Annotated in this window: 58 protein-coding genes and 1 pseudogene (2 of these 59 only partly in view); 32 read left to right on the top strand and 27 right to left on the bottom strand. The window is 50.4% G+C overall.

Annotated elements, in window-relative coordinates:
- From BMY09_RS02625 to BMY09_RS02610, 4 genes are all read left to right on the top strand, one after another.
- Positions 1–33, top strand: partial view of a hypothetical protein gene (locus BMY09_RS02625; protein ID WP_091353519.1) — the 3' portion only. 156 nt of this gene lie to the left of the window's left edge; the window shows 33 of its 189 coding nt (coding positions 157–189); the start codon falls outside the window, past its left edge; its stop codon occupies positions 31–33.
- A gap of 132 nt (positions 34–165) precedes the next feature.
- Entirely contained in the window at positions 166–1,881 is a 1,716-nt protein-coding gene (gene olsF, locus BMY09_RS02620) for a bifunctional ornithine lipid synthase OlsF (protein ID WP_091353516.1), read from the top strand.
- A gap of 105 nt (positions 1,882–1,986) precedes the next feature.
- Positions 1,987–2,685, top strand: a complete 699-nt coding sequence (locus tag BMY09_RS02615) for a hypothetical protein (protein WP_091353513.1) — start codon at positions 1,987–1,989, stop codon at positions 2,683–2,685.
- A gap of 14 nt (positions 2,686–2,699) precedes the next feature.
- Positions 2,700–3,416, top strand: coding sequence for a DnaJ domain-containing protein (locus BMY09_RS02610; protein ID WP_091353511.1), 717 nt, complete (start codon positions 2,700–2,702; stop codon positions 3,414–3,416).
- A gap of 14 nt (positions 3,417–3,430) precedes the next feature.
- On the opposite strand, the gene BMY09_RS02605 is transcribed toward BMY09_RS02610, so the two are convergent.
- Positions 3,431–4,675: a hypothetical protein gene (locus BMY09_RS02605; protein ID WP_139203122.1), complete on the bottom strand. Its 1,245-nt coding sequence runs from the start codon at positions 4,673–4,675 to the stop codon at positions 3,431–3,433.
- A 304-nt stretch (positions 4,676–4,979) separates the two neighbouring features.
- Here BMY09_RS02605 and BMY09_RS02600 point away from each other — a divergent pair, with 304 nt between their 5' ends.
- From BMY09_RS02600 to BMY09_RS02580, 5 genes are all read left to right on the top strand, one after another.
- On the top strand, positions 4,980–5,774 hold the full coding sequence (locus BMY09_RS02600) for a fumarylacetoacetate hydrolase family protein (RefSeq protein ID WP_338024138.1): 795 nt from the start codon (positions 4,980–4,982) through the stop codon (positions 5,772–5,774).
- Positions 5,775–5,980: 206 nt separating this feature from the next.
- Positions 5,981–6,346: an EF-hand domain-containing protein gene (locus tag BMY09_RS02595; protein WP_139203121.1), complete on the top strand. Its 366-nt coding sequence runs from the start codon at positions 5,981–5,983 to the stop codon at positions 6,344–6,346.
- A 40-nt stretch (positions 6,347–6,386) separates the two neighbouring features.
- Positions 6,387–7,808 carry a sensor histidine kinase gene (locus BMY09_RS02590; RefSeq protein WP_139203120.1) on the top strand — a complete coding sequence of 474 codons (1,422 nt, stop codon included), beginning with the start codon at positions 6,387–6,389 and terminating at the stop codon, positions 7,806–7,808.
- Positions 7,801–8,280: a hypothetical protein gene (locus tag BMY09_RS02585; RefSeq protein ID WP_091353494.1), complete on the top strand. Its 480-nt coding sequence runs from the start codon at positions 7,801–7,803 to the stop codon at positions 8,278–8,280. The genes BMY09_RS02590 and BMY09_RS02585 overlap by 8 nt, the downstream gene beginning before the upstream one ends.
- Before the next feature lie 22 nt (positions 8,281–8,302).
- Positions 8,303–9,676 carry a sigma 54-interacting transcriptional regulator gene (locus BMY09_RS02580; protein ID WP_091353491.1) on the top strand — a complete coding sequence of 458 codons (1,374 nt, stop codon included), beginning with the start codon at positions 8,303–8,305 and terminating at the stop codon, positions 9,674–9,676.
- Between the two features lie 145 nt (positions 9,677–9,821).
- Here the strand turns inward: BMY09_RS02580 and ybaK are convergent, their stop codons facing one another.
- The 4 genes from ybaK to BMY09_RS02560 form a co-directional block, all read right to left on the bottom strand.
- Entirely contained in the window at positions 9,822–10,295 is a 474-nt protein-coding gene (ybaK, locus tag BMY09_RS02575) for a Cys-tRNA(Pro) deacylase (RefSeq protein WP_091353490.1), read from the bottom strand.
- 8 nt (positions 10,296–10,303) lie between these two features.
- The gene (locus BMY09_RS02570) at positions 10,304–10,882 is read right to left on the bottom strand and encodes a hypothetical protein (protein WP_091353487.1); all 579 of its coding nucleotides are present in this window, start codon (positions 10,880–10,882) and stop codon (positions 10,304–10,306) included.
- Between the two features lie 13 nt (positions 10,883–10,895).
- Positions 10,896–11,435: a BPSL1445 family SYLF domain-containing lipoprotein gene (locus BMY09_RS02565; protein WP_175483418.1), complete on the bottom strand. Its 540-nt coding sequence runs from the start codon at positions 11,433–11,435 to the stop codon at positions 10,896–10,898.
- 104 nt (positions 11,436–11,539) lie between these two features.
- Positions 11,540–11,761, bottom strand: coding sequence for a DUF3820 family protein (locus tag BMY09_RS02560; RefSeq protein ID WP_091353483.1), 222 nt, complete (start codon positions 11,759–11,761; stop codon positions 11,540–11,542).
- A 156-nt stretch (positions 11,762–11,917) separates the two neighbouring features.
- Between BMY09_RS02560 and BMY09_RS02555 the strand changes: the two genes are divergently transcribed.
- The gene (locus tag BMY09_RS02555) at positions 11,918–12,802 is read left to right on the top strand and encodes an MOSC domain-containing protein (protein WP_091353480.1); all 885 of its coding nucleotides are present in this window, start codon (positions 11,918–11,920) and stop codon (positions 12,800–12,802) included.
- Between the two features lie 15 nt (positions 12,803–12,817).
- On the opposite strand, the gene BMY09_RS02550 is transcribed toward BMY09_RS02555, so the two are convergent.
- Positions 12,818–14,776, bottom strand: a complete 1,959-nt coding sequence (locus BMY09_RS02550) for a tRNA(Met) cytidine acetyltransferase TmcA (protein ID WP_175483417.1) — start codon at positions 14,774–14,776, stop codon at positions 12,818–12,820.
- Between the two features lie 142 nt (positions 14,777–14,918).
- Between BMY09_RS02550 and BMY09_RS02545 the strand changes: the two genes are divergently transcribed.
- Complete coding sequence (locus BMY09_RS02545) at positions 14,919–16,340, top strand: FGGY family carbohydrate kinase (protein WP_091353475.1); 1,422 nt, start codon at positions 14,919–14,921, stop codon at positions 16,338–16,340.
- Here BMY09_RS02545 and BMY09_RS02540 read toward each other — a convergent pair.
- The 3 genes from BMY09_RS02540 to BMY09_RS02530 all read right to left on the bottom strand — a co-directional run bounded on the left by BMY09_RS02540 (position 16,326) and on the right by BMY09_RS02530 (position 18,872).
- On the bottom strand, positions 16,326–17,177 hold the full coding sequence (locus BMY09_RS02540; RefSeq protein ID WP_175483416.1) for a glycerophosphodiester phosphodiesterase family protein: 852 nt from the start codon (positions 17,175–17,177) through the stop codon (positions 16,326–16,328). The genes BMY09_RS02545 and BMY09_RS02540 overlap by 15 nt on opposite strands.
- Positions 17,178–17,234: 57 nt before the next feature.
- Positions 17,235–18,197 (bottom strand): GGDEF domain-containing protein, encoded by a 963-nt coding sequence (locus BMY09_RS02535; protein ID WP_091353469.1) that lies wholly within the window; start codon positions 18,195–18,197, stop codon positions 17,235–17,237.
- A gap of 69 nt (positions 18,198–18,266) precedes the next feature.
- Complete coding sequence (locus tag BMY09_RS02530; RefSeq protein WP_091353466.1) at positions 18,267–18,872, bottom strand: DUF924 family protein; 606 nt, start codon at positions 18,870–18,872, stop codon at positions 18,267–18,269.
- A gap of 210 nt (positions 18,873–19,082) precedes the next feature.
- Here BMY09_RS02530 and BMY09_RS02525 point away from each other — a divergent pair, with 210 nt between their 5' ends.
- The gene (locus BMY09_RS02525) at positions 19,083–19,868 is read left to right on the top strand and encodes a hypothetical protein (protein WP_091353463.1); all 786 of its coding nucleotides are present in this window, start codon (positions 19,083–19,085) and stop codon (positions 19,866–19,868) included.
- Between the two features lie 15 nt (positions 19,869–19,883).
- Positions 19,884–20,501 (top strand): glutathione S-transferase family protein, encoded by a 618-nt coding sequence (locus tag BMY09_RS02520; RefSeq protein ID WP_091353460.1) that lies wholly within the window; start codon positions 19,884–19,886, stop codon positions 20,499–20,501.
- 27 nt (positions 20,502–20,528) lie between these two features.
- Here BMY09_RS02520 and BMY09_RS02515 read toward each other — a convergent pair whose 3' ends face one another.
- Positions 20,529–21,371, bottom strand: coding sequence for a hypothetical protein (locus BMY09_RS02515; RefSeq protein WP_091353457.1), 843 nt, complete (start codon positions 21,369–21,371; stop codon positions 20,529–20,531).
- A gap of 286 nt (positions 21,372–21,657) precedes the next feature.
- Here BMY09_RS02515 and hpf point away from each other — a divergent pair, with 286 nt between their 5' ends.
- The gene (gene hpf / locus BMY09_RS02510) at positions 21,658–22,008 is read left to right on the top strand and encodes a ribosome hibernation-promoting factor, HPF/YfiA family (RefSeq protein WP_091353455.1); all 351 of its coding nucleotides are present in this window, start codon (positions 21,658–21,660) and stop codon (positions 22,006–22,008) included.
- A 70-nt stretch (positions 22,009–22,078) separates the two neighbouring features.
- Here the strand turns inward: hpf and BMY09_RS02505 are convergent, their stop codons facing one another.
- On the bottom strand, positions 22,079–22,864 hold the full coding sequence (locus tag BMY09_RS02505) for an SH3 domain-containing protein (RefSeq protein WP_139203119.1): 786 nt from the start codon (positions 22,862–22,864) through the stop codon (positions 22,079–22,081).
- 233 nt (positions 22,865–23,097) lie between these two features.
- Here BMY09_RS02505 and BMY09_RS02500 point away from each other — a divergent pair, with 233 nt between their 5' ends.
- The 7 genes from BMY09_RS02500 (at position 23,098) to BMY09_RS02470 (ending at position 29,098) form a co-directional block, all read left to right on the top strand.
- Positions 23,098–24,303: an EAL and HDOD domain-containing protein gene (locus BMY09_RS02500; RefSeq protein ID WP_091353448.1), complete on the top strand. Its 1,206-nt coding sequence runs from the start codon at positions 23,098–23,100 to the stop codon at positions 24,301–24,303.
- 186 nt (positions 24,304–24,489) lie between these two features.
- Positions 24,490–24,681, top strand: coding sequence for a hypothetical protein (locus tag BMY09_RS02495; RefSeq protein WP_091353445.1), 192 nt, complete (start codon positions 24,490–24,492; stop codon positions 24,679–24,681).
- A gap of 298 nt (positions 24,682–24,979) precedes the next feature.
- A complete protein-coding gene (locus tag BMY09_RS02490; protein WP_091353442.1) occupies positions 24,980–25,768 on the top strand; it encodes a putative hydro-lyase in 789 nt (262 codons plus the stop codon).
- Positions 25,769–25,782: 14 nt separating this feature from the next.
- On the top strand, positions 25,783–26,514 hold the full coding sequence (locus tag BMY09_RS02485) for a 5-oxoprolinase subunit PxpA (protein WP_091353439.1): 732 nt from the start codon (positions 25,783–25,785) through the stop codon (positions 26,512–26,514).
- On the top strand, positions 26,514–27,224 hold the full coding sequence (gene pxpB, locus BMY09_RS02480) for a 5-oxoprolinase subunit PxpB (protein ID WP_245756481.1): 711 nt from the start codon (positions 26,514–26,516) through the stop codon (positions 27,222–27,224). The genes BMY09_RS02485 and pxpB overlap by 1 nt, the downstream gene beginning before the upstream one ends.
- Entirely contained in the window at positions 27,221–28,159 is a 939-nt protein-coding gene (locus BMY09_RS02475) for a 5-oxoprolinase subunit C family protein (RefSeq protein WP_091353436.1), read from the top strand. The genes pxpB and BMY09_RS02475 overlap by 4 nt, the downstream gene beginning before the upstream one ends.
- Positions 28,160–28,243: 84 nt before the next feature.
- Positions 28,244–29,098, top strand: coding sequence for a DUF4392 domain-containing protein (locus tag BMY09_RS02470; protein ID WP_091353435.1), 855 nt, complete (start codon positions 28,244–28,246; stop codon positions 29,096–29,098).
- 130 nt (positions 29,099–29,228) lie between these two features.
- Here BMY09_RS02470 and BMY09_RS02465 read toward each other — a convergent pair whose 3' ends face one another.
- A complete protein-coding gene (locus tag BMY09_RS02465; RefSeq protein WP_091353432.1) occupies positions 29,229–30,278 on the bottom strand; it encodes a PLP-dependent cysteine synthase family protein in 1,050 nt (349 codons plus the stop codon).
- 139 nt (positions 30,279–30,417) lie between these two features.
- Between BMY09_RS02465 and BMY09_RS02460 the strand changes: the two genes are divergently transcribed.
- The 3 genes from BMY09_RS02460 (at position 30,418) to BMY09_RS02450 (ending at position 33,115) form a co-directional block, all read left to right on the top strand.
- Complete coding sequence (locus BMY09_RS02460; RefSeq protein WP_091353431.1) at positions 30,418–30,879, top strand: Lrp/AsnC family transcriptional regulator; 462 nt, start codon at positions 30,418–30,420, stop codon at positions 30,877–30,879.
- 97 nt (positions 30,880–30,976) lie between these two features.
- Complete coding sequence (locus tag BMY09_RS02455; protein WP_091353429.1) at positions 30,977–31,861, top strand: LysR family transcriptional regulator; 885 nt, start codon at positions 30,977–30,979, stop codon at positions 31,859–31,861.
- A 390-nt stretch (positions 31,862–32,251) separates the two neighbouring features.
- The gene (locus BMY09_RS02450) at positions 32,252–33,115 is read left to right on the top strand and encodes an aminotransferase class IV (RefSeq protein WP_091353427.1); all 864 of its coding nucleotides are present in this window, start codon (positions 32,252–32,254) and stop codon (positions 33,113–33,115) included.
- A gap of 63 nt (positions 33,116–33,178) precedes the next feature.
- Here BMY09_RS02450 and BMY09_RS02445 read toward each other — a convergent pair whose 3' ends face one another.
- From BMY09_RS02445 to BMY09_RS02430, 4 genes are all read right to left on the bottom strand, one after another.
- Positions 33,179–33,691, bottom strand: a complete 513-nt coding sequence (locus tag BMY09_RS02445) for an AAA family ATPase (RefSeq protein ID WP_091353424.1) — start codon at positions 33,689–33,691, stop codon at positions 33,179–33,181.
- A complete protein-coding gene (gene pnuC, locus BMY09_RS02440) occupies positions 33,691–34,350 on the bottom strand; it encodes a nicotinamide riboside transporter PnuC (protein ID WP_091353422.1) in 660 nt (219 codons plus the stop codon). Before pnuC ends, BMY09_RS02445 begins: the two co-directional genes overlap by 1 nt.
- Before the next feature lie 151 nt (positions 34,351–34,501).
- Positions 34,502–35,554: an alkene reductase gene (locus BMY09_RS02435; protein ID WP_091353419.1), complete on the bottom strand. Its 1,053-nt coding sequence runs from the start codon at positions 35,552–35,554 to the stop codon at positions 34,502–34,504.
- Between the two features lie 25 nt (positions 35,555–35,579).
- A complete protein-coding gene (locus tag BMY09_RS02430) occupies positions 35,580–35,885 on the bottom strand; it encodes an ArsR/SmtB family transcription factor (protein WP_091353417.1) in 306 nt (101 codons plus the stop codon).
- Positions 35,886–36,313: 428 nt separating this feature from the next.
- On the opposite strand from BMY09_RS02430, the gene BMY09_RS02425 reads away from it, so the two are divergent.
- A complete protein-coding gene (locus BMY09_RS02425) occupies positions 36,314–40,939 on the top strand; it encodes a hypothetical protein (protein ID WP_091353414.1) in 4,626 nt (1,541 codons plus the stop codon).
- A 4-nt stretch (positions 40,940–40,943) separates the two neighbouring features.
- Positions 40,944–43,130, top strand: coding sequence for a hypothetical protein (locus BMY09_RS02420; protein WP_091353412.1), 2,187 nt, complete (start codon positions 40,944–40,946; stop codon positions 43,128–43,130).
- Here BMY09_RS02420 and BMY09_RS22305 read toward each other — a convergent pair.
- Positions 43,127–43,339 (bottom strand): annotated as a pseudogene (locus BMY09_RS22305) (hypothetical protein); the annotation flags it as partial. The gene BMY09_RS02420 and the pseudogene BMY09_RS22305 overlap by 4 nt on opposite strands.
- A gap of 272 nt (positions 43,340–43,611) precedes the next feature.
- On the opposite strand from BMY09_RS22305, the gene BMY09_RS02415 reads away from it, so the two are divergent.
- The 6 genes from BMY09_RS02415 to BMY09_RS02390 all read left to right on the top strand — a co-directional run bounded on the left by BMY09_RS02415 (position 43,612) and on the right by BMY09_RS02390 (position 49,122).
- The gene (locus BMY09_RS02415) at positions 43,612–44,232 is read left to right on the top strand and encodes a class I SAM-dependent methyltransferase (protein WP_091353409.1); all 621 of its coding nucleotides are present in this window, start codon (positions 43,612–43,614) and stop codon (positions 44,230–44,232) included.
- A gap of 127 nt (positions 44,233–44,359) precedes the next feature.
- Complete coding sequence (locus BMY09_RS02410) at positions 44,360–45,064, top strand: P-loop NTPase family protein (RefSeq protein ID WP_091353407.1); 705 nt, start codon at positions 44,360–44,362, stop codon at positions 45,062–45,064.
- 129 nt (positions 45,065–45,193) lie between these two features.
- The gene (locus BMY09_RS02405) at positions 45,194–46,423 is read left to right on the top strand and encodes a DEAD/DEAH box helicase (protein WP_091353404.1); all 1,230 of its coding nucleotides are present in this window, start codon (positions 45,194–45,196) and stop codon (positions 46,421–46,423) included.
- 10 nt (positions 46,424–46,433) lie between these two features.
- On the top strand, positions 46,434–47,351 hold the full coding sequence (locus tag BMY09_RS02400) for a glutaminase (RefSeq protein ID WP_091353401.1): 918 nt from the start codon (positions 46,434–46,436) through the stop codon (positions 47,349–47,351).
- A 208-nt stretch (positions 47,352–47,559) separates the two neighbouring features.
- Positions 47,560–48,489, top strand: coding sequence for a hypothetical protein (locus tag BMY09_RS02395; protein ID WP_091353398.1), 930 nt, complete (start codon positions 47,560–47,562; stop codon positions 48,487–48,489).
- A 120-nt stretch (positions 48,490–48,609) separates the two neighbouring features.
- On the top strand, positions 48,610–49,122 hold the full coding sequence (locus tag BMY09_RS02390) for an RNA methyltransferase (RefSeq protein ID WP_091353396.1): 513 nt from the start codon (positions 48,610–48,612) through the stop codon (positions 49,120–49,122).
- 17 nt (positions 49,123–49,139) lie between these two features.
- Here the strand turns inward: BMY09_RS02390 and BMY09_RS02385 are convergent, their stop codons facing one another.
- The 10 genes from BMY09_RS02385 to phnH all read right to left on the bottom strand — a co-directional run.
- Positions 49,140–50,183 carry a GGDEF domain-containing protein gene (locus BMY09_RS02385; protein WP_091353394.1) on the bottom strand — a complete coding sequence of 348 codons (1,044 nt, stop codon included), beginning with the start codon at positions 50,181–50,183 and terminating at the stop codon, positions 49,140–49,142.
- Between the two features lie 108 nt (positions 50,184–50,291).
- Positions 50,292–51,146 carry an EamA family transporter gene (locus tag BMY09_RS02380; RefSeq protein WP_091353391.1) on the bottom strand — a complete coding sequence of 285 codons (855 nt, stop codon included), beginning with the start codon at positions 51,144–51,146 and terminating at the stop codon, positions 50,292–50,294.
- A 27-nt stretch (positions 51,147–51,173) separates the two neighbouring features.
- Positions 51,174–51,986, bottom strand: a complete 813-nt coding sequence (gene phnP / locus BMY09_RS02375) for a phosphonate metabolism protein PhnP (protein ID WP_217647373.1) — start codon at positions 51,984–51,986, stop codon at positions 51,174–51,176.
- Positions 51,973–52,548 carry a ribose 1,5-bisphosphokinase gene (gene phnN, locus BMY09_RS02370; RefSeq protein WP_091353389.1) on the bottom strand — a complete coding sequence of 192 codons (576 nt, stop codon included), beginning with the start codon at positions 52,546–52,548 and terminating at the stop codon, positions 51,973–51,975. Before phnN ends, phnP begins: the two co-directional genes overlap by 14 nt.
- A gap of 4 nt (positions 52,549–52,552) precedes the next feature.
- A complete protein-coding gene (phnM, locus tag BMY09_RS02365) occupies positions 52,553–53,689 on the bottom strand; it encodes an alpha-D-ribose 1-methylphosphonate 5-triphosphate diphosphatase (RefSeq protein WP_091353386.1) in 1,137 nt (378 codons plus the stop codon).
- Positions 53,686–54,414, bottom strand: coding sequence for a phosphonate C-P lyase system protein PhnL (gene phnL / locus BMY09_RS02360; RefSeq protein WP_091353384.1), 729 nt, complete (start codon positions 54,412–54,414; stop codon positions 53,686–53,688). The genes phnM and phnL overlap by 4 nt, the downstream gene beginning before the upstream one ends.
- Before the next feature lie 17 nt (positions 54,415–54,431).
- Positions 54,432–55,208, bottom strand: a complete 777-nt coding sequence (gene phnK / locus BMY09_RS02355; protein ID WP_091353381.1) for a phosphonate C-P lyase system protein PhnK — start codon at positions 55,206–55,208, stop codon at positions 54,432–54,434.
- Entirely contained in the window at positions 55,205–56,065 is an 861-nt protein-coding gene (locus BMY09_RS02350) for an alpha-D-ribose 1-methylphosphonate 5-phosphate C-P-lyase PhnJ (RefSeq protein ID WP_091353378.1), read from the bottom strand. Before BMY09_RS02350 ends, phnK begins: the two co-directional genes overlap by 4 nt.
- Positions 56,065–57,180, bottom strand: a complete 1,116-nt coding sequence (locus tag BMY09_RS02345) for a carbon-phosphorus lyase complex subunit (protein WP_091353375.1) — start codon at positions 57,178–57,180, stop codon at positions 56,065–56,067. The genes BMY09_RS02350 and BMY09_RS02345 overlap by 1 nt, the downstream gene beginning before the upstream one ends.
- Positions 57,180–57,671 carry the 3' portion of a phosphonate C-P lyase system protein PhnH gene (gene phnH / locus BMY09_RS02340; RefSeq protein WP_091353372.1) on the bottom strand. The gene runs 114 nt beyond the window's last position, so the window shows 492 of its 606 coding nt (coding positions 115–606); the start codon falls outside the window, past its right edge; it ends in the stop codon at positions 57,180–57,182. The genes BMY09_RS02345 and phnH overlap by 1 nt, the downstream gene beginning before the upstream one ends.

Here is a 57,671-nt window from a genome sequence, read left to right as displayed (position 1 = left end):
GACCTCTGGAAGGAGTCTCTTGAGTTCGACTAGTGCGCCCCATAATCTGAACTGAATACCATCGACCTGATCGGCTGTAACCAGATAGTCACCTTTCTGCCAACCAACTGTCACGAAGATCACATAACTTGCACATGTGAACAGTTATAGGAAAGGTCAGACAACGTGATCAACGTCGAACAGGTCATCACCGAAAAATATCCCTCATTTGCCTCAAAACCCGCGCTTATCCGAAAAACAGCGCTGTTTATGCTGCGCCGCTTGTTCCATGAGCATGAGGTGAATACATTTCTTGAGGAAAACCATAACTGCCAGGGGTTCGAGTTTATAGACCGGGTACTGGACTACTTTAGTTTCACCTACAGCCTGTCCAATAAAGATCTGATGAATATTCCCTCCAGTGGCCGGGTGCTGATTATTGCTAACCACCCCCTGGGCGCTCTGGACGGTCTGGCACTGCTAAAAATGATTGGCGAGATCCGCAAGGATGTACGTATTGTTGCCAACGATATGCTGTCATCCTTTTCACAGTTAAACCCTCTGCTGCTACCAGTCGACAACCTTAACCGGGCAACCCGCAAACAGGATATTGCCAATATCAACAACGCCCTGCATAACGAGGAAGCGGTGATTGTGTTTCCGGCGGGAGAGGTGTCCCGGGCAGGAGCCACGGGCATAAAAGACAGCAACTGGAATCAGGGCTTTCTGCACTTTGCCAAAAAGACTAACAGCCCTATCCTGCCAATTTTCATCGGCGGCAAGAACTCCTCACTGTTCTATACCATCTCCGGTATCAACCGGGCACTGGCGGCACTTCTGCTGCCAAGAGAGATGTTTAACAAACACGCCATGAATCTCAAGTTTAAAGTGGGCGAACCGATCCCCTACAGCCAACTGGATAAACTCCCGGTGTCCGGGGTGGAAAAGAGCAAGATGGTACGCAAACACCTGTACCGTCTGGCCAGAGGCAAGAGCCCACTGTTCAAAACTGAAAAGACCATTGCCCATCCACAGGACCGTAAAGCGCTGAAAAAAGAGCTCAAGCAATCCGAACTGCTGGGGGAGACCGCAGACGGCAAGCGCATCTATCTGTTCGATTATCAGGCCGATTCAGCCGTCATGCGTGAAGTCGGCCGGCTTCGGGAAGTCTCATTCCGCTGTGTCGGCGAAGGTACCGGAGAAAAGCTCGATCTGGATCGCTACGACTCCCACTATCGCCACCTGATCCTCTGGGATGAAGAGGAGCTGGAGATCGTCGGCGCTTACCGCCTGGCGGAGGCCTGGAAGATGAATAACAGTGAAGATGATCAGCTGTACAGCTCGACGCTGTTTAATTACAGTCCCGCTATGCAGCAATTTTTCGAACAGGGTATCGAGCTGGGACGTAGCTTTGTACAGCCTAAGTACTGGGGCAAACGCAGCCTTGATTACCTTTGGTATGGCATCGGTGCCTATCTTAAACGTCACCCCGAAGTCCGCTATATGTTTGGTCCGGTAAGCCTGAGTAACAGCTATCCACAACACGCCAGGGATCTGCTGGTGTTTTTCTACAGTCTGTATTTTCCAGATCGGGATAACCTGGGAAAGTCGTTCACCCCCTACTCACTGAAACCCGAGACCATCGCCGATCTGCAAAAACTTTTCAGCGGCAGCAACTATAAAGAGGATTTCAAAACACTGAAGCAGCAGATGGATTGCCTCAACTGCGCGGTCCCTACCCTCTACAAGCAGTATGCCGATGTCTGTGAAGAGGGCGGCGTTCGCTTCCTCGATTTTGGCGTTGATGCCGACTTTAATTTCTGTGTAGATGGGCTGGTTCTGGTGGATATGGATTACCTTAAAGCGAAAAAAAGAGCCCGTTATATTGGTGATATCAACTAACCCATTCGATATTCAATACAACAAGGGGCTGCAAGGCCCCTTTTTTTCTGCCAGACTTTCAGGGAGAACAGCGTTATTCGATCAAAACATCAGGTTTGACACTATATGAGAGAAAAACACCCTCTGACTACGGTTTCCAGTGATCAGGATATTGAAGAGTTTCTGCAACAGGCACAACAACTCGCCGTGCCTGCCGCCGGTGATGCCCGGCTTATCTTCTCTCTGGATGCCACCGCCAGTCGCGAAAGGACCTGGGATCATGCCTGTCATCTGCAAAGTGAGATGTTTCTGCAAACCCGGGAGCTGGGACAGCTTTCGATCCAGCTATGCCACTATGGCGGAATGAACCAGTTCAGCGCCAGTCCCTGGCTGCAGGATACCAACAGTCTGCTCAACCGTATGAACGGTGTTAAGTGCCTCGGAGGCCATACCCAGATAGCCCGACTGCTGGAACACTGTCTGAAACAGACCCGGCAGCAACCGGTTCAGGCGATCATTTTTATCGGAGACTGCGTTGAAGAACCGGTAGACTTTCTCTGTCAGTTGGCGGGCCAGCTCGGTATCCACTCGACCCCTCTGTTTATTTTTCAGGAGGGACATGACATCACCGCCGCCCATGCTTTTAAACAGATGAGCAGGTTATCAGGCGGCGCATATTGCCGTTTTGATAATAGCAGTGCAGCCACCCTGAAAGCACTGCTCAGTGCAGTAGCGATATATGCCACCGGAGGACGTCGGGCCCTGCTCGAATATGCCAAAAAAGGCCACCCCGATATACTGCAACTCACCCACCAGCTTAAATAGCAAGGATCAGCCTCTTGAACCCAATCGTTCTTATACTGCTCGGATTAATCCTGTTGGGCTGGATTCTCTGGTTGCGCCGCAAATCCCCTGCGGATCAGCGCAAAGCCAACCTGATGCTGCTGGCAGGGGTTATCATGGCAGCACTCCTCTATCTGCTGGTCACGGGAAAGCTTAACTGGATTGCGGCGCTGGTGGCTATCTCCCTGCCATTCGTCCGCCGTTTTATTCCCCTGTTTCCTCTGCTGGGAAAACTCTTCCGGCACTACCAATCTAAACAGCAGGGTGGCGCCAACCGTTCTGAAGTCAACAGCCGTATTCTGAAGATGCGGCTGGATCACGATAGCGGCTCCCTTGAGGGGGAAGTCATTGAAGGCCCTCTGCAGGGCAGACAACTGGCAACCCTGAGTGAGTCGGAGTTTATCGAACTACTCAACTACTGCCGTAAAACCGATAAGCAGTCTGCCCGCTTGCTTGAGACCTATCTGGACAAGCGTTTTGGCGATAGCTGGCGCAAAGATGACACCGCAGACCAGAACAGCAACAACTCGGAACTATCAGAGAGTGACAGGGCGTACCAGATTCTTGGGCTTGAGCCGGGTGCTTCAAAAGAAGAGGTGATTGAGGCGCACCGCCGACTGATGCAAAAGCTTCACCCTGACCGCGGCGGCAGCGATTATCTGGCAGCAGAGATCAACCAGGCCAAAGACCTGCTACTGAAGCTATTATCCTGAATCGCCAGAGCCACTTATTCAGCGCCTGCGGCAGCGTCATTAACAATAATCTCATGCAACAGCTCATCATCAATATCAGCGGCCTGCACCTGAGGACTGGTCAGCAGCGACGGTTTCACTGTTGACTGAGTCTCTGGCGACTGCATCAGGGATGACGAAGCCTGATGCTGCTCACCGGACGCTGTTTCAGGCACCATATAGTCAGTGGAAGCACCCGGCTCAATGCCTTTCGCTGTGGCTGGCAGATTACTCAGCAGCTGACCACCACTGAGCCCGGAAGGCCGCCACAATTTAAATGTCGCCCCATAGCTGACCAGATGTTCTGAACCGGTTTGCAATACCAACTGGCCATCGGCTTCCCGACTGAACAACATCAGGTATTCCTGCTGGGCTGCGTCGCGCATACTGAATATCAGCTTACCCGATTGCAGATACTGCCAACGGCCTCGCTCCGCCACGGTTTTGCCCCCGGCATCCCGGGTTACCAGCTGTACCCGCTGATCCGCAGAAAGCTTAAACATCACCTGCGCCCTGCCCGGTGGCTGATACCAGTAAAAGCCGTAGATCTCACTACTGACAGGATGCCCTTTTCTGGCACAGCCCCTGTAGAGGCGGCCAAAAAAACGCATTTCTGCAGTAAAAGGCAACACCGTTCCGGTTGCCGCATCGTTGCAGCGACGCTGAAGAATTTTTATTTCTAGCGGTCGCTTTGTCGGCTGGGTTTCACGGTATACCGCAACAACAGCTGAATCTGGCTGCACCGCTGTGGACTCGCTGTCTTCTGCCGTGCCTCTCGAACGGGTTAATGTATCACGGTCTGCGGGGGAATCCTTTCCGGTTTCATTTGCGGTACGAAAACGATAGCTACCGGCCGGGGTGACACTCTTCACAATCACCTGATCCGCCATAATATCAGCTACCCAGACAGGGTCACTGCTGGCTGCTCTGTACTGCAAACCTTCGAGACGAAAATTACAGGTTTGCGCAGTGCCACCGACAGTCTCCACGGTTTTCACCCGCAGCATATTATCCTGTTGCGGATCAGTGCCTCCAATCAACTCGACATAAAGCGCCTCACTGCGTAACAGAGTAAACTTTCGGTAGAAAGCGGTCAGCTCCTGCTGAGCAGTGTTATCCTGAACCGGCCACCATAGCCTTTCATTGCAGGGCTGAAACCATAAAGCACCTGCCCGTTCAACCACCACTCCGGCCAGATTCTGAAGAGCGATCTGCGACGGAAAAGGCTGAGTCTTTTCCACCGCGCACCCGACCAGCGAGATTAGCGTCATAAGAACAGTTATTTTGAAGAGTTTTCGGATCATCGGTCAGGCAATTCATTGGTGAATAAGCGGCCCTTAGCATACTCTGCAACGGTCGCATCTGAAAGGGTTACTACAACTGAACTCTGTCGATAAGCTCTGCTACAATGTCCCTCCGTTTGCAGATAATCAGGAACCGCTCTTCATGAAACTCGCACGATTTCTTTATTCAGGAAAACAACAGCTTGGTATAGTAACAGAGCAACATATAACGCCTATACCCAGCACGTTATGTTCAGGCTCTATGACTGAACTACTCTGCCAACTGAATGAGTTACGGCCCCTTCTGGAAACGATTGAAGAAAGCGCCCATCAAGCACTGGATCTGGACCAGGTTACTCTGCTGGCCCCTGTACCACAGCCGGAAAAGTTTATCGGGGTAGGCCTCAACTATGCTGATCACATCGCGGAAACGGGCCTGCAAACGCCGGAGTTTCCAACCCTGTTCAATAAGCAGTCCAGCTGCGTCACCGATCCTGGTGCGCCCATCTATCGGCCCAATCTGTCCAACAAACTGGATTATGAGGGCGAGCTGGCGTTGGTGATTGGACAGTATTGTCGCAACGTGAGTGTTGCGGATGCTCCCCGGGCGATTGCCGGGTATACCATCGTCAACGATGTCTCCGTACGGGACTGGCAGATCAAATCCCCCACCTGGACTCTGGGGAAATCGTTTGACAGCCACGGCCCTATGGGCCCCTGGATTGTAACATCCGATAGCCTGGAGCCACACAACCTGGAACTCAGAACCTGGCTGAATGATGAACTCCGGCAACACTCCAACACCCGCCATCTGATCTTCAACTGCTATCAACTGGTTGCCACCCTGTCCGCCGTCTGCACCCTGAAACCCGGGGATGTGATCGCCACCGGAACCTGTAGCGGAGTCGGTGTGAAAATGAAGCCAAGGGGATATATGAAACCTGGGGATCAGGTCACCATAGAGATCGAAGGTATTGGCCGTTTAAGCAATCCGGTTCTACAGGAACCAGAGGGCAATAGTTTTATCGGCTCAGCCCCCCCTGTCTTAAATTCATAACCATCTAAGTCATTGTTTTATAAACATTTGATGAACTTTAGCTGTTTACGAGTCTCTTTTAAGAGACAATCTGCTAAAGTTAGTTCATACTATAACTGGCTGAAGGGTTCTATTTATAAAATAAGTTTTTGTTTTATATGCTATTTTAACATCAAGGCCCGGTAATTGCTTATTAGCTGTCAACTAGCAATTTCCGGGAGATAGAGATGCGCGTAGCAACTATACTATTGTCAATGACCTTCACTGCAACACTGGTCCAGGCTGAGCCTGAAAGATCATTGGAACGACTATCCAATATCGAAGTGATTGAACATATACGTTCTGAGCTTCCTAAAGATAAGACACCGGTCAAGCGAACCCGTTCACTGTCGATGTTTGAGTCGCTGGACAGGAATCGTGACAATGAGGTTTCACTGACAGAGATGCGCCGTCATCCATCATTGGTTAACAGTTTTCATAAACTGGATATCAACAATGACGGGGTTCTGAACCGGGAAGAGATTCAGCCTCTGCAGGAAGAGATCAAAGGGTTGAGGAATATTCTGACGCTGACAGCACTGAGAATTATCTGATGAGCAACAACTGTTAAGGAAACGTCACGCTATAAACAACTTGAATACTGGAAAGGTTTCTTCGCTGCAAACCCGATCATTGATGCAGCTGGTGGTTCTGGCGTTTGTTCTGGTGGTTGCACCGCTGGGAATTCTTATCTATCAGGCTACCGACTCGATGGTGACACTGTCTCGCCAGGGACGCGAGCACGCCAAAGAAGCTCTCGATTTTTTCAGCCGCAGCCAGCATCTTCGAGAGTTATCGGGAGATCTTGTCCGTTCAGCCCGACAGTATGAAGTTCTGAAAAAAAGCGAGATCGAGGAGCGTTTTCGCTCGCAGCTTTCTGAATATAAAGAGCTGCTGCAACTGCACAGTTTTCTGATCGATTCCGGTAATATTGAAACGATCTTTGCCCTGATTACTCAGCTTGAAAAGCTACCTCTGGATAAAACCACCGGAGAAAAAGTCACCGAGCTGGTGCCTCTGACCCAGACACTCTACGACGACACCCGCAAGAAGCTTGATCAGCGGCTGGAGTTTCTCAATGCCAAAGCTGAAGAGCAGCAGAATCTGCTCTGGCTACAGGCCGGTTTGCTGATAACGCTGTCCACTATTCTTATCCTGTTTTTCAGTATCAGGATAACTCAGCCAGTCAAACAGCTGATGCTGAGAATCAAAGCCTTAGGTCATGGCCAGTTAGACATGTCAGAACCCTTCAATGGGCCTAAAGAGTTTCTGGCACTGAATCAGCAACTGGAATGGCTGGAAACCCACCTGCAGCTGCTTGAGCAGGAAAAACAGGCTTTTTTACGGCATATGTCCCATGAATTAAAAACCCCCCTGACTACACTGAGAGAGGGTACGGATCTCCTGGCTGAAGAGCTTGCGGGGCCCCTGACCGAAAATCAAAAAGAAATCATCACCCTGATGCAGGAAAACAGCCTTTCTCTGCAGTCGCTGATTGAACAGCTACTGGATTACAACCGATTGCAGCACGGAGGTGAACATGAGCTTCAGACTCAACCCATCCTGCCTGTCATCAAAGAGTCTCTGTCATCCCATCAGTTGCTGCTCAAACAGAAACAGATCCAGGTCACACTGCCAAAGCAGGACATTCCCTGGGGGATCGAAAAAGGATTATTACAACGCGCTTTGAGCAACCTGATCTCCAATGCGTCGGTCTACGGTAGTGAGAATGGTCTGTTGAAGATTACCCTGACGCAAGAGGATGAAACCCTTAAAATAGAGATCGGCAATACGGGTCCAGAGATACCGGTAACAGACCTAGAACAACTTTTTGACCCCTTCTATCAGGGGGTAAACAAGCGACAGGGGTCGGTCAAAGGGTCCGGAATAGGCTTAAGCATCGCCCGGGAAGCAATCAGAGCGATGGGCGGTAATCTTGAACTTCACAGCAATCAGGATGGTTATGTTAGTTTTATGATAAGTATACCGAATCAAGGACACGCTTCAGATGAGTAAAACGCTGTTAGTTGTTTTTACAGTTATGATGCTTGGTGGCTGCCAGATAAAGCAATTTCTGCCGACGCCAGACAACGGCTTTACCTGTATCGCAGGAGATATAGGTGAATGGATGATACTGGAGCAGCAATACCAACAATCCCGGCCTGAGGGAAAAGCCGCTATGCTTAAACAAGCAGCAGATAAAGATCAGGTAATTATCCAGGCCATGCTTCTCAGTCAGCCCGATAACACTACGGCCCAGATAAAACGATCCATTGAGCTGTTTGAACAGCTTGATCTGGATAAAACACCCCAATGTGATGCAGAGCAATACCTGCTGGTGCGCTACCAGTACACCCAGGCAGTTATGACGCTACAACGTGCTCTGAATACCGCTGACCTTGAGCGCAAAGCGCTGTCCGCCGAACGGGACAAGCTCAGGCAGCAGATAGAAGCATTGACTCGCATTGAGAATGATCTGTCTCGATAGAAAGGCAGAGAGGAGAAAATCTATGAAGTCTACTCAGCAACGCATCCTTATTGTGGATGATGATCCGGGTATCCTTAAAGTTCTAAGCTTACGCCTGAGTGCCTCAGGCTTTATCATTGATACTGCTAATTCAGGCGTAGAAGCACTGAAACGGATCAAACATGAGACACCCGACCTGGTTCTGAGCGATCTGCGCATGGACGGAATGGATGGCATGGCACTGTTCTCAGCGATTCAGGAAGACCACCCGGCCCTGCCCGTAGTGATCATTACAGCTCACGGCTCTATCCCGGATGCCGTTGAAGCAACTCAGAAAGGTATTTTCGGTTTCCTGACCAAACCTATCGATAAAGAGCAACTGCTCACCACAATCAACTCGGCGCTGGATTCGGCACACGCGCAGGATGATAGCTGGCGCAGTGCTATTGTGACCCAGAGCCCGTTGATGAATGAACGTCTCAGCCAGGCTGAACGGGTTGCTAAATCCAATGTCAGCGTTCTGATCACCGGCCCCAGCGGTACCGGTAAGGAACTGATGGCAAAGGCGATCCACAATGCCAGCGACCGCTGCGACAAGCCCTTTGTAGCGATTAACTGTGGCGCACTGCCAGAGCAACTACTTGAGTCCGAGCTGTTTGGCCATGCAAAAGGGGCCTTCACCGGGGCGGTCACGCAGCATGAAGGTCTGTTTCAGTCTGCTGAAGGGGGCACGCTGTTCCTGGATGAGATTGGTGATATGCCCACGACACTCCAGGTTAAGCTGCTACGCGCCATTCAGGAGCGAACCATTCGTCCGGTGGGCTCAACCCGCTCCATCGAGATCGACGTCCGGGTAATCTCAGCAACCCACCGCAACCTGGAGCTGGCGATGGAGGATGGCGAGTTTCGCGAAGACCTCTACTACCGCCTCAATGTGGTTAACCTGGATCTGCCGCCGCTGCGGGATCGCCCTGAAGATATACCTTTGCTGGCCCGCTACTTTGTCGAGCAGTCGGCTAAACGACACAATCCTAAAGTTAAGGGAATCTCTCCCGGAGCGCTGCATATCCTTGCTCAGGCGGCCTGGCCCGGCAATGTGCGTCAACTGGAGAACGTGGTTGAGCAGACCGTCGCCCTGTCTGGCGCGCCGATCATCAGCGAAGGACTGGTCAATCAGGCGATTGCCAATCAGGACCGGGTAATCCCCTCCTTTAATGAGGCTCGATCCAGTTTTGAGAGAAGCTATCTGACCAAAGTGATGCATATCACTGCTGGCAATGTGACCCAGGCGGCCAAAATTGCCCAGCGCAACCGGACCGACTTTTATAAACTGCTGAACAAGCATAATTTAGAAGCCGCCCAGTTTAAGCCGGGACGCAAAGCTCATGAGTATATTGAGCACAAAAAAGCCGGATAACATTCTGACTGATCAAAAAAAGGCCATCTCTGATGGCCTTTTTTATTGAGCTGTCTATAACGTCAATCGCAACATCAAGCTACAACGTCAATCTGTAACGTTAAGCAGCGCAAATAGTGGCCGGCCTGGAGAGAGCTATGCCAGCCTAACGACCGATTTCCGCCATTGATCCCCGGGTCAGCTGCAACAGGTCGGCGGGACGCAACTCGATCTCCAGACCCCGTTTCCCGGCACTGACGAAGATGGTTTCAAACTGCCCGGCGGAATCATCCAGCAGGGTTGGTAACGATTTTTTCTGTCCCAGCGGGCTGATTCCTCCCACCAGATAACCGCTGCTGCGTTGCGCCTGTTGCGGATCAGCCATGCTCACTTTCTTTGTTTTTAACGCACTGGCTACCGCTTTCAGGTTCAGCTGCCCAGCCACCGGTACCACCGCAACCGCCAGCTGTCGATTATCGCCATTAACAGCCACCATCAGTGTTTTATAAACCCGTTGCGGTAAAACATTAAGTGCTTTGGCCGCTTCCTCTCCATATGATTCACAAGCAGGATCATGCTGATATTCATGGACAGTGAACTTCACTTTAGCCCGTTTGGCTAATTGAATCGCGGGGGTCATCTTAAGGCTTACTCCATAACGCCGCTGGCATCCAGTATATCAATCACATCGATCACGGTGGCATCACCCTCAAGCACTCTGATCACCTTATTGCCAAGCCGCCGGTTTTCCTCACCAGCGACCCGCCCGATAGCTCTGTCCAGATCATCAGGCAATGGTTCGGACTGACGGTAAAGTTCGCGATCAAGGCGATCACCCGGCACAACTTTACTCTCCCAGCCGGGAGGCAGGTTTCCGCCACGCTGCAGCTTCATTTCCAGTCCCTGAGGTATCGGTTTCTGCTTATCTTTTTGCGCATGTTTTGACTGATACTTACCTTGACTTCCCTGCTGACGCTCACGCTGTTCATTCTCTTCACGCTGCTGATAAAAGTTACGAATCCGATATCGCTCATCATCACTAAAGGTGCGGTGCCGCACAGTATTTTCATTCCGTTGACGGTCGTGTTGTTCGACGCTGTGCTCCTGCCGGTGATATCCCCCGGACTCGTCTCTGCCAGCACTCTCAGCTTTCTTAGCCAATACCGCGGGCGATGCGGCTATAACAGTAGCTGTCAGCAAAACACTCAATAACGGGGCTATACGCATTTTAAAAATCGTCCTATCTATCGATACGGGTTATTTTCGAACCTTCAATGCTGAGATTATACATTAACCCCTTATTGGAGAAGATAAAACCAATGATAGGCTGCTGTACTGTATTTGAGTCTATCTGCCCACCGGCTCCCACAGTCGCCAGAGCCACACTGCCATCCACCCCCGCTTCCCAGCCATCACTGTTGCGGAATTTATCCAGTGCCTCCTGACTCATAAACAGCAGTACTTCTGATTTAATCTGTGCCCCCAGCTGGAAACCGATTGAAGCGGATGCAACATTATAATAAGCGGCTGTTTTACCACCCACCCGAAGCGCACCTTCGCCATACTCTCCACCAATTCCCATGCCCGCCTTAATCACATCGGGAAATACCAAGACGCCAACCGCTTTTCTGGCCAGCTCTTTTCCCGCCGGACTATGATGATAGAACTCCTTCAACGTCTGATTAACTTTAGCGTCAATCTCCTGAGCCGACGCTGCGTTGGCACTTACCGGCAAACATGCAAGCAGTGACGAGACGAGTAAAACCGTTAAGAATTTCATCAGCATCTCCAGATTACGTTTACAGAAAGTATGAGCGACAAATGTCGGGGCAGCAACTTCACCCCGACAAGCGTAGTGGTTAGATCTGAATCAGGGTGATCATATTAATATGACGCTCTCAGGGGCCTGAGAACGTCTTCCAGACCGTTGAGTTTCACTTCATACAGAATCTGCAGCAGAATACCGATCTCCCCTTCAGGAAAGCCCTTCCCAGCAAACCACACCAGATAGGGCTCCGGCAGATCCACCAGTATCCGGCCCTTATATTTCCCAAACGGCATCTTCATATTAGCCAGCTTCTGCAGTCTTTCTGGGGTTATGTCCATCTGTGCCTCGTTTTACCCTGTTTGTCGGACTAGACTATAGCGCAAATAATCCGCGAAATAATTCCAATCATGATGTACAAGCGTTACGCTTCGCTCTGTTCAGCCATTAAATACCGCCCATGTTAACCTCCAGGACAGAAAAAGAGAGATCAAGGGATGACATTACCGCCGACTCAAGTTAAATCTTTACAAACTCAGTCTATAAAAGCTCAGCCTGATCAGCCTCAACTGACTCAGATTAGCATCTATCCGGTTAAGTCGACCGCACCGGTCGCTCTGAGCCGAAGCGCCGTTACGGATACCGGGCTGGCGTTTGACCGGCAGTTTGTGCTCTGCGATGACAACGGCAAATTTATAACCGCCAGAACTCAGCCCCGCTTACTGGGGGTTAAAACCGCTCTGCTGCCAGAGGGCATTCTGCTGACAGCACCGGGGGTTGAGCCTCTTCACCTTGAATATGCAGCCTTCAGTGGCCCCTACCACAGCATCCGCGTATGGCAGGACAGCATCGATGCGGTGTGCTGCGGTGATAAAGCTGCACAGTGGTTCAATGAATATCTGCAACGCCCCTGCAAACTCTATTTTTTTGGCCCGCAATCCAGCCGCCCGGTGAGCCGCCGACCCGGGAATCAGGTCGCCTTTGCTGATGGTTATCCGCTGCTACTGATCTCTGAAGCATCCCTGAGCGACCTCAATACACGCTGTAAAAGCACAGTACGGATGGAGCAGATGCGTCCCAACCTGGTTGTCAATAATTGCGCCCCCTACGCTGAAGATGGCTGGCAGCGGATCAGAATAGGAGAAGTCGAGTTTGAAGTCGTAAAACCCTGCGGCCGCTGTATTCTCACCACCACCGATCCGGAAACGCTGGAGCGCAACACCGACCGGGAACCTCTGAGTGTCTTAAAACAGTACCGCAGGGGCACTGACGGAGAAGCCCACTTCGGGCAAAACCTGGTGCCACTAAACCATGGTCTCATCTCGCTCAACGACCCTGTAGAAGTGCTGGAAACCTGTCAGGCACAAAGCTACGGTCAATAGCCTGAAGCGGACCGGTTACAGGGCAAACAAACTGAGCAGATCTGAACTGATCTGCCCGGTCCCCTGCAAAGCCAGTCTTTTAAGCTGCAGGCTGGCCTTGTCAGTGCCTTTCTCCTGCAGCACAATCCCGGCAGGCGATACTCCCCGCAGCATGACGGCAGCGTGGGTTCCGCTGACCTTATCCCGGTTATAGCCAAGCCGTTGCAGGCGGAAACCAAACGGCTGCCAGAAACTCAACAGCTCCGCCGTTGCCCCAAAGCTGGTACCCAGCCAGTCAATATCTGTGCTGGCCTGTTCGATCGCCTGTAACAGGGCTGTGCCAATACCCCGTCGCTGTCGTTGCGGATGTACCGCAATCCGCATGACCCTCAGCCCGCGGCAACCTGCCGCTTCAGGAATATGGCAGTGAGCCAGCAGTGTCTGGGGAATTAACTGACCTTTTGGTCGTCGGGTGCCAGCCATTATCGCCTCAGCCAGACCGTGGTTAATCGGCCCTTCATAGGCCAGCAATGCCGTTGCCACTAGCGTAGGCTCTTCCTCTTCACTGAACCCTGCCCACACCTCAATATTGGGGCTATCCAGCAAAATACGCAGATCCCCCGGGGTGGTCCGGTAGTGCGCCAGAATCAACAAGCCGAACAACTGCTTGAGCATGTCACTATCGGCGATCAGATCATCACGGTCCAGCTTTCTGAAGCTCACCCCCCCCCACTGCGCAGGGGTAGCCGCCAGTGTTACAGGCTCGGCATCCAGTAATAATGCCCGATAGGTAAACCGCTCCAGTGGATCGCCTTCGGCCCAGCGTACCGGCTGCTGCATAGAGAGCAGCTGCCGTTCGGGCACCCTGCGGTCAAGCGTGGGCATAAAGCGCACAGCAAACCCCTGTCCGGTTCCCTCATAGCCGTGCAGGGTCGAAGCAAAGATAACCCGCCGATAATCCAGCAGACTTAACAGTACCGGGGCTGGAATTGCTGCCGCTTCATCGATCAGCAGCAGGTCCGCATCCGGTTGTTGCCGGGACAGTTGATCAGGCAGCATAAAGCGCAACCGATTCTCTCCATATATCCAAAGGTCCCGGGGGTGTTCGCGAAGCTCTGCAGATAATAGTCTTTCCAGCATCGCTATCACCGACTGCACTGCCCCCCGTGATGGGGCGGTCAGAATAATATCGAGCCTGTCGCGATTGACGGATGAGTCCGTATTGGGGATATCCTGCTCTGGCGCTGTTATTCCCTTTCGCATTAATACCGCAGCGAGTATGCCCAGCGCAGCACTTTTACCCCGCCCCCGATCAGCGGTCAGCACCAGCACAGCCCGGGACTGACGGACCGCCTGCAGACACTGTTTAACGGTCCTCTCCTGATCCGCGGTGCGAAACGGTGCGCTGCAGGATGAGGTTTCCGCTTCCGGCTGACCATGGGTTCCGGCCACTGGGGTTACAGCATCTTTTGGTCGGCAAAGCTGCGGCAAGGGGGTCTCTTCGGTGAACTGAATCAGGTCAGTATCGCAGGCAATACAGCCCTGCAGATGGCGGATAAAACGACGACCGACATCGGCCACCCCATAGGGCTCCACAGCAATATGCTCATACTCAGGATCATTAAACGCCTGCCAGGCAGATAGAGTAGGAGTGATTAGCACAAGCACCCCGCCTGCGATCAATGTGCCAGACACCTGACCAAACCCATTAGGGTTAAAGCCGCTCCAGCAATCAAAGAAAACACACTCACTCTCCTGCCCCAGCAACTGATGTGTCTGTTTGGCACTGACCGGTTTAAGCTGCGCCGGGGGGACCAGACCAACCCCGGCATCACCAATCCAGAGTATCCGGGTTGTCGGGCAATTCAAACCTGAAACCTGCTGCTGACACCACTGGCGCCCACCGCTAACCAGCAACAACTGTCGGGGCGCCCCCTTGCGGACGAGGTTCAACAAAGACACAATTATGTCGCTTAATGGTTGTATGCTATTCACTGACCTTTCCTTAATTTCACCCGGATTGAATTTTACACGCCCTGTGTGGTCAGGGTATAAGGAAATAACGGAAACCGGGTAAGGAGGCGAAATAAACACCATGAGAGTAAATCACAGGCTTTTAAAGGCATGGGGATAACAGATGCGTTCTGACTTATGCCTTGTTATGGATCAGGGTAGCCATAGTAGCCGGGCGATGGTGTTTGATCGCTTTGGCAACTGCCTGAGTCAGGGACAAGTACAGGTAAAAACCCGGCTTACCCAGCCCAACCGCGCGGAGCAGCAGCCGACCGATATCCTGATTTCCCTGAAACGCGCAGCTCTGGAGGCGGTCAGTAAACTGAAACGGGAAGACCGCGCCAAACTGCGCACCGCAGCCCTGACGACACAACGCTCCAGCGTGCTCTGCTGGGATGCAGACGACGGTAACCCGCTGACACCTATCATCAGTTGGCAGGACCGGCGCGGTTTTCATTACATCGACGACCTGATGCCCCTGGCAAGTATGGTGCGCCAGCTCACAGGGCTCTACCCTAATGCCCACCTGCCCGCCTCAAAGCTGCGCTGGTGTCTGGAACATATGATCTTCAACACAGCTAAGCATCGTATCCGCGGCGGTCCTGTCGCCAGTTGGCTTATCAAGCAGTTACTCCATGAGCAACCGGACCTGATTGACGGTGTGAGCGCAGCCAGAACGATGCTGTTCTCCCTCAAAGACCGGGACTGGCATCCCGAACTGCTGGACCTGTTTCAGCTACCGGATTCACTGCTGCCGAAAGTCCGCCCCAGCAAGTACAACTTTGGTACGCTGAAACTGCCCGGCTTAAGCCTGCCCCTCAACTATGTCAGTGGTGATCAGGCTGCGGCACTGTTTGCCTTTGGCGAGCCGTCGCAGGACAACCTCTATATCAACCTCGGCAGTGGCGGCTTTATGAACCGGGTACTGACCGAGCGGGGGTTGCACCCTCAGGAGCGGATACTGCATCATCTGATCCACTCCGACAAACAGCCCCTTTACAGCGCCGAAGCCACCATCAATGGTGCAGCAAACGCGCTGGACTGGGCCTTTAATATCTGCCGGCCAGATACCCGGGATATCGATAGCTGGGCCGAAAAGTGCACCGACCCTCCCCTGTTTATGAATATGGTTGGAGGCGTCGGGTCTCCTTACTGGCAATCACTGGATCGTTCTTGCTGGATTAACGATTGCGACGACCCGGAGGCCCGGATGGTTGCCGTTATGGAGAGTATTGTGTTTCTTATCTGCAGAAATATCAGAGCGATGTCTGCACTGCCCCCGGCTAAACAGATTATCATTGGCGGGGGTATCAGTCAGCTCAGCTCGCTCTGTCAGCGGGTTGCAGATCTGAGTGGCTTGCCGGTGCTGCGTTATGAACAACACGAGATCACATCGCTGGGCGCCGCCTGGCAGGTGCTACCAAACAGCGTACGGGATTTTGTACCGGAAAAAACCTTCACCCCTCAAGCCAACGGCCCCTTAGCACTGCGCTACCAGTCGTGGCTGAATACATTTAATGAGTATCTGGATTCACTCGAAGGATAACGGATTCTGCCCCAGGGCCTTGCGCATCGGGGAGATCGAAAAGGTTTCTATCAGATCGGCACCCCGGGCAAACAGAGTACGGGCAAGCTCAGCATCCGCCACTTCATAGAGCACCACACGGATCCCGGGCCAGCTACGTTTTTCGGTTGCAAGATCAACTTTACGCAAGCAGGTATAATCGAGCAACAGATAGTGTGGCGGCCTGATAAACCCCTGCCACCATCCGCTGGCTGGAAACTGATCAGAGACCCAGCCGGCGCGCCAGTTATCCTCAAGTACCCGGTCCACCAGCGATCGGGAATAGCTGATCAGCACCACCTGCGACCTGACCAGTTCTAACAGGGGCAGCGCCCTCTCCACACAGACCTCAACGCCGAATGTTTCGATAGCAACCCGCTTGAACTCAACAAAAAAAGTCACTTCAGGATAATGCAGCATCAGATTAACCAGATGCTGAAGATGGGAGATCGGTTCATCTTCAAAGCGATCACTGAAGGCCACCGGGTTATGCAGGCTATAACGATCAAGCTCATCGTAGGTGAGCAACTGAATCTTATTATCCGTGCCGGAAAGTCGCGCCATATCCCGGTCATGATAGAGCACCGGTTCAAGATCAGCGGTCAGTTGCAGGTCCACCTCAACAAATTTTGCTCCGGCTGCCAGGGCCCGCTCAATCGCCAGTAGCGAATTTTCCGGATAGCGGGATGCATACCCCCGATGCGCGACCAACCGGTCCGCCTGAGGAGCTTCAGGACCGCCCTGGGCTGAGAGATAGGTAACAGTCTCATCAACAGGAGATATGGGAGTGTTGTCCGGGTTGTCAGATGGGTTACTCACTGTTGTCTCTCCGCCGCAAAAGAAAGCCTGCACGGGGCAGGCTTAGCAGAAACAAGTCTAATTGGAAAACGTTACAGGAATATCACGGGGATCTTCCGTTATCGCCCGTACCTGACAGCCACCACTCTGTAACGCTTCATGGAGCGCCGCTTCGGTCTGCGACAGAATGTATTCGGCGGTCAGGAGCGCCGAAGGTTGTAGCGTACTGATACCGATACTGACACTCAGTTGATGCCCGCCAAGTTCAATATCATGAATATCATGACAGAGCCTGTCAGCCAACACCGGCGACTGTTCGTTAGTTGCTGGCAGCAGCATAGCAAAGCGTCCGCTGTCTATGCGGGCAGCCATATCCCCTGGCCGTGAAATAGCCCCTTTAAGAACCTCAGCAATCAACCCCGCCTGCTGATCAGCATAATCCTCTGGCAGTTGCTCAGCCTCGATCTTATCAACCTCAATCAACATCAGGGTTAACGGACTGAACTCCCGTACGGCTCTGCGGCACTCGGTTGACAACACCTGATGGAAGTGACGCTTGTTAGCCAGCCCCGTGAGTTCATCCATCACCGTAACGGACGCAAGCTTTTCCTGGCTGCGTTGCAGCTCCATCTCTTTCGATTCAAGCACTTTGTGCAGCTGACGGGCACGCAATGCCGCATTGACCCCCATCCCCAGCATAACAAAGTTCAGCACTCCGCCCATCAAAGCGATAAACAGCGGCAGATAGGTGTGATGACTGTCTACAATCGGATCCGCCAGACGATAGAACTCCTCCTCAGTCAGCTCCTTTTGTGGGCCATACACCGCCCAGAGTGAATCGATATCTTTTGCCTTGCCCGCCTGAGCATAATCAACATTATCAACCCGGTGCTCAATTGCCAGCCTGATCGCCTGTACAGCAACCCGCTCTTCATAGGAACGAATGCCAATAAACAGGGCTATAAACACCAGTATTGAAACCACCATAATGACAATGGTCTGTACCCGGCTTCGGATTTCAGTCTGCCTGGTATCTATCACCTTTTCATTCCTTTAATGACACCCATGTTTCTGTTTAGTAAATACTTTTTTGAGGATTGATGCAAATATCTACTGCCCATAACGTTTATGCGGTTGATTCAGATATGCTAACTCTTCCGGTGTCGAGGAACGCCCGAGTATCTTATTGCGATGAGGAAAACGCCCAAAGCGGACAATAAGATTGCGATGCTCATGGGCAAAGTCCAGCGCATTATCGATATGATGCCTCAACTCCCGGGGAGTGGTGCACAACATCGCTTCTATCTGAGAGATACACAAGTTCTGTGCGATGATATCTTCGGCATGCTCAAGGGGCATATAGAAAAATAACTTTTCACTCCCCTCAAGTGCCATATCATGACCCAGTTCAATCCCTTCCCGACAAAGCTGTTCGGCTCTGTAATCGCCGGAAAAGGCATCGGCCGAGCCACGATAGATGCTCCGGGTAAACTGGTCCAGCAGGATAATCAATGCCAGCCGTCCCCGAGGCTGCCCCGCCCAGTCATCCAGTTGCCCCCATAGCGCCTGCCTGACCTGATGGCCGAACAGATCACCGAGCTGACGATCCATCGCCTCGTCACCAAACCACCAGAGCGACTTTCGGTTGCTCACCGGAAATCCCTGTTTAAGCTCACCAAACCAGAATTGCAGTATCTCTTCAATCTGTTCCGTCATAGACAATCCCGTTAAACGCAGCTTACAACTCATCCAGTATAGAAGAGATGCGCCTGTGCTGCTGAGCTCCGATAATGACCGGCTGGCCTCTGCAGAGCAACAATTTAACTTTTATATCGCTAAAATCTGTTTTAGTCTGAACCTTATGAAAATAAACCACTCTTTTAACGTATAGTAAACTGAGTGGCGATGATTTCTAACGGGGGAAAAATGCGCAACGTTCTGATTTTACTCATACTGGCAGGCATCGGCATTGCCGGTTACCTCTACCTCAATCCAGCGCAGCTGGCTCAGACTCCGCCCCCTGAAGTCAGACAGGACGAACTGTCAAAAATGGCCGTACAGCGCGAGACTGAAAAAGCCCAGCGTCATATCGATAACCTGACAGCAGCCCCGGAGCAGGCGATCGAGATCGGCACAGCCAACAACTTTGTCACTCAGGATCAGTTACTCAAACTGCCGACCGACCTGGCTACAGCAATAGCCGCCACCGAAGCGGTTAAAGAGGGGGATGCAAAAACCTATGGCATCAATCTGGAGCAGATAGGAAACTCTCTCCATCCCCAGCACAAAGCCGTGCCCACCAGCCAGCTCCCCCTGGCCGATCAGGTCAGACTGAAAGAGTTGCTTAATAATCCGGATAATCCGGCGGGCACACTATTCTATATCCACGGCGTCAGTGACGCGGACAAGCAGGGTCTCTGGGGGATCATTCAGAGCGGACTGATAGATACTTTTGCCAAAGGTATTCAACTCAAAGCCCAATTGATCAGTGCCGATATACCACAGGAGGCGGATGAACGACTCCCTAACAGCACCAGCTCATTTCTCGGTTCTATTCTGGATCAAAAGGTGAAAGACACCTATGTCTATAACTATCATAAAGGGATACTGGGACAAAACCCGAATCTGATAACCCCGGGGCAGGAGCTTATTGTTGTCACTTTCAGTCAGGATGAACTGATCGATATCTATAATCATTTTGCCCAACAATAAAAACAGGACTCGCTCATGATCGATCTGTACACCTGGGGGACACCCAACGGTCGTAAAGTGTCAATTATGCTGGAAGCAACGGCACTTCCCTACATAGTTCATCCAATTAATATTCAGGCCGGTGATCAGTTTACTCCGGAGTTTCTGGCGATTAGTCCAAACAATAAAATTCCGGCTATTTCAGATGATGAGGGCCCCGGTGGGGAAACGGTTCATCTGTTCGAGAGTGGTGCCATTCTGCTCTATCTGGCAGAGAAAACCGGTAATTTTTTACCGACAGATCCGATGAAACGTCTGCAATGCCTGCAATGGCTGATGTGGCAGATGGGAGGCTTTGGCCCCATGCTGGGACAGGCACACCACTTCAATCGCTTCGCCAAAGAGAAGATTCCCTATGCGATCAGCCGCTACACTGAAGAAAGCCGGCGACTCTGGGGGGTACTGGACAGACAACTGGAAGGCCAGGCATTTATTGTTGATCTAGACCTCAGTATCGCCGACTTTGCCATCTACCCCTGGGCGTGCCGCTTTGAATGGCAGGAGATTGAGCTGGACGACTTCCCCAATGTGAAAGGCTGGATGGAGCGGATGTCAAACATTGCGTTTGTACAACGGGGTATGGCGGTTCCCTGAGCCTGAAAGCCTGCGCTTAAACACCGCTCAACAGGCCAGTCCAAACCGTCTCAGTTGCCGGGGCAGCACCTCATCCAGCGCATCGAGATCGACCTCCTGTAGTTCGATAACCGCCAGATTATGCGCTTCATAGAGCGCTTTTTTACGCATTTTATCCGCCAGATAGGAGGGCGATTTTTCACTCCCCCAATACTCAATAAACAAACCGGCCTGCGGCAGATAAAAGTCAGCCCTGGCCTGTTCAGCAACGGGCAACGGTTTATCGCAGGCATGGATGATCTGAGCAAGATATAACCAGTTATCAATCTTGACCTCTGCTTCAGAGCGCAGCAGATGACCATCCATCGCGCGGCAGCCATGGCATTGTTCCACCTCAGCCATATGCAGACCGAACTCCCGCAAGGCACGTTTAAAGACAGTGTTATCCGGCAGCGTTTTTGGCCATACCACATAGGGGATAGAGGTATGAATATCCTCTTTCTGAACGCCTCCCTGAGCCTCACCGGTATCCGTCAGTTGCCACCCCTTCAGCCAGGGCCTGACCCAGCCCAGATCAGCGAGCAACTGATTGATACGCGAGGCGGCTAACCCGCTTTTCAACCCCAGCCCCCTGGCTCCGGTAAGCCGGTCTTCAGGATTAACCAAGGCGCGGTGCTCAGTCACGCTGTCCGGCCAGACGATATAGCGACCATAGCGCTCACTCTCACGGTAACTGCCCTGCTCAAACTCCCCCTTTGCGGTCAGTGACCAGCGCTGTTCTTCCCGTTTAATCCAGCCGAGAGCCTCCAGCTCAGTAAACAACTGACGGCTACTCTTTCCCAGCATTTTAGCCAGCGCTGAGGTCGATACTTTGTTGCGCTCTCTGGTCATCAGCCCGGTTCCGCTCAATTGCCACTACACACTCATCAATACTGTGATAATTATCAGCAGGGGTCAAAAATAATTACGCACCACGGCTTAGTCAGAATGTTATACCGATGGCCCGGCCAGTAATCCTTCGCCGTCGATCGCAAACCTCGCAACCGGTCAGGAAACGCAGGCTCAAACGGTCGCCCCATAATGGTTATTTTTTTGTGACAAATTCGCTTGCAATAAAATCTGAAAAGAGCATTCTGTAGGTGTGACATTAAGCATAGTTTGCAGTAAGGGTTACATCATGAATATCAATATTACCAACCGCAATGACAAAGTTTCTCCTGCATTACGAGAAAAAATTGAAGCCTGGTTAGAGGAGAGTCAAAGACGCTATAACGTTATCACCAGCGCCCAGGTCACTATTGAAAAAAGCAATGGTAAAGAGGAGATTGTTGAGGCGACCGTTCACGCCACCGGTAAAGACCTGTTTGCTAAAGCCAGTGAAGAGAATCTGTATGCAGCGCTGGACTCTCTGGCACACAAAATAGACAAACAACTGGCCAAGATTCGTGATATTCAAACTAACAAAAAAGGCTCCAGCGTCCCGCTGATGGCGGAACCTGAAGAGGAGATCGCTGAAGAGGAAGAATAGTTCTCCCAGCGTACTGAAATCCTGAAAAAAAAGGCTGAACGATGTTCAGCCTTTTTTTTCAGATAATGACCTACCTGACCTGCTTAAGAAAACGTTGCGAAATCCAGCCTGAAACCGTTGTCTCACCCTGATCAACATTAATCTTCATCCAGCCCTTTTGCTGCCCGACCACCTCGACACGTTGTGGAGCACTCACCTGGCCAACAACAGCAAAGCCGGTTCCCGGACCTGAGCGGAAATTCACATGACGACCGCTAATCTGATACGGTACAGCAGACATATTCTGTTTGCCTGCTGCAGGCTGACCACTTCCGGAGGCGGGCTGCTGAGCACCGGAAGACCCGACTGAGCGGAGAAAACGCACCGCGGTCCAGGCCTCTGCGTTATGACCAGAACGATTGCGATATTGCACTTTGACCCACTCATCCTGGCGTTGCAATTCAGTTACCTGCTGATTAAGTGACAGACTCCCAACCACCCCATACTGGCTACCCGGCCCCTGCCGCAAGCGCAGACTGCTCACCGTAACGCTATAGCGCTGTCCCTCTGCTACCGGTTCGCTCTGCCCCTGTTGCTGCGCGGTAAGATAACTGCTCAGCATCCAGCCCTTCAAAGGCTGTTTATCCGCAGAGAGGAAAAATACCCGCGACCAGCTGCCTTTCTTGTCAATTTCGAGTAACACACTGCCCTGGCCCAGACGGGTTAACAACTCACTACTGTCAGGGGCTGAGTAAACTTCGGCCTCATGGTTGACGACAAAATAATCAAATGCCATGACCAGCGGCGAAATCATGCTGAATACAACCAGCCCCAGGGCTTTCAGACATCGGGGTTTAAAGAGTGCAGCTTTGATCATAATCACCTTCACGATATTCAATCCATCGAAATAAACTCTACAGGCCCAATCATAACAATTGTATAAGCAGTAGCAACAGCGACTCAGGAAGATCGGAATTAAAACCCAATCTGGTGATAGAGAAGACAACCTTCCGGCACAAAAGGGCTATACTGAGCGCAGAACATCAGATCCCTTCCTTCCCGCGTAGAAAGGGGATATCAAAGGCTGATACGGCGACTTTAGGGGGAGCAATGCCTCAGGATATTTTAATGGCCCGCCAGCCCATATTCGATGCAGATCTCAATGTTGTAGCTTATGAGCTGTTATATCGGGACAAAGACAACCAACAACATTCGATTATTACCGACGGCAACAGCGCGACCTCTCAGGTTTTACTCAACAATTTCACCAGTATCTGCAAGGCAGGCAAACTGACAGCCCTGCCAGCCTTTATCAACCTGACCCGGGAGATGCTGACATCGAGCCATATACCAGCAATATCCCGCAAACATGTCGTGCTTGAGATTCTCGAAGGGATGACCGTTGATGAAACCCTGATTGCCGGTATCCAGCGCTTCATCGACGCGGGATACCGTATGGCGCTGGATGATTTTATCTATAGCTCTGAATATGATCCGATTCTTGAGATGGTGCATCTGGTGAAGCTGGATCTGTTACAACTGAGCGACCAGCAACTGATAGAGCATGTCGAGCTGCTCAAACCCTATAACGTCACTCTGCTCGCTGAAAAGATCGAAACAATGGAGGTATTTAACCATTGTAAAGCGCTGGGATTTAAACTGTTTCAGGGATATTTCCTGTGTCGGCCACAAGTGGTTGAAGGGCGTAAGCTGAGCGCCAATGAGATTGTGATGATGGAGCTGATGTCCCTGTTAGCAGAGCCCACCGTGACGCCCGCAGAGATAGGACAGATTGTCAAAAAAGACCCTCAACTGACCTTTAAGATCATCCGTATCGTTAACTCTCCACTATTCAATCTGATCAGGAAGATAGAAAGTCTTGACGAGGCGGTCGTCATACTGGGAGTGCAGGAGATAAAGCGCTGGTGCGCGCTGATCGCCTTTTCCGGAGAGATGACCAAACCCGACGAACTCACCCGACATACGCTGATACGCGCAAGAATGTGTGAACTGCTGGCCGAAAACAATCCGGCTCTCTCCGGCTCCAGTGCATTTATGATGGGGATATTTGCCGGACTTGATGCACTGCTGGATACCCCCAGAGAGGAAATTCTGCAGCAGGTTCCTCTGAGTGACGTGATCCACAAAGCGATTCAGTATGGTGACGGGGAGTACGGTAACCTGCTAACCACTGTAGACAGTTTTATTCTGGGCGAGTGGCATTCGCTACCCGACCTTTACTCTGGCCCGCAACTAAACAATGCTTACACAGACAGCCTCAACTGGGTTCGTGAGACCATGGAAAAAATAACCTAGGCTCAGACGCTCCAGCTCCACTTCCCCCTGACAGCTCCCCTCACAGGTTTCAGTCAATTTCCTGCCTGATAAATAAAAGTTATCAGATATGTAAGGGATTATTCATTAGACAGCTTATCAGCGTAACGCCACAATGATACTTACTTTGATAATAGTGATGATTCTATCAGGAGCACGACTAAGACCATGAGCACAATGATTCCGCTGGACCAGTTTCAGCAACTCCGTCACGTTGACGCAATCATTGAGAAGGCCGCTGATAGCTGGTGGGTCTACCGTCGCAATATCGGCTATAACGGTGCCCTGAGTGCTACAGCGCGTGTCGTTTTTTTCGGCCGCAGCAAAGCGCAGGTTGAACAATGGCTGGCTTCACAGTAAGCCAACTGTTTTTTTAACTGATATCTCCGCATCTGCAGATAGATCAGTTAATGGGCTGGCCAGTGATCCTGGGCAGCCTCCCTAACCCCTGCCGTCCGGCACATTCTCCGGCACCATCATTTGTCATGGATGCCCGTTTTTTCCTGTAGGGTCTAAGCTAATACCGTGCAGAACAGATAAACCACCTGACATCTTGCAATGGCCAGGTTACTCCTTTCCGCCTGCTATTCCACTGGAATCAGGCTGTAGAAAGATTACAAGATCGCCGCATTGCGGCCCGCAGACTAAGGCTTAACCGATGAACAAAGAGATGACACCTTTTGAAATCCGCCAGCAGATTCGCAGCGGTGAGTTTACCGGCAATACATCCGGATATGGTCAGGGTTTCGTTCAGGGAAACCTGGCGATCATGCCGAAAGACTGGGCGAATGATTTTCTGCAGTTCTGCCAAAAAAACCCGAAACCCTGCCCGATTGTTGGCATGTCCAGCCAGCCTGGCGAGTTCATGCTGCCCGACCTGGGACAGGATATCGATATCCGTAGCGATGTTCCCAAATACCGTATTTACAAAAACGGAGTCCTCACCGAGGAAGTTGCCGACCTCAAGCCCTACTGGCGCGATGATCTGGTCACCTTTGTACTGGGTTGCTCTTTCTCTTTTGAAGAAGCGCTGCTCGCTGACGGACTGGAAGTGCGCAATATCACCGAAGGTGTCAATGTACCGATGTACCGCACCAATATTGAGTGTAAAAGTGCCGGCCGTTTCAGTGGCACCACAGTAGTCAGCATGCGCCCGATGAAGGCTGCCGATGCGATCCGCGCGGTTCAGATCTGCACCCGCTTTCCCTCGGTGCATGGCGCTCCGCTACATCTGGGCGATCCATCCCAGATCGGTATTCGTGATATCAACACGCCGGACTTCGGAGATGCGGTCACCATTAAAGCGGGAGAACTGCCGGTATTCTGGGCTTGCGGTGTCACACCTCAGGTCGCGATTGAACAGGCTAAACCCGAGTTCTGTATCACCCACAGTCCCGGCCATATGCTGATCACCGATCTGCCTAACAGCCGACTGGCTGTGCTGTAAAAGGAGAACTGAATATGTCATTACGTCTTAACTGTGACCTGGGTGAAAGCTTCGGCTCGTGGAAAATGGGTTTGGATGAAGCGGTGATGCCGCATATCGATCAGGCTAACATTGCCTGTGGTTTTCATGCGGGCGACCCTCTGGTGTTGCAAAAAACCCTGACTCTGGCAAAACAGAACAGTGTCACCATCGGTGCCCATCCAGGTTATCCCGACCTGGTAGGCTTTGGTCGACGCAGCCTAAAAGCTTCAGCTGATGAACTCAAAGCGATGGTGCACTATCAGATTGCGGCCATTGATGGCATGGCTCAGACTCAGGGGCTTACGCTGACCTACGTCAAACCCCATGGCGCCATGTACAACGATATGATGGCCGACGCAGCTGTCCGCGCTACCATTATGCAGGCGGTGTCTGACTATCACCGTCCTCTGGTGCTGATGCTGCAAAGCACCCCCCAGTCAGCCCAACATCAGCAGGAAGCCGACAGTATCGGCCTTGAACTCTGGTTTGAGATCTTTGCTGATCGCTGTTATGACGATGATGGCAAGCTGCTGACCCGATCAAAGCCCGGTGCAGTACATAGCAAAGAGAAAATGCTCGCACAGGTTAAACAGCTGCAGGAACAGGGCACGGTTACCACGGTTAGCGGCCACACCCTGACGTTGCAAGCCGATACACTGTGTGTCCATGGAGATAATATGGACGGGGTCAACGCCATCCAGGAAATTCGCAGGTTGATCAGCTAATGAATACCGAAACAAACAGCATTCGGGTTGAAATTGCCGGGGAAAACGCTCTGATCATCTACTTCGGTGACAAAACCGATCCCAGGGTTTCCTCTCAGGTGCAACAGGCAGTGACCATTCTCGAAACGGAACTGAATGGCAAACTGATCGATATGGTGCCCTCTTACGCTTCCCTGCTGGTGATCTACGATCAGTTGGCTACCGACCATCTGGAGGTACGCCGCTGTATTCGTGAACTACTGAGCAAGCTGGACAACAGTGAAAGCAGCGAAGGTAACTTAGTTATTTTGCCCGCCTATTACAGCACCGAATCAGGCCCCGACCTGGAAGCACTGGCGCAGCGGGCAGACCTCAGCATAGAGGAGGTCATTAAAATTCACAGCGAGATGGAATACCGGGTATACGCGATCGGTTTTGCCCCCGGTTTTGCCTACCTTGGCGAAGTGGATGCACGTATTGCTGCGCCCCGGCTGGCAACACCACGAACCAAAGTACCGCGGGGAGCCATCGCGATAGCTGATCGTCAGACAGCGGTTTATCCGGCCGTATCCCCCGGCGGCTGGAATCTTATCGGCCTGTGCCCCACCCGGATGTTTGATCCAAAAGCGGAGCCAACCATGCCGGTACAGGTGGGTGACCGGGTACGGTTTAATCCGATCAGCCGGGAAGAGTTTTTCGCCCAGGGTGGTGAATTGGGAGAGATCAGATGAGCGGTTTTAAAGTAGTACAACCCGGCCTGATGACTCTGATTCAGGATGCCGGACGCTTTGGCCATCACCGTATCGGCCTGACCACCGGAGGTCCTCTGGATGCACTGGCATTCAAATGGGCTAACCGTTTGGTTGATAATCCAGTGAACACCACAGCGCTTGAGATCAGTTTTGGTGGCCTGGTGCTGCTGGCAGAAACCGATGCACAGATCGTTCTGGCAGGCGCGCAGATGCCCCTGAAGATCAACGGTGTTGAGCAGGATCGCTGGCATGCGCACCGGATTAAAGCCGGGGACAAGATCGAAGTTGGCTTTTCAGCCCAGGGTGCCCGCGCTTATCTGGCCGTCAGCGGCGGCTTTCAGGTCGAGCATAGTTTTTCCAGCAGCGCGACCGTCACCCGGGAGGGGATCGGCGGCTTCACCGGAGAGAAACTAAAGCAGGGAGACTACCTGAACTGCAAACCACCCATGAAGCACAAAGGTTATCGCCTGCCTGAAACTCACCGTCCGGACTACAGCGATAATGTAACTTTGCGGGTCATTACCGGCTATCAGCAACAGGCCTTCAGCGACTATCAGAAACGACTGTTCTTCAGCAGTGAATACAAAGTCACCGACCGGGCTGACCGTATGGGTTACCGACTGGCGGGGCCTGAAGTAAAGCCCGCACTTGACGGTATTCTATCGGAAGGTATCTGCCACGGTGCAATCCAGATCCCCGCCGATGGCCAGCCAATCGTACTGCTGAATGATCGCCAGACCATTGGCGGTTATCCGAAGATCGGTTCAATGATCGCGCTGGATACTGCCCGTATGGCCCAGATGCTCCCCGGTTCACGGATATCATTTGATGAGATCAGCATCGATGATGCCCATAACCTGCACTGTCTGGCCCATATACGGTTTAACAATACCGAGCCGGAACCCGTTGATTAATTCCGGTCGATAACGGTCACATTTTATCTCCGGTCACAGTAACACACCGGATAACGTACAGAATCGAAACAGAGAGAACACTCGATGTCACAACATTCGATCAATGAAAACGTTCTGAGCAAGCAGGTAGAAGACCTGTTGGTTGCACGCAACCTGCGCGGAATGAAAACCGTCCAGCCAGCACTTTCCAGCGGCTACTATCTGCGAGCGGCACGCACCCTCTATAAGTGTAAAGGCCATGTCCTGATCGGCACCGGATTCCCGGTGGTGGATACCTTTGAAACCGATGGTCCTCTGGGGGCCATTGCACTCTACGATGCGCTGGAAAAACTCGGCGCTACGCCGGTGATTGTCTGCGGTCCACCGGTCTCTCAGGCGCTGATGGAAAAATATCGTGTCCACGAAATCCGTGTTGGTGAGCATCAGGAGCGTACCCTTGAAGCGTTCAAGGCTCTGTATAACTACAACCCTGATGCAGTACTGTCGATTGAACGCCCGGGACAGGCTGAAGATGGTGGTTATTACAATATGCGCGGTGAAAGCATCAGCGCCCGCACCGCCTGTTTCGACACCTTTGTTAACAACGCAAAATGCCCAACCATCGGTATTGGCGATGGTGGCAACGAGATCGGCATGGGCAACATCACCGAAGCGATTAAGGGGCTGGATATCACACCGGCAGCGACCCGTGTTGATGAGCTACTGATCGCCGATGTGTCCAACTGGGGCGCCTACGGTCTGATCACTTTCTTCAGCCTGTGGAGCGGCCGTGACCTGCTGGGTGAAATTGATCCGCTGGCGATCATTGAATATCTGTCAAAACTGGGCAGTGTCGATGGTGTCACCCGCATCAACCAACTAACAGAAGATGGCCTGCCGCTGGAAGAGGGCGACAGTGTGATCGCCGGACTCAGGGCGCTGATCGGCTATACAAACTAACTTTTCAAAACACCCCTGGACTGTAGGAGCGGCGTCCAGCCGCGATTCTGGTTATCGCCCCTGAAAGGGGCTCCTACACACAGGAGCGTGTGTCCAGACACGATAGATCAAACTGTATTCAAGCCTGAATCTATCTCCCCCCTAACACCCCTTTCAGCTGTAACTGATACTCAGAGATATCGCCCAGCGTTTCTGCAACCCAGGCCGGATCATAGTAACTATCAAGATAGCGCTCGCCACCATCACAGATCAGGGTGACCAGTGCCCCCTGCTCTCCCCGCTGATGCATCTCGGCCGCCAGCGTCAGCATACCCCAGAGATTAGTGCCGGTAGAGGCTCCCACTTTGCGACCACAGAGATGTTCCAGCCAGAGCATCGCCGCGACCGACGCGCCATCAGGAACCCTCATCATCCGGTCAATCACCGTTGGTTGAAACGATTCCTCTGCCCGGGGGCGACCGATCCCTTCGATACGGCTTCCCTGGCTAATCTCCAGACTGCGATCACCGGTCTGCCAGACATCATAGAAAACCGAATTTTCAGGATCTACCGCAACCAGCGTGGTGTTAAACCCCTTATAGCGAATATAGCGCCCCAGGGTGGCGGTGGTACCACCGGTACCGGCACTCATCACAATCGCTGTCGGTACCGGATGTGATTCCAGTTTCATCTGCCGGAAGATACTCTCGGCTATATTACTGTTGCCACGCCAGTCGGTGGCCCGCTCAGCAAAACGGAACTGATCCATAAAATGGCCATTGCACTCAGCGGCAAGCACCACCGCCGCTTCATGCATCTGCGTGGGACAATCGACAAAGTGGCACCGGCCACCATAGAACTCAACCTGTCTGATTTTTGCTTTGGCCGTTTTACGAGGCATGACTGCGACAAAGGGTACACCGATCATACGGGCGAAATACGCCTCCGACACGGCAGTACTGCCAGATGATGCCTCAATCACGGTCGTGCCCTGATTGATCTGACCATTGCATAATGCGTAGAGAAACAGGGAGCGGGCCAACCGATGTTTGAGACTTCCGGTAGGATGACTGCTTTCATCTTTCAGGTAGAGATCGATCCCCGCCAGTGCGGGGAGCTCCAGTTTAATCAGATGGGTGTCGGCTGAGCGCTGTGCATCAGCCTGAATTCTTGCCACTGCCTGTTCGGTCCAGACGCTCATGAAAGCCTCTCTTTTAATCAACAATTAATGGAGACAGTATACGTGGGCAGGCAGAGATATTTTTTGCTTTCTGCTGGATAAAAAAGAGAATTTATAGAATAATTTTATCTATAACTTGCAAAAATAAGATAATTTTTCCATGGATTCGATAGATAATAAGATTCTCAATCTGCTACAACAGGATATTACCCTGCCGGTAGCGGAAATAGCTGAACGGGTTAACCTTTCGACAACCCCCTGCTGGAAGCGCATCAAACGCCTGGAAGAGAACGGCGTCATCAAAGCCCGGGTGGCCCTGCTCGACAGCGCCAAAGTAGGCGCAGGGGTCTCCGTATTTGTCCATATAAAAACCCAGCAACATGAAGAGCAGTGGTTAACGCGCTTTGCGCACTCAATAAGCCGGTTCGATGAAGTGATGGAGTGCTACCGGATGGCCGGAGAGTGGGACTATCTGCTGCGGGTAGCGACCCGGGATATCGAATCCTTCGACCGTTTCTATAAAAAGCTGATCAGTGAAGTCGATGGCCTGACCGATGTTACCTCGAGTTTTGCGATGGAAGAGATCAAATTTTCCACCCGGCTGCCACTGTCCAACTGCTAACCGGTGAAACCCTGTCGAAGCCTGCAACAAAATCCAGGCTTCTATGTAAAACGCTGCTCCTATATAGTGACACCAATATCTGCTGAGCCCTGCAACTATGCGTCTGAGAAACCTTAACACCTTTGTCAAAGTAGCCCGCCTGGGAAGTTTTCATGCCGCAGCCCAGCAGCTGCATGCCACTCAACCGGCGATCTCAGCCCGAATCCATGCCCTGGAAGAGGAACTGGGAGCACAGCTGTTTATCCGGGATAAGAGTGGCACCCGGCTCTCCGCCCGGGGCGTTCAGCTTCTGCCTTACGCAGAGAAACTTCTGGCAATCAGTCAGGAGATGAAACAGCAGATCTGCGATGAAAACCCACAGAAGGGAACCCTGCGGATCGGTATCACAGACACGCTGGCACACCTCTATCTGGCCCCCCTTTTACAGCACTGGCAGCAACAACACCCGCTGATGTCATTCGAGCTGATCAGCGATGTCACGCTGACGCTGATGCGTCAGCTACAGGAGCACGAACTCGATCTGGCGCTGATGGTTGCGGGGCACAGCAACCTGCCAGAACTGGTGACAGAACCGCTGTGCAGCTATCCTCAGCACTGGGTTGCGACCCCTCAGAGGCTGGCTGATAACCCGGTCAGTAGCATCGCCGAGCTGGGACGCTCCCCGATCCTCAGTTTTCCCCGGGACACCCGCCCCTGGGATTACCTCCAGCAACTGTTCCGGCCGCTGGAGGAAACACCGGTATTTCATACCTGCAGTTCGGTGGCAAACCTGTTGACTCTCACGCTTGAAGGGGCAGGCGTAGCACTGCTGCCCGAACCGGTGCTCCGTACTCATCTGCAGCAGGGACGACTGACAATATTCAGCCCCGGTCCCCAACCGCCGGAACTGGCATTTTGCGCCTGCTGGCGACTGGATGATGACAGAATTCTGCCCCAGCTATTGGCTAAAAGTGGCCGGGAAATCATTATCAGGCGCACATAAGAGCAGGATGGAGAGGTAACCCACCCCATATTAACCGCAGGATTTATCGCTAAAAATAGAGAAATATCAATATTAAACCCTGAAATTCATACTATATCAGATTATTATTCTTATCTTTTTCCAGCTATTGCAACTATTCCACTTTTCTAAGAAACTGCGATCAACTCAAAAAGTAAGATTGTCGTTAATTATCAGCCCATAGCCATAAGCCCGGCCTGGTTAACGGCACAATCTCATGACCCGGGAACTGCCCTCAGATCGATTGAGGATTTTTTTTGCGGCCCCCCGTGTTAATTAATTCGGACCCTAGCAATACAACTATACTGTCATTGGTATATCACCTGTGACAGCTTGTCGGCAGGGTCCATAATACGTTTAAGGAAGGTTAATATGAGCATTGCTTACCTGAATGGCGAATACCTGCCACTAGAAGAAGCCCGCATCTCCCCACTGGATCGCGGCTTCCTGTTTGGTGACGGTATCTACGAAGTTATTCCATACTACAACGGTAAATCTGTAGGTCTGATGCCTCATATCAACCGTATGATCAATGGTCTGGCTGCCATTGAGATCAAAAACAACCACACTGCAGACGAGTGGAAAACCCTGCTGGACGATCTGATCGCCAAAAACAGCGATCAGGGCGAAAACCTGGGGGTCTACGTTCACGTTTCCCGTGGCACAGACACTAAGCGTTACCACGCTTACCCGGAAGGTGTAGAACCAACAATTTTCTGCTTTACCTTTGGTATCAAAGACCCTGAACCGGTTGATCGTACCAGGGTGCATCAGTACAGCATGATCTCAACTGAAGATCTGCGCTGGCAGCGTTGTCACATCAAATCGACCGCGCTGCTGGGTAACGTTATCCACTTTCAGGAAGGTTACTCTACCGGCAACGACGAAGCGCTGCTGTACAATGCCAAAGGCGAGTTAACTGAAGGCAGCTCCTGCAACGCTTTCATCGTAAAGGATGGCGTCATCATCACACCGATTCAGGACAACCAGATCCTGCCAGGTATCACCCGTCGCATCATCATCGACAGCATCAAAGCGGACGGCTCTCTGAAAATTGAAGAGCGTACCGTAACCATGGATGAAGTGCGCAACGCAGATGAACTGTGGATCACCTCCTCTTCGAAAGAGATAGCGCCGGTGACTAAACTGGACGGCAAGCCTGTCGGCAACGGTGAAGTTGGCGAAATCTGGGAAAAAGCATTCCAGATTTACACGGCATCTAAGTTTGATTTCTGATTCAGTCAGATAACGTTTAAAAACGCACCCCGGTGCGTTTTTTTATGCCTGTAAGCACGTGATTTACTGACCGATAAGACGCCTGACAGCCACTTCCGCATTGACCAACCGCTGCTCACCCCTGCCTTCAACTATTTCAAAGGGACGATTGAGCCGCTGAATCTCCAACAGATGACGCTCATAGAGCCGCTCCCGGTCATCCGGGTTTTGCCGCAGGGGATCTGGTTCCCAGGGCAGATCAGGTTTACATACCAGATACACATGGGATGACTCCTGAGCGATCCCGGCACTGATAATCGGTGGACAGCAACCAAACACCTCTTCAGCCCAGATCTTATAGTTGATCAGATCCGTATCAAAAATCCCCAGCGGAGTAGCGCAACTCACTTCACGCTGCTGATATTGCTGATGCATCACACTCAAACGGCTCAGCAACCCAAGATCATACGCCGGGCCATGCTGCTCAAGATAATAACGAGCATACTCAAGGGCAAAGGGCAGATTCAACAGTCTGGCCAGATGTTCAGTCAGCGTGCTTTTACCGGACGACTCCGCCCCCGTTATCACAATCCGCACTAACTATTTCCAGCGACAGCAAGCGCGAACCGTTGCGACCTCTGCCATTGAATCCAGCCATAGATCCCCAGTCCCAAAAAGATGGCGTATTGAAATGAATAGATCGGCGCTGCTTTAATCCAGTAGATGTAGATACCCAGCACATTCACAATGCACCAGCCGACCCAGTTTTCCATCCGTTTACGGGCCTGAAGAAACTGAGCAAAAAAACTTAACACGGTGGTCACTGAATCCAGCCATAACAGCGAAGGCTGGGGGATCCAGCTAACCTTTTCAGCCAGCAGAGAGATACTCAGCCCCCACCCGAGAATAGCAAGTACAACGATAACAACCAGTAACTGTTGCTGTCTCTGCGATAACCATTGTGGCACAAACGCCCCCTGCTCTACTGCAGCCCCTCGTTTGATCCACACCATCCAGCAGTACAGCTGAATGGGAATATAGGAAAGATAGAGGATGCCATCAGACACCAGTTGCCATTCGGTTATCGCCAGCCAGGCGGAGATAGACGCCCAGAGAATACCCAGCGGCCAGCCGAGAATATTTTGCCGTGCAATCAGAACCACCCCAAGAATGGCACTGACAGTGGCAATAATCTCCAGAGGAGTACTGCCAAACAGTTGCAGCCACTGGATTGAAGCCAGAATATTATTTTCCATAACGCTGTTTTATCTTTTCGGTGAGACAGAAAGTGACACTATTTTAACCGGAGCACACTATACCCCAGGTCGGGGTACAATAGGACAGTCAGTTACCCGCCTGACAGCAAAACGCCTGCACATAGCAGGCGTTTTCACTACGACTGACCTGTTAGCCAAGCGCGGGATAATCGGTATACCCCTCAGCCCCCGGACCGTAGAACAGTTCGAAACGAGGTGGATTCAGTTCAGCATCCTGTTGCAGTCGTGTTGGCAGATCAGGGTTAGCAATAAAGGGAATCCCAAATGCAACGGCATCCGCTTTACCTTCCGCCAGCCACTGATTCGCCTGCGCTTTGGTGAACTTCTCATTAGCGATCACCGGGCCACCAAACAACTGCTTTAAATAGGGCGTCAGACTGTCGTCACCCTCCATCTCGCGGGTTGAGATAAATGCGATACCCCGCTTACCCAGTTCAGAGGCGACATAACCAAAGGTCTCCCGTGGATTAGAGTCGCCCATATCGTGGGCATCCATCCGGGGAGCCAGATGTACAGCAACCCGATCTTTACCCCAGACACCAATACAGGCGTCGGTCACCTCCAGCATCAGACGGGCACGGTTTTCCAGCGAGCCTCCATACTCATCATCACGCAGATTCGTTTTATCCTGCAGAAACTGGTCCAGCAGATAGCCGTTGGCACCGTGAATATGTACACCATCAAAACCTGCAGCCCTGGCATTAACCGCGCCCTGACGGTAGGCTTCGACAATCTCTTTGATCTCATCCAGGGCCAGTGCCCGGGGCTCAACATACGCTTTTTTGGGGCGCACCAGGCTAACATTGCCTTCGGGTTTTACTGCACTGGGGGCAACGGGCAGTTCACCGTTCAGGTACACAGGATCAGAGATACGGCCGACATGCCATAACTGAAGAAAGATCAGACCTCCGGCCTGGTGTACCGCATCGGTTACCTGTTTCCAGCCCTCCACCTGTTCATCAGACCAGATGCCGGGGGTATCAGGATAACCGACTCCCATCGGCGTGACGGAGGTTGCTTCAGTCAGAATCAGACCCGCACTACTTCGCTGAGCATAATATTTTGCCATTAACCCATTTGGCACCCGGCCTTCATCAGCCCGGCAACGGGTTAAAGGCGCCATGACAATACGGTTTTTCAGGGTAAGATCACCCAGGGTCAGAGAATCAAATAGGGTTGGCATCGGTACCTCCTGTTAATGCTTGCGCTTATAGTTGCTCGTTCAAGCGGGTGAGAAATTGCTGAATCACCGCTTCATTGCGCGTGAAAAAATTCCACTGCCCTACTTTCTTGCTGCTGATAAAACCAGCACGTTGCAGGGTTGCCAGATGGGCTGAAATAGTAGACTGAGACAAGCCGGCCTTCTGATCGATCATACCGGCACAGACACCAAAACTCAGAGGGTGCTGCTGATCTGCAAAGAACCGTTCGGGTTGCTTCAGCCAGTTCAATATATCCCTGCGAACCGGGTGTGACAGGGCTTTGATCATTTCATCGAGTTCAGCAGAGCTCATCTGATTCCTTGTTACTGTTTTATGATTAACATAATTAGCGGCTATATTTATCAATTGTGATAAGGCGAAACATATATCGCATAGATACGATATACAACCATTATATTTCACCCGTCGATTAACTCACCTGATGATGTAAGTTGAGATTGAGATTCGATCTCACACATATTTACATTGCTGAAAAGCTGGTATGACAAGTGATATAACGAGAATCCAGGCAACAACCGTAATAGTCGTTTTAGAATTAAGGTGAGATATTAACTTATAAATCAATACTATTGACACTTAATAAAGCCGACACTATATTTACATTTGGGCTGGGCGATCCTGAGCGACGTGCAGATCAGTTTATTAAGCATATTTGATTAAATGAATAATTTTTTCCACGAGAAAAATCGTGAGGCATAGCTATGCCTGGGAGAAATGGAATGGTTCTTAAAAAGAAGACGACCAGCTTGGCTGACGTGTACCTAAAACCACTGAATGAGTCGATATCCTTTGTCAAAAGTGTGAGTTCAGGGACAGGTCTAGGTAAGAGTTGGTCTGCGATCTTTGCTGCGCTTGAGTTCGTCAAATCCAAAACAGAGAAAGGGGATGAAACACCTCACATCTTTTTCTATACAGCCCCCCAACATAACCAGATTTCGTTTGATGACAGAATAGTCAAAAAGCTTCAGGACGCTGGATGCGATGTGGTTAAGGTCAGGCCGATATCGGCAATGGCACTGTCTAACATTGAGCAGGAGATGAACTCCTATGATATCGCTAAGGACTTGATCAAGACGCCTACAGATAAGCTAAACAACCTTTATAACGACCTGATTAAAATTTGCACAACCATAGATCGTGCCATAGACCGTAGCGACTCAACTAACCCTATTGATTTGGCATTAAAACTTAAAACGATTCGGTACCAAATTGGCCGAATAGAGCAAGAGCAGGGTAAAGGATCAAAGTTCCAGGCTGATGAAGATAGCCCTAAATCAAATATTTCTGATGATATCGATGAAGATCTGACTTTCATTAAAGAGCAGGAAAATGAAGAAGAGGCTAATCGATCAAAAGATCGCATCGTTAAAGCGATGGAAAAGATTACGTCATCTCTGGTTCTCCTAACTAAACATTCTTATACCAATGAGCCTTTTCGAAAGAGTCTAAAGGAAAATCTATCTGATCAGTCTTATAAGAAGTTCCGTGAAGTTAGCTCATCTTTCCATCCATTCTTACATATTCAGACATCAGACAGTCGTTTCTTTATCTTGGCCATGACGATTAAAAAGTTCATGACTAAGCACAGTGTTTTGGCCCCTAGAATTATGAAGACAAAAAACATAATTCGATGGGGCAACAGGCCTGTCGATATACGTGAGATTGTGTCTGATCGAAGTTCAATAAACACTAAAGCAGCTGAAATATTCGATAATGCTAGTGATACGAATACTGTTGTTAGTCATACAGATAACGTTCTTTCGAAAATCTTCTGTGCTAACTACACCTTCTTTATTGATGAATCAGATGCATCTAAGGAGGTAATCTCGAAAGAATTATCACGGAATGTAGAAGATGCAGAGCTGATCCAAGCGATAGGAGCATTCAGTAAAGAGGTGGGTGATGTGCTTCTAAATGAGTCACACACCTTCTTGTCACAGCTGGTCGAAAGACAGCCTGAGCGCTCGCTGGTGGATATTTTCAGAGACATCTATAACGACGACTCAGTGCCTCGTATGCTTTCAAAAGAGGCTCTTCTAAAAGCCAGGGGCAAGATATACCAGTCATTGATCAACTGTGAGTGGAAACATCTTAATGGTGAAAGTGATCCTTCTGAGATCATGGAAAAAATTAATAGCTTCCTGAAAAACGCACTCACAGCTCCGTACTGTACTGTAGAACAGTCAGTTGATGCCCAGGTTTTCAATACGACAGCGGCTTTTGGTGGGGAAATGTATGGCTTCACAGGCTCAAAAAACATCGATAATTTTATCGTTGTAAGCATGGGCAATTCATTCAGAATTACTGAAGCTGATCGTGCGAAAGATATTCCTTTCCCTTCTCTTCCTCTTTCCTACTTCATGCTGCTGATTTCAGAGTGTTATTTGTATTTTCGACTGATACTTAAAGGTATTGGGGGAGAGTCCAGTGATATTAATCAATCACTCAGCTTCAATGAATGTATTGCAGAAAATGATAAGACCAAATTCCAAAAGCTGATGAACAAGTACTACAGTGAATCGGCTCCTTTCTCAGGGGTGGGTGCGCCATTCCGCCAGGATGGAAACAGTGACCTTCCCCTGCATACAGATGCTGCTAAAGCATCCATTAGGATTACTCATCGAATCACCAATGATTTATTCTCCGAAGCATTCTCTGATGGTAAAGAGATTGCGGCCCTGGTTAACGATGATGTGAAATCCTTTTCTTCAGCTGTGTCTACGCCAATTGATATGGATTTCAGCTATAAGAAAGGTCACACGATCTATGGCATGGTTCAGATTGAAAACAGCAACTATCCCATTAAGAACGGTCTTCATCACGTCGCTTTTCCAACGTCCTTCAGGTCTCAATCAGCAGAGAAATACCTGGTTGATCTTGTGGACAACGAAAAGAGAATCAACGGCATTTTCGTAATGAGTGCAACAGGTGGCTTCGAGAACAACCATATCTCAGCTTTTTCTCTGGTGGCACTTAGAAAGCTTTTAGAAGGAACGAAGGCCGTTTTTGTTGAAATGAGCAAGGAAGATTACTTGCTTACTAACATCAAGCAGAACGAAAGGGCTGAGTTTAAGAACATTAATTCTCAGCTCCTAATTGAGTTGGATGAGCCAAGCTTCAGAAAATCCCTGATGTCAGAGATCGGCTATCTAATTAAAAAAATCCGTTCTGATAGTATTGATTCTATAAGCTCAAATATTGCCCAGCTCGCTGCTATGAACAAGCACAAGCATAAAGAGTTGGATAATGTCATGATTGCCATAAGTAAGGCATTGGAGAATGACTCACAGTCTCCTACCTTCGCTCTGGCCCTGGCTCAAACGCATAAGAACGTACTGAGAGCCTTAACGTATGCTGCTCAAATCCACTCAGTCAGTGTAAATGGCAGTCCCTACTTCATCACTCCCTATCTTAATCATCGGCCCTCCACCGACAACACAGATCAAGCCACAGGCTATGGGGTATTTCAAATTACAAACCACGCTAACAATGCGAACCGCTGGGGGGTAAGTAGTCCATTTAATAAGGAGCACGGAACATCAAATACGATTGTCGTATGTTATTCATCTCCTTTTGAAAAAGCTCTGAAGAAGATTCTCAAGACCGCCATATACAATCCACACTCAGATGAGTACAAGCTGAAGAAGCTATTATTACCGAATAGCAGGCCTCAAGACCCTGTAAAAGAGGCAAGCTCACCGAACTTTAATCCTATGGATTACTTGCTCTCAAGTGCTCATGGGAACAATGTCATCATCGTCAGTGCTTATGTCTCCGCTGCCAGGGGGATAAACTTAATTGTGGACAAAGTTGCACCTCCAAAAGCTAAGATCTCCAGTAAAGATGATCCTCAGGGGCACATGTTCGCACATGGGAACGAGCAACAAACCTCCTCGAAAGAGTTGAAGCTTGAACCAAAAGATCTGGATCATTTATACATTTGCGCAGCTCCATTCTATTCAGAGGTTAACCAGCCTATCGTTGAGGACTCATTAAATCGCGTACAAGCGCAAAAGCGCTATTTCACTGAATGCGATCTCTATTATTACTATATCGAGTATCTTGCACGTAAAGGGCATGATAATCCTGAAGAGCTGTTTATGAGTGACCAGGTAGACCTGGCCACACGGAACACAGATCAGGAGGCATTTGAGTATTTTGATGAGCAGCACCACCTTTCTATCTTCAGTACGCTCCAACAAGGTATTGGTCGTATAGAGCGTACCAATGCATCCCAATCTCAGAACATCTATCTTTGTCCTGAAGCATATGATGTCCTTAAAGATGGTATTACAGCAGTTATCAGCAATCTTAATGATGAAGAGATTGACCGTGTCGTTGGAAGCATGTCCTATGCAAATGGCACCCTGGCAAACTCCATCATTGATCAGATTGATTATCATTCTGAAGACTCAAGCGAATCATCAGAGCAAACTAGCAAGAAATCACCAGAGCACAGAATCTTTGATAATGGTAAGTCTATAATGCTACAAGCTCATCAGGATCTCAGAAATCCAAGTGAATCCACTTACAAGCCAGAAACTGTTAGCAAACTGATTGATTTCTATGAAGTGTTCAGGTCTGAACTTCCTTGGACTGAAGGCGCAGAATCTTATTTAGTTGAGCTGAAAGAAGCATTGGTTAAATTGCCTGAGCCTATCCAGGATCAAATGGCAAAATTCATTCTCACGCTCTTTGTTAAGAGTCCTGTAGAGATTCATGACTTTGAACCAAAGAATTTTAACCAAAAAATCTCTAAAAAACGTCTAATTGGACTGCTTGAACATGCTGCTGACTTTGAACAGTCATTGTCTATTAAAAGCCAGAACCTGCAAAATCCTTATGTAACAAGAGTGCCAGATGGATTTATGTATCCATGCTCTTGGTTTATTCCTGACTTGGCAGGTAACTATGGCGAATATGTACTGAAATCAGTGATCGAGATTCTTTCCAGGAATCCTGAAAATAAGCATTTGAATCGTAAGAATTCAGACCAGGCCAGGGCCTGTTATGAATGGGCCGATAACTTCATTGTTCAAGGCAATAAAGTTCTGGCTCTGGATGCCAAACATTATGCCTCTATTGGCTATCATATGATTCGAACACCTGAAGATGCCAAACGTAACGAAGTACTCCTATACAAACTGGCAAGCCATCTTAAAACGATAGAGTCCGTATTTGAGGGTTACGATGTTCACCTGATAGCTATTAATACAGTTGATCGGAGTGATTCTAACGTAGGCCTTAAAGCCACCACTCAAAGCAAGAACTTGTTTCTATTATCTGCACTGGATAAGCCACAAACTATTGCGGCTTACCTAGCTGATCACTTTGCGGGGATGTAAAGCAATGTCTAAGTCATACTTTCAAAATAACATTGCCATTCAAGATGTAGGTAACTTCAACGCCAATCTGATTGATTGGCTTATTGAGAATTCTACTAGCCTTAACCTTTTGGTACTGCCAGTTTCAGTGCCTTGTAGTGATTATAAGACTGCTACAGCCTTGTTAAAGGCCAAGGTACAGGATGAGATCCGTAGCATGAGTGAAAACACTCAAGATTTAGTTTCAAACATTGGGTGTGTTTCGTTTTTTATCAATGATGGAAAAGCTCATGGGATTAGCATCACCTTCGGCAATAACTTCATCTCAGAAGATAAACTGCCAACTTACCATAGGCGTTTAAATTCATTTAAAAGAGCTATCCCACAACGTTGTAACGAGCTGACATTCAGATTCAGCTTACCTCTTCTTAGGATGTGCCTAGCTGTTTATGGGATACGTCATGAACTGACAAGCATTAAGGCATCAGATCTGGATGAGTATGCTCTTCTCAGTTTTGCCAGAGAAAAACTATATTACTCTTGGGATAAGACCCTTTTTAAGGTTGAGCTGGCACAAGTCCAGGATTCTGATAATCAAATTGTGCTGTATGTTCGTAACCCACAAACATCGTTAGATGCAAAAAAGCGATTAGAATCTCTGAGATTCTCAAATGCTGAAACAGGATTAACCTGGTTCGATACAACCGATCTAAAACTGAAAAGCTTCAAGGACTCCAAAAAACTACCTTACAAGCACTACCTTGGATTAGCGTTGTCCCAAGACCCTAGCAAGATTCAAGAAAATGTAGCGAAGCAATTAAATACCCGCATGATCAATGAAGTTATGTGGAATGGCCTTCTTGAAGCCCTGCTGAAAGACGCAGGTATCGCCTTTAGACGGGAAAGGTTTGAGAACTACAAAGAAATTGCTATCAAGTCAGAATATCAGCAATCACGTTCTTTGACCCAATACCCATTGGGAATGGATCTTTCAGAGATCGTTTTAAACAATAATGTCATTGAAATTTGTTACACAGTTGATACGTCTCTCCAGAATCAGCGCGAATATATTGGCGATTTTTTGAGGGAGAACCTTGCCAGCTTCTTTGATGGCAGCCCTTATGGATTCGGGTTAAAGGAATTCGAATACGGGACATGCTTCAGCCACCTAGATCTTGTTATTGGTGTAATGCCTGATGAAGACCATTATTGGAAATCATCTTCCAATGATGATGGTCTTGATGATTATGGTCGCTTCAAGAAAGAATCTCTCAGAAAAGGATCACCTTCATCTGTTCAATTCTTATCGCATACAGCCATAGCTGGTAGTGGGCATGAGCTTGTTAGAGTTGTAATTGAGAATTTAGCAAAGCGTTGGATCTGCCAGGACACCTTTAGTCGGAAAATTGAAGCAGAAGGTGTTCAATGTGATAAAGAAATAGAGCTTCTTGTTATGGGATCTTTAAGCTGGAAGCATAAAGGTCAAACGAAGTCTCCTACATCAAACTTCTCTATGATGCTCTATAAGATAGCACTCAAAGATGAGATGACGTTTAGTCGTCCAGAGATAATTTTTGATGACAAATTCATAAAGGCAAAAGTGGGCGGTATCGTACCTTACTTAATGCGTTATTCAGAACATTCAAGTTATGCTGGGACTCTTACATCTGCTCTCTCTTCTGCTCCTGCTTTGGCGAACGTAATCCACACCATAGATAATGACTTCAGGCTGAGTGATACGCTGTATTTGTTCCATATGGAAGGAGGGCAAATTCAAAAGGTCTTTAGTATTAACAATACAGCTATCTGTCTTATCCCTGACATGCAATATGTTTCATCTGCAACGAATACTTTTAAAGAACAGTTGACTGCATGGTTAACTGAAGGTCGGATGACAAGAAACGAATCAATTTCTTATGTCGGGGAAAACAAGAAATCGAAAAGTGATGCTGAATACCAGGGGCGATTGGCAGGCAATACATATTACCTTACCCGTAAGTCATATAGTGAGAATCAAAAAGCTAATAGGCATCTGGTTAAGAAAATAAGCAAAATTTTTGATGCCGACCAAAAAGAGAATCTTTCATTTACAGAGGCTGATGCCGCCTTGTTTGATGCTGGTCTTATGTCAGATCTGGCGGGTGCATACAAAGATTCAGGGGTTAAGAAAACTATCTACGAAAAGATAATTTCTTTAGGCATCTCTGATTAGATTGGTTTGTAGTGGTCAACTAAAACTAGCCACAGTTCATAAGTTTTCCAATATGCCTTTTCTGCTCGATCTGGCGACCTCATTCCGTTAAATGAGTGCGGTCTGATCGGACTGTAATACCCAACAATGTAGTCGATGATCGAACGTTTCGCTTCGGTAAAACTGCGATAGCCTGTATCAGGTACCCATTCCGTTTTTAGACTGCGAAATGGCCCCATGTTCCGCAGCAAAATAGAGATCAGTATTGGAGAAATTGTTACCCGTGATAACTTTATCTTTGCTGACCTTTTGCCTGTAGAACCAAACGGCCAGGGCGGTTAATGGATGGTGCAATCGGTGTATTAATACCGGTAGAAATAGTCCATAGTAACCCTGACAGAATCTGGCGGAGCGCGCGTGTAGAAAAAGTTTTTTTCTTCGGCGATCAACTCAATAATCACTCTGATAATTATCATTAGCACTCAGTTTCATGAAGAAAAACATGACTCCCAAAGAGATTGGCCAGGCTTACAACGGCATCACTCATCTGTGGCAAAGCGATAAGTTCAACCGTACAAATGGTATTGCCCAACATGAGCGGGCGATTGCCTTCACGCAACAGCAGCGAACAGCGTTAGATGTGGGTTGCGGCTGTACCGGTAGATTTATCGATCTGCTGCTGGAAAAAGGCTTCGCAATTGAAGGCGTGGATATCTCAGATGAGATGATCAGGCTGGCCCGACAACGCCATCCGCAGATCCGCTTTCACCATCAGGATATCTGTCAGTGGGTGCTGCCGCAAAGCTATGATTTTATCACCGCCTGGGACAGCATCTGGCACGTTCCTCTTGAACAACAGGAAGCGCTCCTGAGCAAACTGTTTAATGGCCTTAACCCCGGAGGCGTGTGTATTTTTTCCTGCGGTGCCACCGATAATCCTGACGAGAATACCGATAGTTTTATGGGGCCTGAAGTTTATTACTCCACCTTAGGCATCCCCGGATTCCTGAAAGTGATTGACGCCTCAGATTGTATCTGCCGCCACCTGGAGTTTGACCAGCACCCCGAATTGCATGCGTACTTTATTGTCCAGAAACCGGAAAAGGCAGCCTGCACGCCCTGATTTAGTGCAACGTCAACGTTTTTAGCAGAAAAAAAACAACTATCAATACAATAGGTTGAAATACATTTTTCATTAGCGCATTTTATACTGCAGGTTTTCACAAACGATCATTACAGGTAAACAATTCATGAGTATGATTCACTTTGTCGGTGGCGAAAAAGGTGGGGTTGGCAAATCGGTACTGTCGCGCCTGCTATCACAATATTTTCTGGATAACGCCATGCCCTATATTGGCCTGGATGCAGATCAGTCCCACCCGACCCTGAGTCGCTACTACCAGGATTATACCCGCCCCATCAACCTGGATCACTTTGAAAGTATTGACCAGATCATGGAGCTGGCGCTAGAGAACGATTGCAATATTCTAATCGACCTGCCGGCACAAAGTGAGCGTTTCCTCGATCGCTGGATTGAGGAAAACGGTGTCATCGAGATGTGTGAAGAGATGGGTATCAAGCTGGCATACTGGTATGCCGTCGACAGCGGGCCCGATTCAGTCAAACTGCTGGATAACTTTCTTACGAAATATAATGATCAGTTTACCGTTCTGGTCGCTAAGAATCAGGGCCGAGGCAGCGACTTCTCCAATATTGAAGCGCTGCCCCAGCTGCAGAACTCAGACCGGGAGAGCATGCCGCTCTACCAGTTCTATATCCCCGCTCTGCACACCTCCACCATGCAGAAGATCGAAAAACTTGGACTGAGTTTCTGGGCAGCAGCGAACCTGAAAGACAGCGAAGTCGAACACCTCGGCATTATGGAACGGCAACGAAGTAAAGTCTGGGTGAATAAGGTTCACCAAACCCTGGGGGTTCTGTTCAGCTATCTGTAACTGCTAGCCGGCCAGTGTGACTCCATTCTGGCCTGTTTTTTCCAGCTTTATACTCTGCCCTATTTTTCAGCCGCAAATCGATAACCGATCTGCTAAACTCGCGCCTGTTTAAACGTTAAGGCACAGGTCATGAGTTTCGCATCATTTGGTTTACACCCCGCTCTGCTGCAGGCCGTCGAAGAAAAAGGCTATCACCAGCCCACCCCGATTCAAAAGGAAGCGATTCCCGCTGTTTTAAAACATCAGGATCTGATGGCGGGCGCGCAGACCGGCACCGGGAAAACCGCCGCGTTTGCCCTACCCATTCTGCATGCACTGGGAGACAGGAAGACACCTGCACCGGTGGTTAAAGCGCTGATTCTGACACCCACCCGGGAACTGGCGCAGCAGGTGGGACAGAGCTTCAGGCGCTACGGTCAATATCTGCCACTGCACACTGTGATCGCCTATGGCGGCGTCAGCATCAACCCCCAGCTGGAGGCTATCGAACAGGGGGTTGATATACTGGTGGCAACGCCAGGCCGGCTGATTGATCTGCTCTCCCGCGAGGCAATCGTCCTGAGCCAGTTGGCGTTCTTTGTGCTGGATGAAGCCGACCGGATGCTGGATATGGGTTTTATCGATGATATCAAACGGATTTTGCGCTCAGTACCGGATAGCCGCCAGACACTGCTGTTTTCCGCTACCTTTGATGATGCCATATTCAAACTCAGCCAACAGCTGCTGAACAGCCCGATCCTGATCGAAGTAGACGAGCGTAATACCGCCGCCAGCCAGGTTAAACAGATCGCCTATGAGGTGGATAAACAGCGTAAACGTGAGATCACCTCATACCTTATCGGTGCCAATAACTGGCAACAGGTGCTGGTGTTTACCCGCACCAAACAAGGTGCCGATGACCTGGCGAAAGAGATGTGTAAAGACGGTTTAAAAACCGAAGCGATACATGGCGATAAGTCTCAGGGAGCGCGCGAACGGGCGCTTGAAGGATTTAAGAATGGCACCATCCGGGTGTTGGTGGCCACCGATGTCGCATCCCGTGGTTTAGATATTCAACAACTGAAATATGTGATCAACTATGAGCTGCCGCATAATGCTGAAGATTATATCCACCGTATCGGCCGCACCGGCAGAGCGGGCGAAACGGGCTTGGCAATCACATTGTTAAGTGCTGATGAAACATGGTTGCTTGATGAAGTTCATAAAATTCTCGACACTCCGCTGATGCAACAGTGGTTACCCGGATATGAACCCAATCTGGATCAGGATTTCTCCCCGTCGAAGAAGAAGAGCGGTAGTCGGAGAGGATCGAGTCGAACTGGCCGAGGAAAGCAAGCGGGACGTTCACGGCGTCGATAGGAGAATTACGGTGCAAGATATTTTAGATGAGATCGTCGCCACAATCGGCGCGAGTAAAGAACGCGGCAAGGTAGCGGATTATATTCCGCAACTGGCCTGTATTGATCCTAACCAGTTCGCCATTACCGTGGCGCTGGCAGATGGACGGGTATTCAGTTCGGGACACAGCGAACGGCTGTTTTCGATACAGAGTATCTCCAAAGTATTTACCCTGACGATCGCTCTGGGCAAACTCGGTGACGCGGTATGGTCCCGGGTTGGACGTGAACCCTCAGGCGATCCGTTTAATTCCATCGTGCAGCTGGAACATGAAAACGGTAAGCCCCGTAATCCATTTATCAATGCCGGTGCTATTGCTATCGCCGATGCCATTCTGAAGGGTCACCAGCCAAAAGAAACACTGGGCGAGATTCTTCAATTTGTTCGTTTTATTGCGGATGATGACAGTATCGGTATCGATGAAAAAGTGGCGCAGTCAGAACTGGTCACCGGTGATCGAAATGCCTCTCTGGCTCACTTTATGGCATCATTTGGGCGGATGAAGAACCCGGTCGATTGGGTTTTAGGCACCTATTTCCACCACTGCTCCATTGCGATGAATACAGAACAGCTGGCCCGCTCAGGACTGTTTCTTGTCGATAATGGCCGCAACCCGGTGTCCGGAACCCGGGTGGTTTCGGCCCTGCGCGCCCGCCGAATTAACTCGTTGATGCTGATGTGCGGTCACTATGATGGCTCAGGCGAATTCGCCTTCCGGGTAGGTCTGCCCGGCAAGAGTGGTGTTGGCGGTGGTATTTTGGCGATAGCGCCGGGTAAGGCATCGATCGCGGTATGGTCACCGGGTCTGGATGAGGTTGGCAACAGTAAACTGGGCACCGAAGCGCTGGAGAACCTGGTACAGCACACCGGCTGGTCTATTTTTGGCTAGCACTCCTAGCGAAATTATTGACAGTGTTAAAACACTATTTACAGTGCATATTTCACAGAATTGCAGTTGATAACTACACTGAATTAAAACGGTTGTTTGCAATCATGCGCAAACCACTGAAGCCTATCAACTGCAATCCCGCTATTCGATCCCTGAATGAGCTATTGAGCAAAGCTTCAAACAGGGATTGAAAATAAAGAGGTGAAGTATGGCTATAGACTGGAAAGCAATAGCTGATATTTTAAATGCGATCGCATGGCCTTTTGTCGTTGGAACATCATTATTCGCAATGCAAAAACCTCTCTCCACTTTAGTTGAGCAGATGGGTAAACGTATCACTAAGTTATCCTATGGTGATTATGCTATTGAGCTGTCCGCTTTACCTGAAATGACTCCGAGCTCAGTCGCAGATTTCGATGTCAGGCAGCTCACTCCTACTAAGCTTTTCGATAGCGCATCACACGAACTGTTTAAACAGCTGGCGGCTACACAAGATGCCGATTATGCCATTATTGATCTGGGTGAAGGCGATAAATGGCTCTCCTCCCGTTTATATATTTTTGCTCTGATTCTTGGAAGGGTGAGTGACTTAAAGTCTTTTGTATTTGTTGAAACCCGGAATGGAATTAGCAGATGTCTGGTAGGCACGGCAACGCCTTCTGGCATATTCACATCGCTTGCAAAGCATTACCCCTGGTTTGAATCTGCGTTTATCAAACTATATGCCGACATCGCTCCTGATCCTAAAACCTCAGCACAGCCTTTTGAACTGGCTGAACTTGCAGTATCAAACTCCCAGCAGCTATCTGAGTTAATACGAAAATACATTGATGAGATACAACAATCAGCATATCCCCCACCGGAATCAGAAAATGAGTGGGTTTCTTTCGGGGAGCCTGTTCAAATGTGGGAACGGTCACGCTGGTTAAATGGCCAGATGGTTGAAGAATTACTGGGATCGGGACTATCGACAACATCCCTCATTGATTCCCCTGAATATAATACGCAAACAAAAGTGCAGGCCATATTGCGTCTTACGGGTGCGAATAATGTTGTACTGACCGATAATAAAGAGCGCTTCCAGCAACTGATCGACAGATCTGCCCTGCTAGAACAGTTAGCGAAAACAGTTGAGTAAGCAAACTACACTTCACAATCTGTATGAGATCTTTAAAAGGTAAATTTTCACGCATTTTGTTAAACTCCTGCCGAATAAAAGCATAGGATCTCAAAACATCCTGAATCAAAGGACTCTATTGTGTCTGAAACTGGCTCAGCTGCCATCGCCTTGTGCAACCCGAAAAGCCCTTCCAATGTTGGTGCAGTGATGCGCGCAGCGGGTTGCTATGGTGCTTCAGCCATTTATTACACCGGCACCCGGTTTGAGAGAGCCGCTAAGTATCACCTGGATACCCGTAATATCAGCCAGCAGATCCCTCTGAGTTCCATTAATGCATTAACAGAACTGATGGGAGAAAGCCGGAAACTGGTGTGTGTCGAGCTGGCCGAAGGAGCGATACCTCTGCCCGAGTTCACTCACCCTGAGGATGCGCTGTACATCTTTGGTCCGGAAGATGGATCAATTGATCAGTCGGTTGTCGATCTGGCCGATGCAGTGGTCTATGTTCCTACCATCGGTTGCATGAACCTGGCAGCAACCGTCAATGTACTCCTCTATGATCGCATGGCGAAACAAAGCAATGCGATAGACCATAGAGAGCTTATTAAACAGAGTCGTGATGTGAATAACCGGCTGGTATACAAACGCTAGTAGAGATCGTGGAGCTTTTAATCCGTGATCATCTCTACCCGGTTGCGACCATTTTTCTTGGCCTGATAGAGGCCCCGGTCAGCCCGGTCAATCAGATCATTGCGAGCTTCATCGGGTCTCAGCTCTGCAACACCGAACGAGAGTGTTACATGGCCGTAGACTTCATCTGAGTTGGCACGTTTCAAGCGACTCTTACTGATCGCCAATCTAAGCTGATCAGCCACAATTACAGCGCTTTTAAGCGGTGTTTGCGGCAGAATTATGGCAAACTCTTCTCCGCCAAAACGGCAGACAAAGTCCCGCCCCTTGATTGATCTCTTCAACTGTTTAGCCACAAATTGCAGTACTTTATCGCCGACAAGATGACCATAATCGTCGTTGAATTTTTTGAAGTTATCGATATCGCATAACAGTAAAGAGAGCGGTTCACTCTGATCTGTTGCTTCATCAATCTGATGGTCTAAAGCAAAATCAAATGCCCGGCGATTAGAAACGCCAGTCAACGGATCTATATGAGACTCCTCCCGAACCTCATTGATCACCTTACGGATCTCACGAACCTCTTTCAGTACATCGGTAAGCTGAGACCCCAACTGCTGTTGAGTTTCTGCTACTTCCTGAGCATCTTTGATAGCATCTTTAACGGCTGTCAGTGTTAGCTCAGAGTTTGCATCAGCATTCATCAGATCTGCCAGTATGTTTAAGCGACCGGAGTATGCCAATAACTCTCCCCGGGCAAAGCCACACTCATTAACCACACCGGTTAAAATTCCCTGCAGCTCAGCTCTGATAAGCTCCAGCGCCTCTTCATCCTGTATATAAAACTTACGATACAGATCCCATAACGCTTCATTGAGATCTGTATGCTCTGAAGCGAGCACCGCCTTAAACTGATCATTTAAGCTGTGGCTTCTGCCGTCGATAAGATCATAAGCAAGCCGGAAATTAACGGGCGAGCTGGGCAAACGATGCTCCCCTAATACAGACAATGCAAGTCGGAGATTGATAGCAGCCTGATCATAGGAATCATCGGAATAGGGGTTAGGCTTATGTCTAGCCATGGACTGTGCACTTAATCTACCTGGTAATGGTATGACTATACGAAATATCAGATCGCATTTATAGCGGAATTAACGTTTAAATTGCGATTGATATCTGAGCATATAAGCCTATCCCCGATAGATCATGATAATCCCGATAAGAATGATCATTGCCGCCAGAACTCTCTGCTTCCAGGCCCAGCGTTCACGTAAGAAAAGAATCGAGATAACCGACGCGACGATGATTCCGGCATTAGAATATGCCACGACCACGGCAGAGGGCATCTGCTTCATGGCAAACACCACCAGTGCATAAGCCAGACCGATACAAAGTCCTCCGGTGAACATAGCTAAAGGAGAGATCCCTGTTCGGGGCCGCCAGTCTCCTGTCTGGCGGACTAACAGAACCGACAGTGCCAGCCATGAACAGAAGTACCCCACTGAGATGAAGCCGACAATGGCACTAAAACTATTCAGGCTGGACACTGCCGCCTTATCACTCAGCGAATAAACACTGGTGGCCAGCATCGCAGTCATCGCCCAGGGCAAGGCGCGCTTGTCATTGGCAGAACCAGAGCTGAATGCCAGAATGAGCAAGCCTGCGACACTAACGATGATTCCTGCCCATGCCCAGATACCCAGCGTTTCCCCAAAGAGTAAAACACTCCAGATCGCAATCAACAGAGGTGAACTTCTGACCAGAGGGTAGACCAGCGGTACCGGGGCGTGATGATACGCCTGCCTTAGCCCTAAAAAGTAGATCACATTCGCTGACGCTGAGATCAGCAGAAGCAGTGCAAAAGTAAGGTTCCAGTGAACCTCAGTAATCAGCGCCCAGAAACCCCACGGGGCAACCATAATCAGATGAGCCAGCAACACCCACCACAATGGAAATGCCCTGGATGACTGATAGCGCGCGATCAGATTCCAGGTGACATGCATCATCACCGACAGGACAACAGCAATTTCCGGTTCAAGTGTCATTCGCTATCTCAGCTGTCTCTTCCAATCTCAACCCTTTCTACTTATCTCGACGATCAGTTTCTGAGAGACACAATCTTCTTCAATCTCAAACAGCATCCCATCAGTAACAACAGCCACACCTTCAGGCAGTGTAGCGCCAGAATGCTCCAGCCAGCAATCCAACCGATGGCTAATATGGGTGAGCCACAAACGGCTGGCACCACTTTGACGCCAGAGATCAAGCGCAGCATTCAGATCGTTATGGTTGCGGGGCATCGATTCTCTCGGAGGCTCACTACAATCCAGCACCAGATCATCCACCGGATAACGTTGCAGATAGTTCAGAGTCTCCGCAGGAAAGCCTGCTGTATCGGTCAGATACGCCATGCAATAATTGCCATTGCTGATCAGATAGCCGAAGGTTTCCCTGGAATGAATCAGCGGTAAAGCAACCACTCTGAACCCCGGCCATTCAACAGAATCAAAAGGTTTGAAGGGGGGCTGAAACTCAAACACACCCGGATGTTTATACAGATCATCGGCCCCGAGAGGATCATCGGGTCGGAAAACCGGTATCCGCCTGGCCTCTTCTGACCAGCGCAGATGAAACAACCCCTGTACATGATCCATATGAAAATGGGTCAGCAGAATCCGTTTTACTGAGACAAAACTGAAGCGTTCAGCCAGATCAGTCAGCCCGGCATCAACCAGCGTTACCCCCTCATCTGTATGAATCGCCAGTGAGGCGCCTCTGCGCCGTTTTCCCGGATCAGTCTGAGCCTGAAGACAGGCACTGCAGCGACAACCCCAGACAGGAACCCCCGCCGCATTACCACTGCCTAAAAACTCAATTTTCAACATCTGCGCTGATCTCTGTATGATTCATCACGATGCGGTGAAACTGATCGACCGCAGAACAAAGATCGGTATCATTGGCGATCTCTATTGCCCGACCATGCAGGCGCTGTTCAAAGATCTGATTACGGGCAATTCTGGCATCAATTTCACCCCCCTCTTCCCGCCCCCGCGCCTGCAGACGCTGCCTCAGTACTGCCGGATCAACGGTCACCAGAATTGGAATAAGTCGATCACCAAAACAGGAGGTCGCCTCTTCCAGATGAGCCCGCGAACCATTCACCACGACCGAATAGCCGCTGTTAAGCCAGTGACTGATCTCAACACCGATCGCATAACGGCAATTATTCGCCTGCCACTGCATGCTGAATAATCCTGCCTGAGAACGCTGGCGAAACTCTTCTTCACTCAGCTCAACATGATTCTCACCACCGGCTTGCCAACAGCGGGTTATGTAGCGGTGCGCAAACAAAACCGAAGACCCGCCGCCAAGACGATCACGCAGACCATTGATAAGGGAATCCTTTCCGCTGCCCGACGGGCCTGCCACATAGAATAGATATGACATCTTGTCAGAACACCCGCAGACCATTTTTCCACACATGCAGGATATGTGGATGATCGCTTGTTGCCTCACACCAGATCAGATCCGCTTTTAATCCGGGGGCAATGCGGCCACGGTCAGTTAAACCAACCGACTTTGCCGGGTTACAACTGATCAGCTTAGTCGCTTTGGCCAGGTCATACTGATTATTCTCATCATTGGCCAGCTTGAACGCTGCATCCAACAGACTGGCGGGATAGTAATCACTGGAGAGAATATCCAGTAACCCCTCTGATGCCAGTGTATGGGCAGCAATATTCCCAGAGTGTGAGCCGCCGCGCACCACGTTAGGCGCCCCCATCAGCACCGCCATACCATAGCCATGGGCCTCCCGGGCCGCTTCATAGGTGGTCGGAAATTCAGCAATCACCATATTAAAGCCCAGTGACTCAGTCACATGATCACGGGTAGCATCATCATGACTGGCCAGTGGAATACCCCGTTCATCGCAGAGAGCACAGATCTCCTTACGATACTGATCGCTATAAAGCCTGCTGGCTTCGGTCTGACGCTGAATAAAGGCTTCCATCTCGGTATCAGAGAGCTTGTACTTACCCTGATAGTACTGACGATATTTTTCCAGGCTGGCAAACTGACGCTGCCCCGGGGTGTGATCCATCACCGACACCAGCTGCGGCGGATACCGCTCTGACAGCTGCTTAAAGTTGCCGAGGGTATCTTCATGACTGACTTCACAACGCAGATGCAGCAGGTGATCAGAACGGGTCAGTCCCCTATGACGACTTTCATTCAGCGCATCAGCCATACGGGTCAGATTGTTAAGTCGATCACTGCCCTCCACCACATCCCCCACCGAGATCGCATCAAACACCGTGGTGATACCGGCGCTGATCATCTGCGCATCATGAACCTTAAAGGCAGACAAACCGGGCCAGGCAACACCGGGACGCGGGGTAAAGTGTTTCTCCATATTATCGGTGTGCAGCTCTACCATGCCGGGTAGCAGAAAACCGCCTTCACAGTTGACGGCCCCCGGCAAAGTAACAGAGCCCGGATCAACCGACTGGATCAGACCTTCACTGATAGAGACTGAGCCATGAATGACCTCGTCTTCCAACACAATATGCGCGTTTGTAAGAATCATGCCGGTACCCTTTCATCGGTGAATAACGAATCTTCCTGGCGGTCAGGATTAACATGGAAGATCTGATCCGCCACGGCATCACGAACCTCCGCATCGTGAAAGATCCCAACCACGGCTGTCCCCCGGTTACGGGCCTGACGGATCAGATCCACCACCACCGCCGCGTTGCGCTGATCCAGCGATGCCGTTGGCTCATCCAGCAACAGAATTGGATAATCGACGATAAAGCCCCGGGCGATATTTACCCGCTGCTGCTCGCCACCGGAAAACGTGCCCGGGGGCAGAGACCAGAGCCGTTCAGGAATATACAGCTGTTCCAGCAGTTCAGCCGCTTTAGCATGGGCTGTTGCAACGTTGACACCCCGCTCACGCAGAGGCTGAGCCACCACATCCAGAGTAGCCACCCGGGGAATCACCCGCAGAAACTGGCTGACGTAGCCGATGGTTTCCCGGCGAATCTCCAGCAGGGTCTGACTTGAAGCCCCGGTGAGCGCAGTCATCTCACCACGATGTCGAACCACTATCGAACCGCTGGTTGGCAGGTAGTTGGCGTAAAGTGAACGCAGCAGCGTACTTTTGCCGGAACCACTTTCACCAAACAGCACCGTGCACTCGCCCTGCTTCGCGACAAAGTCGATACCATTGAAGACCGGCAGCTTGATAGCGCCCTGATTGTGCAGGGTGAACACTTTGGTTAACCCCTGCACCTCTATCATTGTTTGCATTATGTTACTTCCCGGAATTATGAGGTCAGTACGGAGGACACCAGCAGCTGGGTATAAGCGTGCTGAGGATCATCAAGCACCTGATCGGTGAGGCCGGTTTCAACCACCCGGCCGTGACGCATAACGATCAGTCGCTGCGCCAGTAATCGGGCCACCGCCAGATCATGCGTGACAATCACCACGGCCAGGTTCATTTCGGTCACCAGTTGCCGCAGCAGATCCAGAAGCCGCGCCTGTACCGATACATCCAGACCCCCGGTTGGCTCATCCATAAACACCAGTCGGGGATGAGTCACCAGATTACGGGCGATCTGCAAGCGCTGCTGCATCCCTCCCGAGTATGTGGTTGGCTTGTCGTCGATGCGGGCGATATCCAGCTCTACGTCATTCATCCAGCTCTGCGCGGTTTGCCGCAGATTGCCGTAATGACGCTCACCGGTCGCCATCAGGCGCTCACCAATATTGGCGCCGGCAGACACCCCCATACGTAAACCATCCCGGGGATGCTGATGTACAATCCCCCATTCGGTGCGCTGCAGGTGACGCTGGCGGGACTCGCTCAGGCCATAGAGGTTGACCCACTCATCAGCCCGGGTGAGATAGTGAATATCACCCTCATCCGGGGCCAGACGGACAGAGAGACAGTTCAGCAGCGTTGACTTACCTGAACCTGATTCCCCCACAATTCCCAGCACTTCACCGGGATAAAGATCGAAACTCACCGCCTCACACCCTTTGCCCGCAGCATAGAGTTTGGTGAGGTTATCGACCTGTAAAATCGGTTCACGGTTCATGCGGTCACCTCCAGGTTTGCCATCCGCTCACGACAATAATCGGTATCTGAACAGATAAATTCATGGGCTCCCTGATCATCCATAATCACTTCATCGAGAAAGCTTTCATCTGAACCACAGATAGCACAGCACTGTTCCCACCTCTGCACCTCAAACGGATGGTCTTCAAAATCGAGGCTCTTAACATCGGTGTAGGGCGGGATCGCATAGATCCGTTTTTCACGACCGGCACCAAACAGCTGCAACGCCGGAGAGTTATCCATTTTCGGATTATCAAATTTAGGGATCGGTGAGGGATCCATCACATAGCGCCCATTTACCAGTACAGGATAGGCATAGGCCGTGGCGATATGGCCAAACTGGGCAATATCCTCGTAGAGTTTGATATGCATCACGCCGTAATCCTCCAGCGCATGCATCTTCCGGGTTTCAACCTCACTGGGCTCAATAAACCGCAACGGCTCAGGAATCGGCACCTGATAGACCAGCACCTGCCCCGCCTGAAGTGGCTTTTCCGGAATCCGGTGGCGGGTCTGAATCAGCGTCGCCTCTTCGGTTTTCTCAGTGGTCCTGACTCCGGTCAGATCACGAAAGAAAGCGCGAATACTCACCGCATTGGTGGTGTCATCCGCTCCCTGATCGATCACCTTGAGACAGTCATTCTCACCAATCACCGCCGCAGTCACCTGCATGCCACCGGTACCCCAGCCATAGGGCATCGGCATCTCGCGGCCACCAAATGGCACCTGATAACCGGGAATAGCGACAGCCTTTAACAGCGCCCGGCGGATCATCCGTTTGGTCTGTTCATCCAGATAGGCGAAGTTATAGCCTTCACGAATAGTCTGCGGATTCATCAGTTCATATCCTTAGCAGAGTCACTCTGCTCAGCAGCCCGTATACGACGCAGCAGTTCCAGTTCGGACTGGAAATCAACGTAGTGAGGCAGTTTCAGGTGAGAGACAAAGCCAGCGGCTTCGACGTTATCGCAGTGAGACAGAACAAACTCCTCCTGCTGCGCCGGAGAGACCACCTCTTCGTCGTAGTCAGCGGCTTGCAGTGAACGGTCCACCAGCGCCATCGCCATCGCTTTACGCTCACACTGACCAAAGCCCACGCCATAACCACGGGTAAATTTCACTTCGCCATCACGATGGCGGGTAAAACCATTGACCATTTCGCACTCAGTCATCTGTACAGCGCCGATGGTAATTTCAAAGCCCAGCTCCTCAGGCACGATGGACACTTCAACCTCGCCGATGCGGATCTCTCCGGCAAAGGGGTGATTGCGACCATAGCCCCGCTGGGTGGAGTAGCCCAGCGCCAGCAGGAATCCCTCATCCCCCTGTACCAGCGACTGCAGACGGGCACTGCGTTCCGCCGGATAGGTGATCGGATCCCGGGTAATATCGGTGGGTTCTGACTGATGATCAGACTCGCTAACCATCAGGTTTTCCCGTTCCAGAATCTCCAGCACTTTGGATACTGGTTCAACAGAGACAGGCTCAGCAGACATCTCAGCAGACGGACTAATATCAGCAACAGAGGGTTCACTAACGTCTCCCTCAGCCATCAGGCTGAAATCCAGCAAGCGATGGGTGTAATCAAAGGTTGGCCCCAGCACCTGTCCACCGGGCAGGTCTTTATAGGTCGCAGAGATACGCCGCTCGATCTGCATCGTTTCTGTATTGATCGGCTCACAGATACCAAAACGGTTCAGCGTGGTCTTATAGGCGCGCAGCAGAAAGATCGCTTCTACCAGGTCACCAGCGGACTGTTTAATCGCCAGAGCAGCCAGTTCAGGGTCATAAACCGCCCCCTCCGTCATTACCCGGGCAACCGCCAGCGGCAGCTGTTGCTCAACCTGCTTAACCGAAAGCTCCGCTTCGCGGGTATCGCCGCGACGGACTTTCGCCAGTAATTCATGGGCCGCGCTAATCGCCTTTTCGCCCCCTTTTACGGCTACATACATCAGTTCACCTCCACACGGGTGGTTCGGGGAATGGCGGTCACAACATTGTCGGCCAGCAGAACGATATCCAGTCCCAGCGGAAATGGGTCGGGACGCCCGGTCAGATAGTGGATCAGTTCACGCGGTAACGAGCTGATTGCCAGCGTTCGCTGCCCAGGTATTCCGGGTCCCTGCAGACGCAATACCGTAGATTCAGGCAGTGCGGTATCGGATATCTGATCAACCTGAACCAGCAACGTGCAGCCCCGGTCAGGGTATTCAGCAGAACCCCGTTTGAGCTGATCCAGTTGCGGTAACTGATCAGCCCGGCAGAGAACAAAATCCGCTTCACCGACGGTTTGCGTCAGACGGCAACCGGTATGAAAGCTGAGATTCTTCGCTACAGCATCACTGTTAAAGGGTTCGGCTAACCAGATTCGGGTAGTAGAATCCAACAACGCAAGGCAGGTTGAAAAGGCCGCCGGGCACAGAGTCTCCAGTGTGGTGGCCTG

It is taken from the genome of Amphritea atlantica, assembly GCF_900111095.1.
Taxonomy (GTDB): domain Bacteria; phylum Pseudomonadota; class Gammaproteobacteria; order Pseudomonadales; family Balneatricaceae; genus Amphritea; species Amphritea atlantica.
This window is presented reverse-complemented; position numbering and strand designations above follow the sequence as displayed.

Excerpts from the sequence above, each read along its gene's own strand:
- BMY09_RS02615 (WP_091353513.1), top strand. The coding sequence starts at position 1,987 with ATGAGAGAAAAACACCCTCTGACTACGGTTTCCAGTGATCAGGATATT.
- BMY09_RS02600 (WP_338024138.1), top strand. The coding sequence starts at position 4,980 with ATGACTGAACTACTCTGCCAACTGAATGAGTTACGGCCCCTTCTGGAA.
- BMY09_RS02595 (WP_139203121.1), top strand. The coding sequence starts at position 5,981 with ATGCGCGTAGCAACTATACTATTGTCAATGACCTTCACTGCAACACTG.
- BMY09_RS02585 (WP_091353494.1), top strand. The coding sequence starts at position 7,801 with ATGAGTAAAACGCTGTTAGTTGTTTTTACAGTTATGATGCTTGGTGGC.
- BMY09_RS02580 (WP_091353491.1), top strand. The coding sequence starts at position 8,303 with ATGAAGTCTACTCAGCAACGCATCCTTATTGTGGATGATGATCCGGGT.
- ybaK (WP_091353490.1), bottom strand. The coding sequence starts at position 10,295 with ATGACCCCCGCGATTCAATTAGCCAAACGGGCTAAAGTGAAGTTCACT.
- BMY09_RS02570 (WP_091353487.1), bottom strand. The coding sequence starts at position 10,882 with ATGCGTATAGCCCCGTTATTGAGTGTTTTGCTGACAGCTACTGTTATA.
- BMY09_RS02565 (WP_175483418.1), bottom strand. The coding sequence starts at position 11,435 with ATGAAATTCTTAACGGTTTTACTCGTCTCGTCACTGCTTGCATGTTTG.
- BMY09_RS02560 (WP_091353483.1), bottom strand. The coding sequence starts at position 11,761 with ATGGACATAACCCCAGAAAGACTGCAGAAGCTGGCTAATATGAAGATG.
- BMY09_RS02555 (WP_091353480.1), top strand. The coding sequence starts at position 11,918 with ATGACATTACCGCCGACTCAAGTTAAATCTTTACAAACTCAGTCTATA.
- BMY09_RS02545 (WP_091353475.1), top strand. The coding sequence starts at position 14,919 with ATGCGTTCTGACTTATGCCTTGTTATGGATCAGGGTAGCCATAGTAGC.
- BMY09_RS02530 (WP_091353466.1), bottom strand. The coding sequence starts at position 18,872 with ATGACGGAACAGATTGAAGAGATACTGCAATTCTGGTTTGGTGAGCTT.
- BMY09_RS02525 (WP_091353463.1), top strand. The coding sequence starts at position 19,083 with ATGCGCAACGTTCTGATTTTACTCATACTGGCAGGCATCGGCATTGCC.
- BMY09_RS02520 (WP_091353460.1), top strand. The coding sequence starts at position 19,884 with ATGATCGATCTGTACACCTGGGGGACACCCAACGGTCGTAAAGTGTCA.
- BMY09_RS02515 (WP_091353457.1), bottom strand. The coding sequence starts at position 21,371 with ATGACCAGAGAGCGCAACAAAGTATCGACCTCAGCGCTGGCTAAAATG.
- hpf (WP_091353455.1), top strand. The coding sequence starts at position 21,658 with ATGAATATCAATATTACCAACCGCAATGACAAAGTTTCTCCTGCATTA.
- BMY09_RS02505 (WP_139203119.1), bottom strand. The coding sequence starts at position 22,864 with ATGATCAAAGCTGCACTCTTTAAACCCCGATGTCTGAAAGCCCTGGGG.
- BMY09_RS02500 (WP_091353448.1), top strand. The coding sequence starts at position 23,098 with ATGCCTCAGGATATTTTAATGGCCCGCCAGCCCATATTCGATGCAGAT.
- BMY09_RS02495 (WP_091353445.1), top strand. The coding sequence starts at position 24,490 with ATGAGCACAATGATTCCGCTGGACCAGTTTCAGCAACTCCGTCACGTT.
- BMY09_RS02490 (WP_091353442.1), top strand. The coding sequence starts at position 24,980 with ATGAACAAAGAGATGACACCTTTTGAAATCCGCCAGCAGATTCGCAGC.
- BMY09_RS02485 (WP_091353439.1), top strand. The coding sequence starts at position 25,783 with ATGTCATTACGTCTTAACTGTGACCTGGGTGAAAGCTTCGGCTCGTGG.
- pxpB (WP_245756481.1), top strand. The coding sequence starts at position 26,514 with ATGAATACCGAAACAAACAGCATTCGGGTTGAAATTGCCGGGGAAAAC.
- BMY09_RS02475 (WP_091353436.1), top strand. The coding sequence starts at position 27,221 with ATGAGCGGTTTTAAAGTAGTACAACCCGGCCTGATGACTCTGATTCAG.
- BMY09_RS02470 (WP_091353435.1), top strand. The coding sequence starts at position 28,244 with ATGTCACAACATTCGATCAATGAAAACGTTCTGAGCAAGCAGGTAGAA.
- BMY09_RS02465 (WP_091353432.1), bottom strand. The coding sequence starts at position 30,278 with ATGAGCGTCTGGACCGAACAGGCAGTGGCAAGAATTCAGGCTGATGCA.
- BMY09_RS02460 (WP_091353431.1), top strand. The coding sequence starts at position 30,418 with ATGGATTCGATAGATAATAAGATTCTCAATCTGCTACAACAGGATATT.
- BMY09_RS02455 (WP_091353429.1), top strand. The coding sequence starts at position 30,977 with ATGCGTCTGAGAAACCTTAACACCTTTGTCAAAGTAGCCCGCCTGGGA.
- BMY09_RS02450 (WP_091353427.1), top strand. The coding sequence starts at position 32,252 with ATGAGCATTGCTTACCTGAATGGCGAATACCTGCCACTAGAAGAAGCC.
- pnuC (WP_091353422.1), bottom strand. The coding sequence starts at position 34,350 with ATGGAAAATAATATTCTGGCTTCAATCCAGTGGCTGCAACTGTTTGGC.
- BMY09_RS02435 (WP_091353419.1), bottom strand. The coding sequence starts at position 35,554 with ATGCCAACCCTATTTGATTCTCTGACCCTGGGTGATCTTACCCTGAAA.
- BMY09_RS02430 (WP_091353417.1), bottom strand. The coding sequence starts at position 35,885 with ATGAGCTCTGCTGAACTCGATGAAATGATCAAAGCCCTGTCACACCCG.
- BMY09_RS02425 (WP_091353414.1), top strand. The coding sequence starts at position 36,314 with ATGGTTCTTAAAAAGAAGACGACCAGCTTGGCTGACGTGTACCTAAAA.
- BMY09_RS02420 (WP_091353412.1), top strand. The coding sequence starts at position 40,944 with ATGTCTAAGTCATACTTTCAAAATAACATTGCCATTCAAGATGTAGGT.
- BMY09_RS02415 (WP_091353409.1), top strand. The coding sequence starts at position 43,612 with ATGACTCCCAAAGAGATTGGCCAGGCTTACAACGGCATCACTCATCTG.
- BMY09_RS02410 (WP_091353407.1), top strand. The coding sequence starts at position 44,360 with ATGAGTATGATTCACTTTGTCGGTGGCGAAAAAGGTGGGGTTGGCAAA.
- BMY09_RS02405 (WP_091353404.1), top strand. The coding sequence starts at position 45,194 with ATGAGTTTCGCATCATTTGGTTTACACCCCGCTCTGCTGCAGGCCGTC.
- BMY09_RS02395 (WP_091353398.1), top strand. The coding sequence starts at position 47,560 with ATGGCTATAGACTGGAAAGCAATAGCTGATATTTTAAATGCGATCGCA.
- BMY09_RS02385 (WP_091353394.1), bottom strand. The coding sequence starts at position 50,183 with ATGGCTAGACATAAGCCTAACCCCTATTCCGATGATTCCTATGATCAG.
- BMY09_RS02380 (WP_091353391.1), bottom strand. The coding sequence starts at position 51,146 with ATGACACTTGAACCGGAAATTGCTGTTGTCCTGTCGGTGATGATGCAT.
- phnP (WP_217647373.1), bottom strand. The coding sequence starts at position 51,986 with ATGTTGAAAATTGAGTTTTTAGGCAGTGGTAATGCGGCGGGGGTTCCT.
- phnN (WP_091353389.1), bottom strand. The coding sequence starts at position 52,548 with ATGTCATATCTATTCTATGTGGCAGGCCCGTCGGGCAGCGGAAAGGAT.
- phnM (WP_091353386.1), bottom strand. The coding sequence starts at position 53,689 with ATGATTCTTACAAACGCGCATATTGTGTTGGAAGACGAGGTCATTCAT.
- phnL (WP_091353384.1), bottom strand. The coding sequence starts at position 54,414 with ATGCAAACAATGATAGAGGTGCAGGGGTTAACCAAAGTGTTCACCCTG.
- phnK (WP_091353381.1), bottom strand. The coding sequence starts at position 55,208 with ATGAACCGTGAACCGATTTTACAGGTCGATAACCTCACCAAACTCTAT.
- BMY09_RS02350 (WP_091353378.1), bottom strand. The coding sequence starts at position 56,065 with ATGAATCCGCAGACTATTCGTGAAGGCTATAACTTCGCCTATCTGGAT.
- BMY09_RS02345 (WP_091353375.1), bottom strand. The coding sequence starts at position 57,180 with ATGTATGTAGCCGTAAAAGGGGGCGAAAAGGCGATTAGCGCGGCCCAT.